Annotated in this window: 54 protein-coding genes (1 of these 54 running past the window's edge); 41 read left to right on the forward strand and 13 right to left on the reverse strand. The window is 74.1% G+C overall.

What is annotated here, in order from left to right:
- Positions 1-284: 284 nt before the first annotated feature.
- A complete protein-coding gene (locus A0J59_RS06765; RefSeq protein WP_064315650.1) occupies positions 285-2,102 on the reverse strand; it encodes a long-chain fatty acid--CoA ligase in 1,818 nt (605 codons plus the stop codon).
- A gap of 107 nt (positions 2,103-2,209) precedes the next feature.
- Between A0J59_RS06765 and A0J59_RS06770 the strand changes: the two genes are divergently transcribed.
- Both A0J59_RS06770 and A0J59_RS06775 read left to right on the forward strand, forming a co-directional pair.
- Entirely contained in the window at positions 2,210-2,560 is a 351-nt protein-coding gene (locus A0J59_RS06770; RefSeq protein WP_047232683.1) for a chorismate mutase, read from the forward strand.
- A 154-nt stretch (positions 2,561-2,714) separates the two neighbouring features.
- Positions 2,715-3,914 (forward strand): Vms1/Ankzf1 family peptidyl-tRNA hydrolase, encoded by a 1,200-nt coding sequence (locus A0J59_RS06775; protein ID WP_047232618.1) that lies wholly within the window; start codon positions 2,715-2,717, stop codon positions 3,912-3,914.
- An 83-nt stretch (positions 3,915-3,997) separates the two neighbouring features.
- On the opposite strand, the gene valS is transcribed toward A0J59_RS06775, so the two are convergent.
- Both valS and A0J59_RS06785 read right to left on the reverse strand, forming a co-directional pair.
- Positions 3,998-6,805 carry a valine--tRNA ligase gene (gene valS / locus A0J59_RS06780; protein WP_064315651.1) on the reverse strand — a complete coding sequence of 936 codons (2,808 nt, stop codon included), beginning with the start codon at positions 6,803-6,805 and terminating at the stop codon, positions 3,998-4,000.
- Between the two features lie 65 nt (positions 6,806-6,870).
- Positions 6,871-7,851, reverse strand: a complete 981-nt coding sequence (locus A0J59_RS06785) for a hypothetical protein (protein ID WP_156532860.1) — start codon at positions 7,849-7,851, stop codon at positions 6,871-6,873.
- A gap of 181 nt (positions 7,852-8,032) precedes the next feature.
- Between A0J59_RS06785 and A0J59_RS06790 the strand changes: the two genes are divergently transcribed.
- From A0J59_RS06790 to A0J59_RS06805, 4 genes are all read left to right on the forward strand, one after another.
- Complete coding sequence (locus tag A0J59_RS06790; protein WP_047232621.1) at positions 8,033-9,961, forward strand: DUF4914 family protein; 1,929 nt, start codon at positions 8,033-8,035, stop codon at positions 9,959-9,961.
- Positions 9,962-10,045: 84 nt separating this feature from the next.
- Positions 10,046-11,044 (forward strand): TIGR03557 family F420-dependent LLM class oxidoreductase, encoded by a 999-nt coding sequence (locus A0J59_RS06795; RefSeq protein WP_047232622.1) that lies wholly within the window; start codon positions 10,046-10,048, stop codon positions 11,042-11,044.
- Entirely contained in the window at positions 11,041-11,910 is an 870-nt protein-coding gene (gene cofE, locus A0J59_RS06800; protein ID WP_064315653.1) for a coenzyme F420-0:L-glutamate ligase, read from the forward strand. The genes A0J59_RS06795 and cofE overlap by 4 nt, the downstream gene beginning before the upstream one ends.
- 65 nt (positions 11,911-11,975) lie before the next feature.
- Entirely contained in the window at positions 11,976-12,365 is a 390-nt protein-coding gene (locus A0J59_RS06805) for a hypothetical protein (protein WP_047232623.1), read from the forward strand.
- Between the two features lie 28 nt (positions 12,366-12,393).
- Here the strand turns inward: A0J59_RS06805 and A0J59_RS06810 are convergent, their stop codons facing one another.
- The 3 genes from A0J59_RS06810 to A0J59_RS06820 form a co-directional block, all read right to left on the reverse strand.
- The gene (locus A0J59_RS06810; protein ID WP_047232624.1) at positions 12,394-12,759 is read right to left on the reverse strand and encodes a VOC family protein; all 366 of its coding nucleotides are present in this window, start codon (positions 12,757-12,759) and stop codon (positions 12,394-12,396) included.
- An 86-nt stretch (positions 12,760-12,845) separates the two neighbouring features.
- Complete coding sequence (locus A0J59_RS06815; protein ID WP_064315654.1) at positions 12,846-14,066, reverse strand: AI-2E family transporter; 1,221 nt, start codon at positions 14,064-14,066, stop codon at positions 12,846-12,848.
- 88 nt (positions 14,067-14,154) lie between these two features.
- A complete protein-coding gene (locus A0J59_RS06820; RefSeq protein ID WP_053371681.1) occupies positions 14,155-14,748 on the reverse strand; it encodes an HhH-GPD-type base excision DNA repair protein in 594 nt (197 codons plus the stop codon).
- Positions 14,749-14,869: 121 nt separating this feature from the next.
- Between A0J59_RS06820 and A0J59_RS06825 the strand changes: the two genes are divergently transcribed.
- On the forward strand, positions 14,870-15,865 hold the full coding sequence (locus tag A0J59_RS06825; RefSeq protein ID WP_064315675.1) for a hypothetical protein: 996 nt from the start codon (positions 14,870-14,872) through the stop codon (positions 15,863-15,865).
- A 64-nt stretch (positions 15,866-15,929) separates the two neighbouring features.
- Here the strand turns inward: A0J59_RS06825 and A0J59_RS06830 are convergent, their stop codons facing one another.
- Entirely contained in the window at positions 15,930-16,337 is a 408-nt protein-coding gene (locus A0J59_RS06830) for a nitroreductase family deazaflavin-dependent oxidoreductase (protein WP_064315655.1), read from the reverse strand.
- A 50-nt stretch (positions 16,338-16,387) separates the two neighbouring features.
- Between A0J59_RS06830 and A0J59_RS06835 the strand changes: the two genes are divergently transcribed.
- On the forward strand, positions 16,388-16,891 hold the full coding sequence (locus tag A0J59_RS06835; RefSeq protein ID WP_047232627.1) for a metallophosphoesterase: 504 nt from the start codon (positions 16,388-16,390) through the stop codon (positions 16,889-16,891).
- A 6-nt stretch (positions 16,892-16,897) separates the two neighbouring features.
- Here the strand turns inward: A0J59_RS06835 and A0J59_RS06840 are convergent, their stop codons facing one another.
- Entirely contained in the window at positions 16,898-17,848 is a 951-nt protein-coding gene (locus A0J59_RS06840; RefSeq protein WP_064315656.1) for an AraC family transcriptional regulator, read from the reverse strand.
- Positions 17,849-18,012: 164 nt separating this feature from the next.
- On the opposite strand from A0J59_RS06840, the gene A0J59_RS22045 reads away from it, so the two are divergent.
- The 4 genes from A0J59_RS22045 to A0J59_RS06860 all read left to right on the forward strand — a co-directional run bounded on the left by A0J59_RS22045 (position 18,013) and on the right by A0J59_RS06860 (position 20,328).
- Entirely contained in the window at positions 18,013-18,918 is a 906-nt protein-coding gene (locus A0J59_RS22045; protein ID WP_064315657.1) for a hypothetical protein, read from the forward strand.
- Positions 18,915-19,385, forward strand: a complete 471-nt coding sequence (locus A0J59_RS22050) for an anthrone oxygenase family protein (RefSeq protein ID WP_064315658.1) — start codon at positions 18,915-18,917, stop codon at positions 19,383-19,385. Before A0J59_RS22045 ends, A0J59_RS22050 begins: the two co-directional genes overlap by 4 nt.
- A 62-nt stretch (positions 19,386-19,447) precedes the next feature.
- The gene (locus A0J59_RS06855; protein ID WP_082918808.1) at positions 19,448-19,900 is read left to right on the forward strand and encodes a CoA-binding protein; all 453 of its coding nucleotides are present in this window, start codon (positions 19,448-19,450) and stop codon (positions 19,898-19,900) included.
- Positions 19,901-19,902: 2 nt separating this feature from the next.
- A complete protein-coding gene (locus tag A0J59_RS06860) occupies positions 19,903-20,328 on the forward strand; it encodes a TIGR03667 family PPOX class F420-dependent oxidoreductase (protein ID WP_220084451.1) in 426 nt (141 codons plus the stop codon).
- A 64-nt stretch (positions 20,329-20,392) separates the two neighbouring features.
- On the opposite strand, the gene A0J59_RS06865 is transcribed toward A0J59_RS06860, so the two are convergent.
- From A0J59_RS06865 to A0J59_RS06880, 4 genes are read right to left on the reverse strand one after another with little or no spacing between them, the layout of a single operon-like run.
- The gene (locus A0J59_RS06865; RefSeq protein WP_064315660.1) at positions 20,393-20,926 is read right to left on the reverse strand and encodes a hypothetical protein; all 534 of its coding nucleotides are present in this window, start codon (positions 20,924-20,926) and stop codon (positions 20,393-20,395) included.
- A gap of 17 nt (positions 20,927-20,943) precedes the next feature.
- On the reverse strand, positions 20,944-21,849 hold the full coding sequence (locus A0J59_RS06870) for a putative F420-0 ABC transporter ATP-binding protein (protein ID WP_082918809.1): 906 nt from the start codon (positions 21,847-21,849) through the stop codon (positions 20,944-20,946).
- Complete coding sequence (locus A0J59_RS06875; RefSeq protein WP_172820031.1) at positions 21,846-22,931, reverse strand: putative F420-0 ABC transporter permease subunit; 1,086 nt, start codon at positions 22,929-22,931, stop codon at positions 21,846-21,848. Before A0J59_RS06875 ends, A0J59_RS06870 begins: the two co-directional genes overlap by 4 nt.
- A complete protein-coding gene (locus A0J59_RS06880) occupies positions 22,928-23,983 on the reverse strand; it encodes a putative F420-0 ABC transporter substrate-binding protein (protein ID WP_255365052.1) in 1,056 nt (351 codons plus the stop codon). Before A0J59_RS06880 ends, A0J59_RS06875 begins: the two co-directional genes overlap by 4 nt.
- A 229-nt stretch (positions 23,984-24,212) precedes the next feature.
- On the opposite strand from A0J59_RS06880, the gene A0J59_RS06885 reads away from it, so the two are divergent.
- Positions 24,213-25,049: an SDR family oxidoreductase gene (locus A0J59_RS06885; RefSeq protein WP_047232691.1), complete on the forward strand. Its 837-nt coding sequence runs from the start codon at positions 24,213-24,215 to the stop codon at positions 25,047-25,049.
- Between the two features lie 15 nt (positions 25,050-25,064).
- Here the strand turns inward: A0J59_RS06885 and A0J59_RS06890 are convergent, their stop codons facing one another.
- The gene (locus A0J59_RS06890; protein ID WP_064315661.1) at positions 25,065-25,877 is read right to left on the reverse strand and encodes a class I SAM-dependent methyltransferase; all 813 of its coding nucleotides are present in this window, start codon (positions 25,875-25,877) and stop codon (positions 25,065-25,067) included.
- A gap of 142 nt (positions 25,878-26,019) precedes the next feature.
- On the opposite strand from A0J59_RS06890, the gene A0J59_RS06895 reads away from it, so the two are divergent.
- The 28 genes from A0J59_RS06895 to A0J59_RS07030 form a co-directional block, all read left to right on the forward strand.
- The gene (locus A0J59_RS06895) at positions 26,020-26,724 is read left to right on the forward strand and encodes a helix-turn-helix domain-containing protein (protein ID WP_220084452.1); all 705 of its coding nucleotides are present in this window, start codon (positions 26,020-26,022) and stop codon (positions 26,722-26,724) included.
- A gap of 37 nt (positions 26,725-26,761) precedes the next feature.
- Positions 26,762-28,345 (forward strand): molybdopterin-dependent oxidoreductase, encoded by a 1,584-nt coding sequence (locus tag A0J59_RS06900; protein ID WP_064315663.1) that lies wholly within the window; start codon positions 26,762-26,764, stop codon positions 28,343-28,345.
- 320 nt (positions 28,346-28,665) lie between these two features.
- Positions 28,666-28,932: a hypothetical protein gene (locus A0J59_RS06905; protein ID WP_053371597.1), complete on the forward strand. Its 267-nt coding sequence runs from the start codon at positions 28,666-28,668 to the stop codon at positions 28,930-28,932.
- A 243-nt stretch (positions 28,933-29,175) separates the two neighbouring features.
- Positions 29,176-32,637: an isoleucine--tRNA ligase gene (gene ileS / locus A0J59_RS06910; RefSeq protein WP_064315664.1), complete on the forward strand. Its 3,462-nt coding sequence runs from the start codon at positions 29,176-29,178 to the stop codon at positions 32,635-32,637.
- A complete protein-coding gene (locus A0J59_RS06915) occupies positions 32,634-34,055 on the forward strand; it encodes a folylpolyglutamate synthase/dihydrofolate synthase family protein (RefSeq protein ID WP_064315665.1) in 1,422 nt (473 codons plus the stop codon). The genes ileS and A0J59_RS06915 overlap by 4 nt, the downstream gene beginning before the upstream one ends.
- A 172-nt stretch (positions 34,056-34,227) precedes the next feature.
- Entirely contained in the window at positions 34,228-35,223 is a 996-nt protein-coding gene (gene dhaK / locus A0J59_RS06920; protein ID WP_047232638.1) for a dihydroxyacetone kinase subunit DhaK, read from the forward strand.
- A 69-nt stretch (positions 35,224-35,292) separates the two neighbouring features.
- Positions 35,293-35,937, forward strand: a complete 645-nt coding sequence (gene dhaL, locus A0J59_RS06925; protein WP_047232639.1) for a dihydroxyacetone kinase subunit DhaL — start codon at positions 35,293-35,295, stop codon at positions 35,935-35,937.
- The gene (gene dhaM / locus A0J59_RS06930) at positions 35,934-36,671 is read left to right on the forward strand and encodes a dihydroxyacetone kinase phosphoryl donor subunit DhaM (RefSeq protein ID WP_064315666.1); all 738 of its coding nucleotides are present in this window, start codon (positions 35,934-35,936) and stop codon (positions 36,669-36,671) included. Before dhaL ends, dhaM begins: the two co-directional genes overlap by 4 nt.
- A 74-nt stretch (positions 36,672-36,745) precedes the next feature.
- A complete protein-coding gene (locus tag A0J59_RS06935) occupies positions 36,746-37,435 on the forward strand; it encodes a TetR/AcrR family transcriptional regulator (protein ID WP_231581788.1) in 690 nt (229 codons plus the stop codon).
- Between the two features lie 92 nt (positions 37,436-37,527).
- Positions 37,528-39,258: an MDR family MFS transporter gene (locus tag A0J59_RS06940; RefSeq protein WP_064315667.1), complete on the forward strand. Its 1,731-nt coding sequence runs from the start codon at positions 37,528-37,530 to the stop codon at positions 39,256-39,258.
- A 4-nt stretch (positions 39,259-39,262) separates the two neighbouring features.
- A complete protein-coding gene (locus tag A0J59_RS06945; protein WP_369799755.1) occupies positions 39,263-39,757 on the forward strand; it encodes a DUF4233 domain-containing protein in 495 nt (164 codons plus the stop codon).
- Between the two features lie 76 nt (positions 39,758-39,833).
- A complete protein-coding gene (ndk, locus tag A0J59_RS06950) occupies positions 39,834-40,286 on the forward strand; it encodes a nucleoside-diphosphate kinase (protein WP_047232694.1) in 453 nt (150 codons plus the stop codon).
- Positions 40,287-40,431: 145 nt separating this feature from the next.
- Entirely contained in the window at positions 40,432-43,989 is a 3,558-nt protein-coding gene (smc, locus tag A0J59_RS06955; RefSeq protein ID WP_172820032.1) for a chromosome segregation protein SMC, read from the forward strand.
- A gap of 150 nt (positions 43,990-44,139) precedes the next feature.
- Positions 44,140-44,520 (forward strand): hypothetical protein, encoded by a 381-nt coding sequence (locus A0J59_RS06960; protein WP_053371602.1) that lies wholly within the window; start codon positions 44,140-44,142, stop codon positions 44,518-44,520.
- Between the two features lie 51 nt (positions 44,521-44,571).
- Positions 44,572-45,762 carry a signal recognition particle-docking protein FtsY gene (gene ftsY, locus A0J59_RS06965; protein ID WP_047232643.1) on the forward strand — a complete coding sequence of 397 codons (1,191 nt, stop codon included), beginning with the start codon at positions 44,572-44,574 and terminating at the stop codon, positions 45,760-45,762.
- A gap of 215 nt (positions 45,763-45,977) precedes the next feature.
- Positions 45,978-47,291, forward strand: a complete 1,314-nt coding sequence (locus tag A0J59_RS06970; RefSeq protein ID WP_047232644.1) for an ammonium transporter — start codon at positions 45,978-45,980, stop codon at positions 47,289-47,291.
- On the forward strand, positions 47,288-47,626 hold the full coding sequence (locus A0J59_RS06975; RefSeq protein ID WP_047232645.1) for a P-II family nitrogen regulator: 339 nt from the start codon (positions 47,288-47,290) through the stop codon (positions 47,624-47,626). Before A0J59_RS06970 ends, A0J59_RS06975 begins: the two co-directional genes overlap by 4 nt.
- A gap of 16 nt (positions 47,627-47,642) precedes the next feature.
- A complete protein-coding gene (locus A0J59_RS06980) occupies positions 47,643-49,505 on the forward strand; it encodes a [protein-PII] uridylyltransferase (protein WP_082141164.1) in 1,863 nt (620 codons plus the stop codon).
- Positions 49,506-49,615: 110 nt separating this feature from the next.
- Positions 49,616-51,226: a signal recognition particle protein gene (gene ffh / locus A0J59_RS06985; protein WP_047232646.1), complete on the forward strand. Its 1,611-nt coding sequence runs from the start codon at positions 49,616-49,618 to the stop codon at positions 51,224-51,226.
- Positions 51,227-51,374: 148 nt separating this feature from the next.
- Positions 51,375-52,499: an amidohydrolase family protein gene (locus A0J59_RS06990; RefSeq protein ID WP_053371604.1), complete on the forward strand. Its 1,125-nt coding sequence runs from the start codon at positions 51,375-51,377 to the stop codon at positions 52,497-52,499.
- Positions 52,500-52,670: 171 nt separating this feature from the next.
- Positions 52,671-53,108, forward strand: a complete 438-nt coding sequence (rpsP, locus tag A0J59_RS06995) for a 30S ribosomal protein S16 (RefSeq protein WP_047232648.1) — start codon at positions 52,671-52,673, stop codon at positions 53,106-53,108.
- Positions 53,108-53,347 carry an RNA-binding protein gene (locus A0J59_RS07000; RefSeq protein WP_024840519.1) on the forward strand — a complete coding sequence of 80 codons (240 nt, stop codon included), beginning with the start codon at positions 53,108-53,110 and terminating at the stop codon, positions 53,345-53,347. Before rpsP ends, A0J59_RS07000 begins: the two co-directional genes overlap by 1 nt.
- Positions 53,348-53,487: 140 nt before the next feature.
- The gene (gene rimM, locus A0J59_RS07005; protein WP_047232649.1) at positions 53,488-54,081 is read left to right on the forward strand and encodes a ribosome maturation factor RimM; all 594 of its coding nucleotides are present in this window, start codon (positions 53,488-53,490) and stop codon (positions 54,079-54,081) included.
- A gap of 2 nt (positions 54,082-54,083) precedes the next feature.
- Positions 54,084-54,899 carry a tRNA (guanosine(37)-N1)-methyltransferase TrmD gene (trmD, locus tag A0J59_RS07010; RefSeq protein ID WP_047232650.1) on the forward strand — a complete coding sequence of 272 codons (816 nt, stop codon included), beginning with the start codon at positions 54,084-54,086 and terminating at the stop codon, positions 54,897-54,899.
- A 275-nt stretch (positions 54,900-55,174) separates the two neighbouring features.
- Positions 55,175-55,534, forward strand: coding sequence for a 50S ribosomal protein L19 (gene rplS / locus A0J59_RS07015; RefSeq protein WP_047232651.1), 360 nt, complete (start codon positions 55,175-55,177; stop codon positions 55,532-55,534).
- Positions 55,535-55,677: 143 nt separating this feature from the next.
- Positions 55,678-56,481 carry a signal peptidase I gene (gene lepB / locus A0J59_RS07020; protein WP_255365054.1) on the forward strand — a complete coding sequence of 268 codons (804 nt, stop codon included), beginning with the start codon at positions 55,678-55,680 and terminating at the stop codon, positions 56,479-56,481.
- A complete protein-coding gene (locus tag A0J59_RS07025) occupies positions 56,478-57,335 on the forward strand; it encodes a ribonuclease HII (protein WP_369799756.1) in 858 nt (285 codons plus the stop codon). Before lepB ends, A0J59_RS07025 begins: the two co-directional genes overlap by 4 nt.
- A 37-nt stretch (positions 57,336-57,372) precedes the next feature.
- Positions 57,373-57,434, forward strand: the 5' end (the start) of a protein-coding gene (locus A0J59_RS07030; RefSeq protein ID WP_024840525.1) for a DUF2469 domain-containing protein. 238 nt of this gene lie beyond the right edge of the window; only the first 62 of its 300 coding nucleotides appear in the window; its start codon is at positions 57,373-57,375; the stop codon falls past the right edge of the window.

Here is a 57,434-nt window from a genome sequence, read left to right on the forward strand (position 1 = left end):
GCGGTGCGGCGACCCGGCCGGTCGCGCGGCCTGGCCGGCCGCGCGGCGCGGGCCGAGCCCCACCCCGCGGGCGGTCGCCCAAGGTGAGCAACGACCAGGGTGAGACGGAGCAGGGCGGGGTGGGTGGTGGTGCCGCGTCGTGGCGGGCCTGGCGGGAGCCGCGAGGAACGAGCGGCGGATGGTAGACGCGGCACCACCACCCACCCCGACCACCCAACCCGGCCACACGCCGCCGAGCACAAGAACCACGGCTCTACCTCGGGGGACCGGGGCGGGGGGCTCGGTCAGGCGTCGGCGCCCACCTTGGCGCCGTAGAGGGTGTCGATGGTGTCGGCGAAGTCCTTGATGACGAGCCCGCGCTTCACCTTGAGGGACGGGGTGAGGTAGCCGTTCTGCTCGGTGAAGTCGGTCGTGAGCACGGTGATCTTGCGGATCGACTCGGCGCGGGAGACGGCCTCGTTGGCGTGCGCGACGGCGCGGTCGAGCGCAGCGAGGACGTCGGGGTCCTGCGCGGCGGTGCCGACGTCCATGGCCGGCAGGCCGTGGGTCGAGAGCCAGCCGGGCAGCATCTCGGCGTCGAGCGTGACGAGGGCGCCGATGAAGGGGCGCTGGTCGCCCACGACGACGACCTGGCTCACGAGCGGGTGGGCGCGCAGGCGGTCCTCGAGCACGGCGGGGGCGACGTTCTTGCCGCCGGCGGTGACGATGATCTCCTTCTTGCGGCCGGTGATGCGCAGGTAGCCGTCGTCGTCGAACGCGCCGAGGTCGCCGGTGCGGAACCAGCCGTCCTGGAGCGCCTCGGCCGTGAGCTCGGGCTGGTTGCGGTAGCCGCGGAACACGTGGTCGCCCTTGACGAGGAGCTCACCGTCGTCGTCGATGCGCAGCGAGGTGCCGGGGAACGCGGGCCCGACGGTGCCGATCTTGGTGAGGCCGGGCAGGTTCACGGCGGTGGGGGCGGTCGTCTCGGTGAGGCCGTAGCCCTCGAGGATGCGCAGCCCGACGCCCCGGTAGAAGTGGCCGAGCCGCTCGCCGAGGGGCGCGCCGCCGGAGATGGAGTACGTGAGCTGCCCGCCCATCGCGGCGCGCAGGGTCGAGTAGACGAGCCGATCGGCGACGGCGTGCTGCACGCGCAGCCCGAACGACGGCCCGCCCGCGGTGTCGAGCGCGCGCGACCAGGTGATCGCGACCTTGGCGGCCCAGTGGAAGACCTTGCGCTTGGCACCGGTCCCGGTCTTCTGCTCGGCGGTGTTGTAGACCTTCTCGAAGACGCGCGGCACCGCGAGCAGGAACGTCGGGTGGAACGTCCCGAGGTCGGCGACGAGGTTCTTCGTGTCCCACGAGTGGGCGAGCACGGCGTTCGACGCGACGACGACGACCTGGATGAAGCGCGCGAAGACGTGGGCGAGCGGCAGGAAGAGGAGGGTGCGGGCACCGTCGGAGTCGAGGATCTCGGCGAGGCCCGCGCGGCCGTTGAGGGCGAGGTGGACGAAGTTCCGGTGCGTGAGCTCGACGCCCTTGGGCCGCCCGGTCGAGCCGGAGGTGTAGATGACCGTCGCGAGGTCGTCGACGCGCTGGGCGGCACGACGGCGGTCGATCTCGTCCGCGGGGACGTCGGCGCCCGCGGCGCGCAGGGCGTCGACGGCGCCGTCCTCGACGACGAGCACGTCCTCCAGGTCGGGGAGGCGGTCGCGGACGGACGCCACCTCGGCGGCGTGGGAGGCGGTCTCCACGACGGCGAGGCGGACGGCGGCGTCGGAGCAGATCCAGTGCACCTGCTCGGCCGACGAGGTCTCGTAGACGGGCACGGGGACGGCGCCCACGGCCCACGTGGCGAAGTCGAGCAGCGTCCACTCGTAGCGCGTGCGGGACATGATCGCGACGTGGTCGCCGGGCTCGATGCCGCGGGCCACGAGGCCGCGCGCGACGGCCACGACGTCCGCCTCGAACTCCTGCGCGGTGACGGGCTCCCAGGGGCCGTCCGCGGTGGTCCGGCGCTCGACGAGCGTCGCGTGAGGGCCGCGGGCGACGCGGTCGGTGAGGAGGGTGCTGATGGTCGCCGTGGGGGAGACCTCGACGAGGCTCGGCGACGCGTGTTCCGTCATGGGACTCTCCGCTGAGTGGGACGGCAGGTAGGGACGGCGTGACACTTTACTCCGTACTCCGAGTATCGCGTTCCTCGGCGGTCGCCGGGCGCGCCTAGGATCAGGTGGTGACGAACCAGCCCGGCCCGCCCGCCGTCCCCGCCGAGATCCTCACGCTGCGCGACAGCATCGACAACATCGACGCGGCGCTCATGCACCTGCTCGCCGAGCGGTTCAAGTTCACGCGCCGGGTCGGGGAGCTCAAGGCGCAGGGCGGGCTGCCCCCGGCCGACCCGGACCGGGACCGGCAGCAGATCGCGCGTCTCACGGGGATCGCCGGTGCCGCGGGCCTCGACCCGGAGTTCGCGGAGCAGTTCCGCGAGTTCATCGTCCGCGAGGTCATCCGCCACCACGAGCGGATCGCGGCGGAGCACGCCGCGTCGGGCGAGGGAACGCCCGTCCTCGACACCTACTCCTGACGCTCGGCGCCCGCGGAGGACGCGCCTGACGCGCGGTGGCGACCCCGGTCGATCTGACAGACCCTGGAGGGGTCCCAGGGTGGGCCCCGGCGTCGGTACGACCCGCGCGCCGGGCGGCCCGCCCGCCACGCCGACGGACGCTAGAGGTGTTCGCATGAAGATCGATTGGCTCAAGCCCCTCCTCGGCCACCCGGGCCCCTTCGCGACGGTGTACATCGACGCCACGCGGGCCAACGAGGCCGGGGACCGCGAGGTCGAGAACCGCTGGAAGGGCGTGCGGCGCACGCTGCGCCAGGAGGGCGCGCCCGACGCCGTGCTCGACGACCTCGAGGAGGTGGTGCTGCGGCCGACGCGGGTCGGCGGCACCCACGGGCGCGTGCTGATCGCGGACGACACGGGTGTGCTGGTCGATCGCGTCGTCAAGGACCCGCCGGCGCTCACCAAGGGGTCGTGGGGGCCCGTTCCCGCACTGCTCCAGGCGGCGCGCGCGGCGGACGAGTCCGTCGACTACGTGCGCGTCGTCGTCGACCGCCAGGGCGCGGACCTCACGTGGTCCGTCGCGGGCGGGCACCTGCCGTACGCCGAGCCCGAGTCGGTCGAGGGCGGCCACGACGTCATCAACAAGGTCCGCACCGGCGGGCTGTCGCACAAGCGCATCGAGTCGCGCGCGGAGGACTCGTGGGAGCGCAACGCCGAGGCGGTCGCGGCCGAGCTCGAGCGCCAGGCGGCGGAGTACCGACCCGAGCTCGTGCTCCTCACCGGCGACGTGCGTGCGGTGCCCCTCGTCCGGGGCGCGCTCGGCCACGCCATCGCCGATCGCGTGGTCGAGGTCCCGGGAGGAGGTCGCGGGCCGGGCATCAACGAGGCCGCGTTCGAGTCGAACGTCGCCGACGCGCTCGACAGCTTCCGCGAGCGGCGACGGGAGAAGGTCCTCGCGGAGTTCCGCCAGGAGCAGGGCCGCGAGTCGGGCGCCGTGACGTCCGTCGAGGACGTCGTGGCGGTCCTCGCGCGCGGGCAGGTGAAGGAGCTCGTCCTGGCCGACGAGTACGGTCAGGACGCCGCCCTGGACGGCCGCTCGCTGTGGATCGGGCCGAGCCCGATGCACATCGCCGCGACGAAGGAGGAGATCCAGGACCTGGGGGTCACCGACGGCCTCGAGAAGCTGCCCGCGACGGTCGCGCTCGTCCGCGCCGCGATCGGCCAGGACGCCGGGCTGACGTTCGCGCCCGAGGGCAGCGTCGAGCTCATCGAGGGGGTCGGCGCGACCCTGCGCTGGGCCGACGAGGGCACGCCGCGCGAGGTCGCGGCCACGATGTCCGGCGACGACGCGCGGCTGCGCGGCGAGATCATCTGACCCCTCGGCTGCTGTGGCATGGAACGGGCCCGGTTCTGCGGTCAGAACCGGGCCCGTTCCATGCCCACCACCGGGGTGGGTCGTCAGGCCTTCTTGCGGGCCTCGGGCTCGCCGAGCTCGGAGGAGACGACGACGATCCCGCCCTGGACGGCCGGGTCGCCCTGGCCCTCGGTGGCTGCGACGAGGTCGAGCGTGCCGGTGACGCGACCGCCGTTGCGGACGTCGACGACCGACGCCTCGACGCCGGCAAGGGATGCCGCCGGGACGGCGACCTGCGCCGCGAGGATCGGCGTACGCATCGAGACCTTCGCCTCCGACTTGATCTTGCGCAGCGCGGCCAGCGCGTGTCCCGCGGCCGTGAGCACGGCCGGGTCGGCGTCGCCGGCCGCCGCGCGCGCGACGTCGGACGTCGGCCACGGCGCGCGGTGGATCGAGCCCTCCGACGCGCGCCACCACGACCAGACCTCCTCGGTCGCGAAGGGCACGAACGGCGCGAAGAGGCGCAGGAGCGTGTCGAGCGCGATCGCGAGCGCGACGCGCGCCGACCGGGTCTCGGTCGACACGTCGGACGCCGCGGCCCCGGCGCCGTACGCACGGTCCTTGACGAGCTCGAGGTAGTCGTCGCAGAACGTCCAGAAGAACGTCTCCGTGGTCTCGAGGGCGCGCGTGTGGTCGTACGCCTCGAACGCCTCGGTCGCCTTCTCGACGACCGACGCGAGCCCGGCGAGCATCGCGCGGTCGAGCGTCTCGGTGACGAGCGCCGGGTCGAGGACGATCTCGCCCGTCCCGGTCTCGGCGTCGACCCCGAACGACAGCGCGAACTTCGACGCGTTGAGGATCTTGATCGCGAGGCGACGGCCGATCTTCATCTGCCCGACCTCGAACGCGGCGTCCGTGCCCAGGCGAGCCGATGCCGCCCAGTACCGCACGGCGTCCGACCCGTGCTCCTCCAGCAGGCCCATCGGCGTGACGACGTTGCCCTTGGACTTCGACATCTTCTTGCGGTCGGGGTCGAGGATCCAGCCCGAGATCGCGGCGTTCTTCCACGGCAGCGAGCCGAACTCGAGGTGCGAGCGCACGACGGTCGAGAACAGCCACGTACGGATGATGTCCTGGCCCTGCGGGCGCAGGTCCATGGGGAAGACGCGCTCGAAGAGGTCGGGGTCGACCTCCCAGCCGCCCGCGATCTGCGGCGTGAGCGACGACGTGGCCCAGGTGTCCATGATGTCGTTCTCGCCCACGAACCCGCCCGGCACGCCACGCTGGTCCTCGGTGTACCCGGCCGGCACGTCGGACGACGGGTCGACGGGCAGGACGTCCTCGGACGGCACGATCGGGTGGTCGTGGTCGACCTCGCCCGACTCGAGCACGGGGTACCACAGCGGGATCGCGACGCCGAAGAAGCGCTGGCGCGAGATGAGCCAGTCGCCGTTGAGGCCGCCGACCCAGTTCTCGTAGCGCACGCGCATGAAGTCGGGGTGGAACGCGAGCTCCTTGCCGCGGTTCAGCAGCTCCTGTCGCAGGTCGCGCGTCGTGCCGTCGGCCGTCGTCCAGTCGCGGCCGCCGTTGCGGATGTACCACTGGCGCGACGTGACGATCTCGAGGGGCTTGTCGCCCTTCTCGAAGAAGTTCGCCTTGCGCTGGGTCGGCACCGGCTCGCCGTCGAGGTCGCCCGCGTCCCGCAGGGCGTCGACGACGACCTGACGCGCGGAGAACGTCGTCTTGCCCTCGATCTCGGCGAACACGCCCTGGCCGGCGTGCGACGTGATCCACTCCGGCGTCTCGCGCGTGATGCGACCGTCGCGCGTGATGATCGAGCGCGTCGGGAGCTGGAGCTCGCGCCACCACTGCACGTCGGTGAGGTCGCCGAACGTGCAGCACATCGCGATGCCCGCGCCCTTGTCGCGCTCGGCGGCGGGGTGGGCCAGGACGGGCAGCTCGACGTCGAACAGCGGCGAGCGCACCGAGGTGCCGAACAGGTGCTGGTAGCGCTCGTCGTCCGGGTGCGCGACGAGCGCGACGCACGCGGCGAGCAGCTCGGGGCGCGTGGTCTCGATGTAGACCGGCGCGCCGTCGTCGGGCGTGCCCGGCGCGACGCGGTGGAACGCGACCTTGTGGAAGTGCCCGGGGTAGTCGCGCGCCTCGAGCTCGGCCTGCGCGACCGCCGTCTGGAACGTCACGTCCCACAGCCCCGGCGCCTCGGCCTGGTACGCCTCGCCGCGGCCGAGGTTGCGCAGGAACGCGCGCTGCGCGGCCGTGCGCGACCGCGCGTCGATGGTCTGGTAGTGCTGCGCCCAGTCGACCGAGAGCCCGAGCCGGCGCCACAGCGCCTCGAACTGCTTCTCGTCCTCGGCGGTCAGACGCTCGCACAGCTCGATGAAGTTGCGGCGGCTCACCGGCACCTGGTCCGCGGCCTTGACCGACTTGCCCTCGCCGCCCTCGTGCGGGGGCTCGAAGCCCTCGACGTAGGGGAGCGTGGGGTCGCAGCGCACGCCGTAGTAGTTCTGCACGCGACGCTCGGTGGGCAGGCCGTTGTCGTCCCAGCCCATCGGGTAGAACACCTCGAGGCCGCGCATGCGCTGGAACCGCGCGACGACGTCGGTGTGCGTGTAGGAGAACACGTGGCCCACGTGGAGGGACCCGGAGACCGTCGGCGGCGGGGTGTCGATGGAGAAGACCTGCTCGCGGGCCTTCGAGCGGTCGAACGCGTACGTCCCCTGCTCGGCCCAGCGCGCGTCGTACGTCTCCTCGAGCCCGTCGAGGCTCACCCGGTCGGGTACTCCCGCGACCACCGCGCGGACGACGTCGCCGGCTACGCGGCCGGCGGAGGAGGTCGTTGCAGCAGTGGCATCGGCCGCGCCCGTCGGCGCGTTCGTCGGGAAGTCGCTCATGGTCGCCCATTCTCCCAGATCTCAGGGCCGCTCCCGACGGCGTCTCGCGGTCCCGGCCGCCGTCGTCACCGGGTGCCGGGCGCACCGCCCGGACCGCCGGGCCCGTCCGCGCGGGACAGGCGTGCGGCCAGGTCGGTCGCCGTGCCCAGGAGGCGTTCCCAGACCGCGGGGTCGAGCAGGTCGAGCGCGCGCTCGCTGAACAGGAAGAGCCGGTCACCGGACACCTCGGCCGCGAGCGGGAGGGGACCGCGGACGAGCATCTCGACGATCTCCGGGGTGAAGACGGCGCGCGCGGTGCCGGTCGCGGACCGCACGGGCCCGTAGGCCTGGTGCCGGTCGCCGAACGGGCCCTCGACCGGCAGCTCCCACACGCGCTCGACCCCCCGCGGCGCCCGGGCGCCCCGCACGCCCCGGGCGGGCATCGTCTCCACGACGACGCGGGGCAGGGTGCGGTCGAGGGCGACCATGGCGTAGGTGAACGCGAAGGGCTCGCCGTCGCGGTAGCCGGCGCTGTAGGTGTAGGTCGCGACCTCCACGGTGCGCGGGCCCCGCGTGCGGACGACGTTCCGGGCGATGCGGAGGATGCCGACGTCGAACGCCCCGCTGGGCCGTGCGGGCTCGTCGACCCGCGGCTCGACCTCGAACCCGTTCGCCGCGGCGAACCTGCTCAGCCGGTAGGCGAGCTCGTGCTCCCGGGTGGACGACCCCCGCACGCCCCGGGCGACGAGGAGACCGACCGCGAGGACGCCGGCCGCCACGAGCCCGACGGCGACCGGGACGGCGACTCCGGCGGCGACGAGGCCGACCACGACGAGGGCGAGGACGGCGCCGACGACGAACACCGCGAGGGCGAGCAGGAGGGCGAGGAGGGTGGTTCCGAGCACCCGGGCGAGCACCCGGGACGCCACCGAGGATCTCGTGCGCGCTCGTCCCGCGCGCGCCCGGCGACGGAGCTCCCGGTGGTGCGCGCGCACCGCCGCGCGGTCCACGGGCTCCACGAGGGCTCGCGTGTCCAGGGTCACGTCGGTCGGGGGAGGGGCGCTCACCGGCGAGAGGCTATCGGGGTCCGCGTGGCGCGGGCACGCGCGCCCGACCTCTGGGGCACCTCATGACGGGTCCAAGGTCCCTGGGGGTGATTGGTCATCGGCTCGTAACCTGCACGCAAAGACCCGGGTGCTCGTGGGCGCACCTCGATCTCGTCCCTCGCGCCGACCACCGGGAGCAACCATGACCCTCACGACCACCGACAGCGCGTCCACGACCGCGGCGCTGCCACCCGGCGTCGTCCTCCCGCCGGCGCTCGAGGCGGCGCTCGCAGGGTGCCCGGACCTCGTCGTCCCGTCCTCGCGCGACGAGCTGTACCGTCTCGCGCTCGGTCCAGCAGGGGGACCGCGGTTCGTCGTGGAGTACGACGCCGACGGCACGCTCGTGCCCGAGGCGGAGGTCGTGCGGTGCCGGAACGGGATCGCCGTGAACTACCCCGAGGACTACATGCGCCGGCGCGACCCGGACTGCATGCGCATCGCCGACGACCTGCCGACCGACAAGCCGCGCTACCGCGACGTCTTCGGGACGGGGTTCGGCCCGGTCAAGGACGAGACGCTCGCGTGGCTCGGGACCCAGGAGCTCGTCGTCGTGCCGTTCCGCGCCGGCGGGCGGACCCACGGCTACCCGTCCCTCGCCGTCTGCCCCGTCAACGCCGCGTTCTTCGCGCTCGCGCTCGTCGACCTCCAGGGGTGGGTCACGTTCGACGAGCTCGGCCCGTTCGAGCCGCGCTCGATCCTCTACGTCGCCCCGCCGTTCCGCCACACCCGTTTCGACGGGCGCCAGGTCGTCGTGCACGACCGCTCCGAGACGCTGCACGAGGTGTTCGCCTACAACCTCTACCCCGGACCGAGCGCGAAGAAGGGCGTGTTCTCGGTCCTGCTCGACGTGGGCGAGCGCGAGGGCTGGGTCACGGCCCACGCGTCGTCGGTCCGCGTCACCACGCCGTACGAGAACGAGACCGTCGTCATGCACGAGGGCGCGTCGGGCGGCGGCAAGTCCGAGATGTGCCAGGAGATCCGGCGGCAGGAGGACGGCCGGATCCTGCTCGGCACGAACGTCGTGACCGACGAGCCGTACGTCATCACGCTCGGGGAGACGAGCGCGCTCGCCCCCGTCACCGACGACATGACGCTGTGCCACGCCGGGCTCCAGACCGGCGACGGCCGTCTGGTCGTCACGGACGCGGAGGAAGGCTGGTTCGTGCGGGTGGACAACCTCACCGGCTACGGCCAGGACGCGCACCTGGAGCGCGCGTGCATCCACCCCGACGTCCCGCTCGTCTTCTTCAACATCGACGGCGTCCCCGACGCCACCGTGCTGCCCTGGGAGCACTCGCTCGACTCGGACGGCCGGCGGTGCCCCAACCCGCGGGTCGTCGTGCCCCGCCACCTGCTCACCGACGTCGCGGGGCCGGCGGAGGTCGACGTCCGGACCTTCGGCGCCCGCATGCCGGCCTGCACCCGGGACCACCCGACCTACGGGATCATGGGCATGACTCACGTCGTCCCCGCCTCGCTCGCGTGGATCTGGCGGCTCGTCGCGCCGCGCGGCGACAAGAACCCCTCGATCGGCGAGTCGCGGTCGGCGACGGAGGCCCTGGCGCACGGCGGCATGGTCGCGGAGGGCGTCGGGTCGTACTGGCCCTTCGCGACCGGGACCAAGGTCGCGGCCGCGAACCTCCTGCTGCGTCAGCTCGTGGAGATGGACCGGACCCGGTACGTCCTGACGCCCAACCAGCACATCGGCGCGTACCAGGTCGACTTCGCCGCCGAGTGGCTGACCCGCGAGTACCTCGCGCGGCGCGGGGGTGGGCGCCTGCGCCCCGAGGAGCTCACCCCGGCCCGCTGCCCGCTCTTCGGGTACACGCTCACCGAGATGAAGATCGACGGCCAGCTCGTGCGGCCCACGTTCCTGCGCCCGGAGCTCCAGTCCCAGGTCGGCCTCGAGGCCTACGACGCCGGAGCGCGGATCATCACCGACTTCTTCGCGAGCGAGCTCCGGCAGTTTCTCACCGACGACCTCGACCCGCTGGGGCGGCAGATCATCGAGGTCTGCCTGCGCAACGGCTCCGTCGAGGAGTACGCGGCGCTGACACCGGTCTACTTCTAGCGCGGCGCCTGGCCGGGACCGTCGCAGCAGACGGCCCCGGCCCGCTCGGGCGAGTCGTCGCCCGGCGCGTACTAGGGTCGGAGCATGGGTCTGACGATCGGCTACGCCGCCATGCTGGAGCAGTTCCACCCGACCGAGGCCGTCGCGCTCTCGGCCTACGCGGAGGAGCACGGCTTCTCCGGCACCATGGCGGCCGACCACTTCCAGCCGTGGGTCCCGGCGCAGGGCGAGTCGTCCTTCGTGTGGAACGTGCTCACGGCGCTCGGCGAGCGCACGACGGGCGACCTCGGGCCGGGCGTCACCGCGCCGACGTTCCGCTGGCACCCCGCGATGGTCGCCCAGGCGTCCGCGACGCTCGCCGCGATGTACCCCGGTCGGCACTGGCTCGGGCTCGGCTCGGGCGAGGCGCTCAACGAGCACGTCGTCGCGGGCTACTGGCCGGAGGCGCCCGAGCGCATCAACCGCATGTTCGAGGCGATCGACGTCATCAAGAAGCTGTTCCAGTCGGGGCTGGACAACAAGGACGTCAAGCACTCCGGGCAGTTCTACAAGATGGAGTCCACGCGCCTGTGGACCATGCCCGAGGTCGCGCCCGAGATCCTCGTCGCGACGGCCGGCCCGGTGACGGCCAAGCGCGCCGGCCGGCACGCGGACGGCCTCATCACGGTCGGCGCGCCGCTGGAGAAGATCTCCATGCTGTTCGGCAAGTTCGACGACGGCGTGCGCGAGTCCGGCCGCGACCCGCAGGCGATGCCCAAGGTGCTCCAGCTCCACCTCTCCTGGGCCGCGACCGACGAGGAGGCGCTCGCGAACGCGATGACCGAGTGGCCCAACGGCGGCATGAAGTTCCCCAAGGCCGACATCCGCTCGCCGCACGACTTCGAGCAGATGGCCAAGCTCGTGCGCCCCGAGGACTTCGAGGGCCGCATGGTGATCTCGGCCGACCCCGACGAGCACCGCGCGTACATCCAGAAGTTCGTCGACCTCGGCTTCGACCGGATCTACCTCCACAACGTGGGCCGCAACCAGCGGGAGTGGATCGAGGTCTTCGGTCGCGAGGTCCTGCCGAAGCTGGCGCGATGACCTCCGGCGGCGCAGGCGCAGGCGTGCCCGCCGGCGGCGGGGGTGACGACGCGCGCCTGTCCGTGTGGGCGCCGTCGGGCCTGGGCGAGGTGCGCCCGGGCGACGACCTCGCCGCGCTCGTCGGCGACCTGCTCGCCGCGGCCGCGCCGGGCGACGCGCTCGCGGAGGGCGACGTCGTCGTGGTGACGAGCAAGGTCGTGTCCAAGGCGGAGGGCCGCGTCGTCGCCGCCGCGGACCGCGAGCAGGCGATCACGGACGAGACGGTGCGCGTCGTCGCGACGCGCGAGCGCCCGGGCCAGCCGCCGCTGCGCATCGTCGAGAACCACCTGGGCCTGGTCATGGCCGCGGCCGGGGTCGACGCGTCCAACACGCCCGAGGGGACGGTGCTGCTGCTCCCGCTCGACCCGGACGCCTCGGCCCGGGCGCTGCGGGCCGCGCTGCGCGAGCGGTTCGGTCTCGCCCGCCTCGGCGTCGTGGTCACGGACACCGCGGGGCGCGCGTGGCGCGACGGGCTGGTCGACGTCGCGATCGGCGCGGCGGGGATCGTCGTGGCCGAGGACCTGCGCGGCGGCGTGGACGCCCACGGCCGGCCCCTCTCCGTGACCGTCACCGCCGTCGCCGACGAGGTGGCCTCCGCGAGCGAGCTCGTGCGCGGCAAGACGGCGGGGAGGCCCGTCGCCGTCGTGCGGGGGCTCGGCCGGTACGTGGGCGACGACGACGGCCCCGGGGCGCGCTCGCTCGTGCGGCCCTCGGTCGACGACCTGTTCCGGGAGGGGAGCGCCGAGGCCTACGACCGCGGCTACCGCGACGGCTTCGGCGAGGGCTTCCGCGAGGGGTCGGGCGACGAGCAGGTCCCCGTCGACTGAGCGGACGAGCGCGACCGGGCCGCAATCCCGTGGCTCGCGGGACGGTGGGCGGCTAGCCTGCCGGGATGCTGCCCGCCGAGTGGATCCCGCACCGCCGCCCCGACGACCGCGAGCACGTGGGCTGGATCCGTCCCGACGGTGACGCCTGGGTCGCCGTCTCGCTCCTCGGGCGCGAGCTGACCGGACCGGTGGACTGGCTGGAGGCCGAGGAGGCGCTCGACGAGGTCAGCCTCGCGTGGCTGGCCGACGTCTGGATGCTCGAGCAGGAGGACGCGCCGCCGCTGCGCGTCCGGCTCGTGGAGGTCACGCCGGACGGCGTGGTCGTGCAGACCGACGACTTCGGCGCGATCGACGTCCCCGTGGAGCGCTACGACCTCCCGTGGCCGCCTCCGCCCACGCTACGGCCGCGCCGACCGGACGACCCGGACGGTCGCGTGCTGTCGCTCGGACCGTGACGACCGCCCGGGGTGCGCGCCCGGTGCGTCAGCCGGCGTCCGTCGTGCCCTCGTAGAGGCCGATCTGGTTCCCGTCGGCGTCCTCGAACGCCGCCCACCAGGACGTCGGGCTGATCTCGGACTTCTCCAGGACCACGCGCCCGCCGAGCTCGCGCACCTTCGCGAGCGTGTCCTCGATCGAGTCGACCTCGACGTAGCTGCGCGGGGTCGTGAACCCCTCGGACCGCGGCGCGAGGCCGCCGCCGCTGATCTTGTTCGGTGCCTGCCACATCGGGTAGCCCTCGAAGCCGGGGACCTCGGCGATCTGCCAGCCGAACAGCTCGCCGTAGAACTGCGTGGCCCTGCCGCTGTCGCTCACCGGGATGTCGATGTGCGTGATGTCTCCGTGCGCCATGGTTCCTCCCCCGTACCGGTGACGGGCGGACACCCGCCGTCTGCCAGCCTAAGGACCGCCGGCACCGGCGCAACAGGGTGTGCGCGCTAGGACTTCTCCGGGGCGGCACGGTCGCCGACCACAAAACCCTCAGGCTGCACCTGAGGCTCTGGCTCTGGCTCGGGCACCGGCTCGTCGGCCGTCTTGCCGTCCGGCACGGCCGGGTCCGTCGTCCCCACCGGTGCGGCGTCCGGGGTGGGGCCCGGCGTCGGGTCGTGCCGCGGGACGTCGTCGCCGGAGAGCCAGCGCAGCCAGCCCGAGCCCGGGTCGGGCTCGAGGACGAGCGCGCGCACGAGCAGCGTGAGCGGGATGGCGAGGATCGCTCCGAGCGGCCCGATGACGAAGGTCCAGAACACGACCGAGACGAAGCTGAGGGTCAGGCTGAGGTTCACCGCGTCCGCCACGAACTTGGGCTGGACGAGCACCTGGAGCACGACGTTCACGACGCAGTAGACCGCGACGACGGCGAGCGCGAGCTCCCACCCCCCGACGACGAACGCCATGATCGCGGGCGGGACGAGGCCGAGCACGAAGCCGATGTTCGGGACGAAGTTCGTGACGAACGCGAGGATCGCCCACACCGTCGGCGCGGGGACCGAGAGCAGCCACAGCGCGACGCCGTCGACGATCGCCACGACCGCGCCGAACGACGCGTTGACCACGAAGTAGCGCCGCACCCCGCCGCTGAACCGGGTCGCGCGGTCGATCGTCGAGGCGCGCTCGGTGCCGAAGACGGTCGTCGCGGTCGAGTACCGCGCGGCGTCCGCCGCCATGAAGATCGCGTAGGCGAGCACGAAGAAGAAGGCCGTCGCGATGCCGAGCGCCATGCCCGACACGTTCCCGGCGAGGCTGAGGACCCGGGCGGGCTCCAGCCAGGACGTCGCCGCCTCCGCGACGTCCGCGTCGATCCCCACGGCCGAGAGCTGGTCGACGACGTCCTCGACGGAGCGGACCAGAGCGGGCAGGTACTCGCGCACCAGGTCGGCGAACCGGAAGCCCGCGAACACGAGCATCGCGACGAGCACGGCGAAGATGAGGTAGGCGACCACCACGACCGCCGTCGTCGCGGCCCACCGCGGCCAGCCCCGGCGCTCGAGCGGGAACCGGACGGGGTGGCAGATGATGACGATCACCGCTGCGAGGAGGATCGGCGCGAGCACCTCCCGGGCCGTGTGCACGCCCGCGAGCACGACCACGCCCGCGGCGAGTGCCAGGAGCGTGCGGGTGGAGGGAGGCAGCGCCGGGGCGCGCGGCGTCGTCGTGGTCACGCGCCGACGATAGCGGCCGGGCGTCGTCGCGCACGCGGGCGTCCGTCGCGGTGCGCCCGGCGGCGCGGCCAGCGACGTGCCCGCGGAGTCAGGCCTTCGCGGCCTTCGCGGCGGCCTTCTGCGCCTTCTTGAACGTGCGGACCTCCGCGAGCGACTCCGGGCTCGTGACGTCGGCGATGGACCGGCGCGACCCCTCGTCGCCGTAGTGGCCCGCCGCCTCGCGCCACCCCGCGGGCTGCACGCCGCGCTGCTTGCCGAGGAGCGCGAGGAAGATCCGGGCCTTCTGGTCGCCGTACCCGGGCAGCGCGCGCAGCCGGGCGAGGACCTCTGCGCCGGTCGGGGCACCGTCGGCGCCGGGCGCGGTCCAGATCCGGGTCGCGTCGCCGTCGTACTCGTCGACGACGACGCGCGCCAGGTCCTGGACGCGCGCGGCCATCGAGCGCCCGTACCGGTGGATGGCGGGCGGCGTCGTGGCGAGCGTGACGAACGCGTCGGGGTCCGCCTCCGCCACGGCGCGCGGGTCGATGGAGCCCAGGCGGTCGCGGATCTTGCGCGGCCCCGCGAACGCGTGCTCCATCGGGTACTGCTGATCGAGGAGCATGCCGACGAGGAGGGCGAACGCGTCGTCGCTGAGGAGCGCGTCCGCGTCGGGGTCGCCGGTGATCCAGAGCTGGTCGGTCATGACTCCATCATGGCAGTGTGCGGACCGAGATGGACGTGGCTCGTGCCCAGACGCGTGGCCGCCCGGCGCGTGTGCGAAGCGGGGTGTGACGTGGGTCACCTGGTCGGGTACCCTGCGCATCGTGGAGATCCGAGAGGAACATCAACTTAACCCAGTCGCCGATGAGGTTTCGGCTATCACGGCTGTAGTTGGCCCAATCTTGCATGGAGTCCTGTACTCCTTGAAGGGTGAGGTCGCGGGGCAGCTCGGTGGCTACAACACGATCCCGCTGTTCATGCTCGCGAGGAACCACCGCCCTGGCGACGGAGATGCTGGGATTTGCTTTGAGTATGCGGTCCACGATGCCGTTCGGAGGGGCGAAGCCTCAGTGCAGGAGCGCGTGGAGGACGCTCTGAAGTTGTGCAAGATTCCAGGCTCGTCCCAGGCGTCGATCCTCTTTGGTGCGGAGAAGTCGGGAAAGCAGACGCTTATCGACACCGCCCAAGAGTTGCTTACATCGGATTCGCGGCTCATGACCGGACGGGTCGGCCATCCTCCGCTTCTTAAGCGGCACATCGCGGCCGCCACGACCGCGTTCCGAACGCGCGGCGCAAAGTCCAGGCTTCCACAGAGTATCGGTGGGCTTTGGAAAGCGGACCTTTTCCTTGGGAACTCTGACTCCGACAAGTGGGTCGGGACGACTGTAAAGATCAATCAGAGCGCGCTCGTTGGGGCCCGAGGCCTTCGCGTTGGGTTGGTCCCCACGTCTCAGGGCTCGTCGGATGCCGTCCGCAAGGACGATCGCCGGGACCTGGTGATCTGCCCCGTGCCTTACGACGGCGCCTTCGTTGAGACGTTCTACATGGCTTGGGAAGTTGTTACCGCGTTCATTTATGCCGATGCACAACTCCCGAAAGAAGTTGATCTGCCTCGGCCTGCTGCACGACAGGTCGCTCGCTACCTTGCAGATCGTCGGCAGTTCCCCGTAGTCGAGGTGATCGAGGCGTTGAAGAAACTTGCGCAGCCCGAGCTCCTGAAGACGGAGACGTCCTCGGCGGGACTCGTGCGCGCGGGTGGAACTGATGCCGAGCAGCTCGTCGCGTCCGTGCTGGCCCCCACACCGATCGGTCTTTCGTAGACACGTCCGAACCGTTCCACCGGGGCTGGTTCACCGACACGCGCGCGGTACCTTTGCGGACCGATCAAGGCATTGGGCGCAGGCGTCCGGTCCGGAACTCGTCCACACCGGTGCGGCGCAGGACGGCCCTCGTCCAGCCGGGCAGGAGCTGCAGCCCCTCCTCGCCCGTGACGCGTCGCAGGTCCTCGACGCGGAACTCCTCGCCCCGGCGCTCCAGCACGAACTCGCCCGCGGCGTCGACGTTGCGCACCCAGTCGACGTCGGGCCCGTACGTGAGCGCGAGGACCACGCGGACCGGGTCGGTCGGCGAGGCGCGGTACGCGAACGCGAAGACGGGCGTGCGGTAGACGCGGCCGCTGCGCCGGCCGACGTGCCGGACCACCGCCATCGGCCCGACCCCCGTCGCGACGCGGAGCATCACGGGGTTGAGGAAGCGCCTGTTGCTGCGGGTCACCCAGCGAGGGATCGGCATGCCCCATCGTGGCCCGGCGCGGCCCGCCCGCGCGACCTATCGTGAGACCCGTGCCGACGCGCCTGCTCCTGCTGAGCGACACCCACGTCCCCGTGCGGGCGCGGGTGCTCCCGGACCAGGTGTGGCGTGCCGTCGACGACGCCGACGTCGTCGTGCACGCGGGCGACTGGGTGAGCGTCGACCTGCTGGACGCCCTCGAGGCGCGGGCGTCCCGCCTGGTCGGGGTCGCGGGCAACAACGACGGCCCCGCGCTGCACGCGCGCCTGCCCGAGGTCGCGCGTACGACGGTCGACGGGCTGCGGCTCGCCGTCGTGCACGAGACGGGGGCGAAGCAGGGGCGTGAGCGTCGGGCCGACGCGGCCTTCCCCGACGCGGACGTCCTCGTGTTCGGGCACAGCCACATCCCGTGGGACACGACCTCGCCGGGCGGGCTGCGCCTGCTCAACCCCGGGTCGCCGACGGACCGCCGCCGTCAGCCGGTCGGCACGGTCCTCACGGCCGTCGTCGACGACGGCGCGCTCCGGGACGTCGCGCTCGTGCCGGTGCCGCGCTGAGCCGTCTCAGGCGGCGCCCGCGCGTGCCCGGTGCACGGCCGGGCTCACGCCGCGCACGCGCTTGAAGGCGGCGCTCAGCGCGAACGGCGACGCGTACCCGACGGTGCGCGCGACGGACGTGAGCGTGGCGTCGGGCTCCAGCAGGAGGTCCGCGGCGAGGTCGAGGCGCCAGCCCGTGAGGTAGCTCATCGGCGGCTCGCCGACGAGCGCGGTGAAGCGGCGCGAGAACGCGGCGCGCGAGAGCCCGACCTCCCGCGCGAGGGAGTCGACGGTCCAGGCGCGGGACGGGTCGTGGTGGATGAGACGCAGCGCCGCGCCGACCACCGGGTCCGCGTCGGCGCGGTACCAACCGGGCGCGTCGTCGCGCGAGAGCCACGTGCGCAGGCAGGAGATGAGGAGCAGGTCGAGCAGCCGGTCGAGCACGGCCTCCTGCCCGGGGAGGTCCTGGACGACCTCGCGCGCGAGCATCTCGACGAGCGTCCCGTCCACGTCGCCGCTGCGCAGCACCACGCGTTGCGGGAGCACGCGCAGGACCCTGCGGCCCACCTCGCCGTCGAGCGGGTAGGTGCCCGTGATGATGACGGTCTCGCCGCCGGGGTCGTTGCCCCACGAGCGGACGCCGAGCACCGTCATGGGAGAGGGCCCGCCGTCGACCGCGCGGCACATGTCGGACTCGGGCCCGATGACCACCTGCGGCGCGGTCGTCGGCGCGTCCGCCACGACGTAGTGGTCGGGGCCGCGCAGCAGGACGACGTCCCCCGCCCCGACGTGCTCGCCCTGGTCCGCCCCGGTGTCGCCCACGACCGGCCCGACCCAGCCCGACCCGCGCAGCACGGGCACGATCGTCAGCGGCGCCTCGTCCTCGATGCGCATGCCCCAGGGTGCGCGGAGGTGGCTGCGCAGGAGGAAGGCCCCGCGGGCGCGCGGCCCGTCGAGGAGCCCGGCGACGACGTCCATCCGGTCAGGGTACGCACGCACCGCGTCCCCGACCAGAGACAGAGGGAGCGCAGGGAGCCCGAGACGATCGCGTATGGAGTTGAGCGTCAGAGCCATGTCGCGTCTCGCCGGTGCCCGGTTGACTGGCATTCGTCCCCGCACGAATCCTCGACAGGAGAGACGCCATGAGCGCCACGACACCGCGACCGACGGCCGCCCCGACGGCCGCCCCGACCGACGCCCCCGCACCCGGCCCGGTCCTCGTCCTCGGCGCGACGGGCAAGACCGGCCGCCGGGTCGCCGACCGCCTCGACGCGCTCGGGATCCCCGTGCGCCGCGCGTCCCGCTCCGGCGACGTCCGCTTCGACTGGGAGGACGAGACCACGTGGGGCCCCGCCGTCGACGGGGCGGAGGCGGTGTACGTCGTGTACGTGCCCGACCTCGCCGTCCCGGGCTCCCCGGAGACCGTCGCCCGGTTCGCGGCCCTCGCCCGGGAAGCGGGCGTGCGCCGGCTCGTCCTGCTCTCGGGGCGCGGCGAGGTGGAGGCGCAGCGCGCGGAGGTGCTCGTCGCCGGCGCGTTCCCTGGCCGCACGGTGGTCCGGTGCGCGTTCTTCGACCAGAACTTCAGCGAGAGCTTCCTGCTCGAGCCCGTGCTCGACGGCGTCCTCGCCCTGCCGGTGGACCGGGTCGCCGAGCCGTTCGTCGACCTCGAGGACGTCGCCGAGGTGGCGGTCGCGGCCCTCGTCGACGACGCGCACGCCGGCCGCGTCTACGAGCTCACCGGGCCGCGCGCGATCACGTTCGCCGAGGCGGTCGCGGAGATCGCGGCCGCGAGCGGGCACGACGTGCGGTTCGCGCCGATCACCATGGACGAGTTCGTCGCGGAGCTGCGGGCGATCGGGCTGCCCGAGGACGTCGTGGGACTCATGCGCTACCTCTTCACCGAGGTGCTCGACGGGCGCGGGACCCCGGTCGCCGACGGCGTCCGGCAGGCGCTGGGCCGCGAACCGCGGGACTTCCGCGAGTTCGCCGCGCGCGAGGCCGCGACCTGGTCGGCGACGGTCACGTCGACGTCCGGGCAGCCCTCGTGAGCGCCTTCACGGCGCTCGTCGTCGCAGGTGCGGTCGCGACGGGGCTCGCCGGCGGGGTGCTCTTCGCGTTCTCCACGTTCGTGATGGGCGGCCTGCGCCGCCTCCCGGCCGCCGACGGGGCCGCAGCCATGGTCGCGATCAACCGGGACGCGCTGCGACCCCCGCTCATGCTCCTGCTCGCGGCGAGCGTGCTCGTGCCCGCCGCGGCGGCCGTCGTCGGCCTGGTCGGCGGGACGACCGGAGCGGGGTGGGCGCTCGCGGGCGCGGTGGTCGCCGCGGTCGGGATGCTCGGCGTGACGGCCGTGGGCAACGTCCCGCTCAACGAGCGCCTCGACGCCGCGGCGGAGCGGCCCGGGGACCTGGCCGCCGCGTGGGCGACGTTCCTCCCGCGCTGGCTCGCCTGGAACCACGTGCGGACCGTCGCCGGCGCGGCGGCCACCGCGCTGCTCGCGGTCGCGCTGGTCTGACCTGCCGGGGCGCCGGGCCCCCGTCGCGGAATAGCCACGGCGGGGGCCCGGTTGCGCACGACATGAGCGACGTCGCAGCGGCCGTGCCGGCCGACGAGCAGGAGACCATCCGTCGGGTGCTCGAGGGCACCGAGACCTGGGCCGTCGTCGGCCTGTCGAACAACACGTCGCGCGCCGCGTACGGCGTGGCGCGCGTGCTCCAGCAGCACGGCAAGCGCATCGTCCCCGTCCACCCGTCGGCGGAGACCGTGCACGGCGAGCAGGGCTACGCGACGCTCGCGGACGTCCCGTTCCCCGTCGACGTCGTCGACGTGTTCGTGCGTTCCGAGCTCGCGGGCTCCGTCGCGGACCAGGCCGTCGCGGTCGGCGCGAAAGCCGTCTGGTTCCAGCTCGACGTGATCGACGAGGACGCCGCGCGCCGCGTCCGTGAGGCCGGGCTCGACATGGTCATGGACCGCTGCCCCGCCATCGAGCTGCCGCGCCTCGGCGCGACCACCACCACGAAGGAGGCGTGACCGTGACCGCGGTCGACACCACGTCCGACCTGGGCTCGCGCGCCGCGACCCGTCTCACCGACGAGCTGGTCCTGTGGTTCGTGAGCGTCGACCCGCACGACGCTCCCCAGCCGACCCCCGTGTGGTTCCTGTGGGACGGCGCGGACGAGGTCGTGGTCAAGTCCCAGCCGCGCACCGCGAAGCTGCGCAACGTCCGCGGCAACGCTCGGGTCGCGGTGCACCTCAACAGCACCCGGTCGGGGGACGACGTCGTCGTCCTCACCGGCACCGCCGCGATCGACGACGTCGGCCTCTCGCCCGACGAGCGCACCGCGTACGACGCGAAGTACGCCGAGGGGATCCGCGGCCTCGGCATGACTGCCGACGGCTTCCACGAGGACTACTCCGTGACCGTGCGCGTCCGCCTGGAGCGCCTCCGCGGCTACTGAGCGAGCACCGAGCCTCCGGCCCGGCCGGTCCGGTTCGGTGAACGCACGACCTGGCGGGCCGCGCTCAGCGATCGAGGCGGGCCACGGCCAGCTCGAGCGCCGTGTCGAGCTCGTCCTTCGGGATGCGCACCTCGCCGAGCGACACGGAGAAGGGCGACTCGTCGAGCCCGAGGGCCCGAGCCGCGGGATCGAGGTCGAGGCCATCTCCGTCCTCGGAGACACCGGTCCTGACGTAGACCGGCATGCCCGACACCTCGGGCAGCACGACCACCAGCACCGCGGCCAGCGCGTCCGGGTGCAGGTCGGGGCGTCGCGCGTCCTCGGGCGGGAGCAGGCTCACCCCGACGCCCAGGTCGCACGCGCCCTCGCAGTTGCTCGAACCGGTGTAGAGGCTCGCCTCGACGGGGAGGTCCGCCTCGTCCAGCGCGTCCTGGACCGCGGGCAGGGCCTTCTCGACGTCGGCGTACGAGACGTTCGAGGTGTCGAACGGGGAGCGCCCGTCGAGCACCGCGCAGCCGGAGACGGACACGACGCACGTCGCGACGAGCGCGGCCGTGACGAGCGTCCGCGGGGCGCAGCGGACCGGGGAGAGGCGCACCCGCAGAGAGTACGCGCTCAGTCCTGGGGCGCGAACGTCAGCACCGGCCGACCCGTGCGCGGGTGCGTGAGCACCTCGCACCGCACGCCGTAGACCGGGTCGAGCACGTCGGGGACCAGGACCTCGCGCACGTCGCCCGCGGCGACGACCCGCCCGTCCGCCAGGACGACGACGTGGTCGCACGTCTGGGCCGCGAGGTTGAGGTCGTGGAGCGCGGCGAGGACGGTCACGCCGTCGTCGGCGAGGTCGCGCAGGACGCGCATCGTGTCGAGCTGCGCGGCGATGTCGAGGTGGTTGGTCGGTTCGTCGAGCAGGAGCAGCGCGGGCTCCTGGGCGAGCGCGCGCGCCAGGTGGACGCGCTGGCGCTCGCCGCCGGAGAGCGTCGCGACCTCCCGCTCGGCGAACGCGGCCATGCCCGCGCGGGCGAGCGCCGCGGTCGCCACCTCCCGGTCGTGCGCGGAGTCGCCCGCGAGGAGCGAGCGGTGGGGGATGCGGCCCAGCAGGACGGCGTCGAGCACGGAGAGCGGGAGGTCGGTCGTCGCGTCCTGCTCGACGAGCGCGAGGACGCGCGCGCGCTGCCGCCGCGGCATCGTCAGCAGGTCCGCGCCGTCGAAGCGTGCGTGCGCGGCGTCGTCGGACCCCGTGGACGGGGCGCGCACCCCCGAGAGCACACGCAGGAGCGTCGACTTGCCGGAGCCGTTGGGACCGAGCAGCCCGCTCACCGCGCCGGCCGGGGCGGTGCAGTCGACGCCGTCGAGGATCAGGCGACCGTCGACGGACCACGACACGCGCGCGGCGTCGAGCCCCGCCGCGCCCTGTTCTAAAGACGGGTTCCGCACCGCCGCGTCACCGGGGTGCTCCCGCACGGTGTCGGGGCCGGCCGTGGGTCCCTCCTGCGTCGTCGTGCGCGTCGCCTCGCTCATGCGGCCTTCCTCCCGCGCCACAGGAGCAGCGCGAACACCGGCGCGCCGATCGCGGCGGTGACGATCCCGACGGGCAGCTCGCGCGGCGCGAACACGGTGCGCGCGAGCGTGTCCGCCCAGACGAGGAAGGTCGCGCCGAACAGCGCGGACAACGGCAGCAGGAGGCGGTGCCGCGCGCCCGTGAGGAGCCGCACCGCGTGCGGCAGGATCAGCCCGACGAACCCGATCGACCCCGACTGGGAGACGAGCGCCCCGGTGAGCAGCGCGACGCCCACGAGCAGCGTCCAGCGCACGCGCGCGACGTCGACGCCGAGCGTGGACGCCGCCGTGTCGCCGAACGTGAAGGCGTCCAGCACGGAGCCGGTCGAGGCGAGTAGCGTCCCGAGCACGAGGGTCGCGCCGCCCGCGACCGCGACGGACGTCCACGTCGCTCCCGCGACGGACCCCATCAGCCACGAGAGGATCTCGCGGTAGGAGTCGCCGGTCGCGGACCAGAAGATGACGAAGCTCGTCGCGGCCGCGGCGAGCTGGCTCACCGCGAGGCCCGCGAGCACGGTCCGCGTCGGCGTGAGCGCCCCGAGCGCGCCCGCGAGGCCGAGCGCCGCGACGAGCGCGAGGACGGCGCCCCCGAACGCCGCGACCGGCAGGAGCACGGTCCACCCGGCGACGAGCACGAGCACCGCGCCGAGCGACGCGCCCGACGACAGGCCGAGGAGGTACGGGTCCGCGAGGGGGTTGCGCGTGAGGGACTGCATGACGACGCCGCACACGGCCAGGCCGGCGCCGACCGCCGCGGCGGTGAGCACGCGGGGGAGGCGGAGCTGCCAGACCATGCCGTCCTGGAGCGCCCCGAGCGGCTCGAGGCCGAGCAGCCCGCCGAGCCCGAGGTGCGTCGCGACCGAGCGCCACACGTCCCCGACCGCGAGGTCCGCCGGGCCGATCGTCACCGTGACCAGCACCGTCACGACGAGGACGCCGACGCCGACCGGCACCCACCAGGCCGCGCCACGGCGCGCGCCGGTCCCCGCTCCGTCCCGTCGGGAGGGCGGCGCGGGCGCGGGCCGGGTGCGCAGCGTGGTCACAGGCCGAGCGCCTCCAGCTGTGCCGCGAGGTCCACGACGGCATCGACGTTGCGCACGCCGGCCTCGGTCGCCGGGAACGGGATCGTCAGGTAGCGGCCCTCGCGCACCGCGGTCATCTCGGCCGTCGCCGGGTTGGACTCGAGCCGCTCGATCTTGGCCTCGGCCGTGTTCCACGCGGCGTCGACGAGGACGAGGACGTCGGGGTCGGCGGCGATCGCCTCCTCCCACGCGAACGCGGTCCAGGTGTCGTGCACGTCGCCCGCGACGTTCTCCAGCCCGACGGCGTCCATGATCATCTGCGGCGCGCCGATGCCCGCGCCGACGTACGGGATGTCGTCGCCGGACGAGTACCACAGGGCCGTGAGCCCGCGCTCGTCCCGGGCGACGCCGTCGAGCGTCGCGCGCTGCTCCGCGACGAGGTCGGCGGCCGCGTCCTGCGCGTCGAAGATCGTGCCGACCTCGGTGATCTCGGCGAACACGTCGTCGAACGTCAGCGGGTCGGGCATGTACTCCGGTGCCTTGCACGCGGCGGGGGAGACGTACGTCGCGACGCCGAGCTGCGCGAGCGTCTCGCGGTCGCCCGCGCCCTCGGCCGTGAGGTTGGACTCCCAGCCCGCGTAGACGAGGTCGGGCTCGGTCTCCAGGACCGCCTCGGCGCCGGGGACCTGGTCCGAGAGCGGCTCTGCCACCGCCGGGACGTCCGCCGCGGCGTCGGCCAAGGACTCGGGGACCGGGCCGTCCGCGAACGCGCTCGCGACGATCCGGTCGCCGAGCCCGAGCGCGAGCAGCATCTCCGTGGTGCTCGACTTGATCGTCACGACGCGTTCCGGCGCCGCGTCGAAGGTCACCTCGAACCCGCAGTCGTCGAGCGTGAGCGGGTAGGTCGTCGCTGCCGCACCGCCCGTCGGCGCGGCGTCGCCGTCCGCGGTCGGGTCGTCACCCGGCGTGGTGCCCGACGAGCAGGCGGCGAGCAGCAGGGCGAGCGTGGCGGTCGGGAGCGCGAGGACGGCGCGGCGGACGGGCTGGCGGTGCACGGTGCGGGAAGAGGGCACGGGCGAGGTCTCCGGGGGTCGGGCGCGGTGCGGCGTGCGCTCGGCGGGCACGCCGCTGCGGCGGTGCGTTCTCGATGCCGACCGGCGAGCGCCGGCCGGGACCGACGCGTCATCTCGCGTCGCGCGGACCCGCGGCACAGATCCGTGCCGCCCGGACGGGCCAGTGCGGGGCCCGTGGTCCTCCGCCAGCCTAGTCCTTCCCGCGGTCCGCCGTGGCAGAGTGTCCGTCGTGACGGAGCCATCGAACCTGCCTGCCCAGAGCCCCTCGACCGCACCGCTGCGCGCGGTGGTGACCGGCGCGTCGTCGGGCATCGGCGAGGCGTGCGTGCGGTTCCTGCGCGCCCGCGGCTGGGACGTCGTCGCGTTCGCGCGACGCGCGGACCGGCTCGCCGAGGTCGCGGAGCGCACGGGCGCCCACCCGGTCGTCGGCGACGTCACGTCGGACGACGACGTCGCGCGCCTCGTCGCGGAGGCCGGTGCGCGCGGGCCGGTGCACGCGCTGCTCAACATCGCCGGGTTCGGGCTCGGCGTCGACCCCGTCGACGAGGCGAAGATCGACGAGTGGCGCGCGATGTACGAGACGAACGTGCTGGGCACCGTGCGCGTGACGAAGGCGTTCCTGCCGCTCCTGCGCGCGTCGCGCCGCGGCGACATCGTGCTCATGACGTCGACCGCCGGCCACGACACCTACGTCGGCGGGTCCGGCTACGTCGCGTCCAAGCACGCGCTGCTCGGGGTCGCCAAGACGCTCCGGCTGGAGCTGGTGGGCGAGCCGATCCGCGTCATCGAGATCGCGCCCGGCCTCGTGCACACGCCGGAGTTCTCGCTCAACCGCTACCACGGGGACCAGGCCGGGGCCGACGCGGTGTACGCCGGCGTCGTGGACCCGCTCACCGCGGACGACGTCGCGGACGTCGTGACCTTCGCCGTGACGCGCCCGCACCACGTCAACATCGACTCGCTGGTCCTGCGTCCCGTCGCCCAGGCGTCCACGTACTCCCTGTGGCGCGCCCCGCTCGTCCCGAAGGGCGTCCCGGCGGCCGCCGACGAGCACCGGGACGCCTGACGCCGGGACGACGCCTCAGGAGCGCGTCGCCGTGAGGAGCAGGTAGTCCCAGCCCATCGCGCCCTCCTCGAGCCGGTGGTCGGCGAGGTCGCGCAGCGCCTGGTCGAGCTGCTCCAGCCGCTCGGGGTCGTCGGCGAGGCTCCGGCGCACCGCGATCGTCGGGCCGTACCGCTCGGCGAAGAAGGAACGGAAGGCCTCGCCGTCGGGGAAGAGCGTCACCGGCAGCGACCGCGTCTCCGCGTGCACCTCGTGGACGCGGTTCCCGAGCAGGGCCCGCACGTGCTCCTCGTCGCCCCACAGGGGCGGGGGCTGCGCGCCGGGCGGCGGCGCGGGCGCGAACGGCTTCATCGTCGCGAAGAGCTGCCCGATGAACCCACCGGGCGTCCAGCTCGCGAGGGCGAGCGTCCCGCCGGGGCGGAGCACGCGCACCAGCTCGTCCGCGGCGGCCTGGTGCTGCGGCGCGAACATCGCGCCGATGCACGACAGCACGACGTCGAACGACGCGTCCGCGTACGGCAGCGCCTCCGCGTCGGCCTGCTCCCACACGAGCCGCGCCCCGCGCTCCTCGGCGGCGCGCCGGCCGACGTCGAGCAGCTCCGGCGTGAGGTCCGACGCGACGACGTCGGCGCCCGCCAGCGCGGCCGCGATCGCCGCGTTCCCGGTGCCCGCGGCGACGTCGAGCACGCGCTGCCCGGCGCGGACGCCGGCCGCGTCGACGAGGGTCTCGCCGAGCTCGTGCACCAGCTCGGCGACGGCGGGGTAGTCCCCGGACGCCCACACCGCGCGGTGCTTGGCCTTGAGGTCCGACAGGACCACGGTGTCCGTCATGTGCTTCTCCTGCTGTCCAGCCCGCGGTCGCGGGCGTGCGGTGGGTCACGTCCCCTCAGGATCGCGCTCCCTCCTGGAGGCATCCAGTTCCGGATCTGTAGTGCTCGGGAGGAGCGACACCTGGCGGCGGACGGTCCCGCGGGTGTCTCCTGGAGGAACGATCGAGGAGGCGGCGATGGCGGGCTACGGCCAGTTCTGCCCGGTGGCGAAGGCCATGGACGTGCTCGACGAGCGCTGGACCCTGCTCGTCGTCCGCGAGCTGCTCGCGGGCAGCACGCACTTCAACGAGCTGCGGCGGGGGAACCCTCGGATGTCGCCCGCGCTGCTCGCGAAGCGGCTGCGCTGGCTCGAGCGCGCCGGCGTCGTGCGGCGCGACGAGGCCGGCGGACGGCCGACCTACCGGCTGACGGCGGCGGGCGAGGAGCTCCGTCCCGTGGTGGAGTCGCTCGGCGCGTGGGGAGCCCGCTGGATCGCCGACCTGGGCGACGAGGACCTGGACCCGCACCTGCTCTTCTGGGACGTCCGTCGCACCGTGCCGACGGACGTCTGGCCGCGCGAGACCACGGCGGTCGAGTTCCGGCTGCACGACGTCGATCGCCGGGTGTCGCGGTGGTGGCTCGTCGTGCGGGCGGGCGACGTCGACCTGTGCGACGTCGACCCCGGTCTCGAGCCGGCGGTCGTGGTCCGGTCCGGGCTGCGCGCCCTGACCCGCGTGTGGCGGGGCGACACGTCGTGGGCGGGAGCGCTGCGCACCGGCGACGTCGTGCTCGTCGGGCCCGCCGAGGCTCGGCGCGAGCTGCCCGCGTGGATCGGTCAGTCGGACCTCGCGCGCGTGCCGCGGCCGTAGGGCGCCGCCGCGCGGCAGCACGTGCCAGGCTGGGGGCATGAGCGCCTCCTCCCGTCGTGCCCCCGCGCTCTCGGCGTTCGCGGGCGTGGTCTGCGCGGGCGTCGGGTTCGCGGTCGCCGAGCTCGTCGCGGCGCTCGTGGGGCCGGGGTCGAGCCCGCTGTTCGCCGCGGGGGCCGGGGTGGTCGACGCCGTGCCCGGGCCGGTCAAGGAGTGGGCGGTCGCGACGTTCGGGACCGCCGACAAGGCGGTGCTGCTCGGCGGCATGGCGGTCGTCCTCGCCGCGGGCGCGGCGCTCGCGGGCTGGCTCGAGCTGCGCCGTCCGCCGTGGGGGTCCGTGCTGCTGGGCGTCGTGGGGGCCGTCGGAGCCGTCGTGGCCGCGGGCCGGCCGGGTGCGAGCGTCGCGTGGGCGCTGCCCTCGCTCGTCGGGGTCGGGGTCGCGATCCTGCTGCTGCGCGCCTCTCTCGCCCCGCTGCGCGGGCCCGCGGAGGCCACGGTCGTCGGTGCGGGCCTCGACGGCGGCGCGGCGGGCGCCGGCTCCGCAGATGCGTCGATGGACCGGCGGCGCTTCCTCCTCGTCACCGGCCTCGCCGCCGCGGCGGGCGTCGTCGCGCTCGCGACGTCCCGCGCGGTGTCGGCCGGGTCGCGCGCCGTCACGGCCGCGCGCGAGGCGCTGCGGCTGCCCTCCCCGGCGACGCCCGCGCCGGCCGTCCCGGCGGGGGCGGACCTGCGCGTCCCGGGCCTCGCGCCGTACGTGACCCCGAACGGCGACTTCTACCGGATCGACACCGCGCTGCGCGTGCCGCAGGTCGACCCCGCCTCGTGGACGCTGCGCGTGACAGGGCTCGTCGACGAGCCGTTCGAGCTCACGCTCGACGAGCTGCTCGCGCTCCCGCTCACCGAGCACCACGTGACGCTCACGTGCGTGTCGAACGAGGTCGGCGGCGACCTCGTGGGCAACGCGCGGTGGCTCGGGTACCCCGTGCGCGAGCTGCTCGCGCGCGCCGGGGTCCGCGACGGCGCCGACATGGTCCTGTCCACGAGCGCCGACGGCTGGACGGCGAGCACGCCGCTCGACGTGCTCACCGACCCCGACCGGGCGTGCCTGCTCGCGGTCGGGATGAACGGCGAGCCGCTGCCCGCGGAGCACGGGTTCCCCGCGCGGCTCGTCGTCCCGGGGCTCTACGGCTACGTGTCCGCGACCAAGTGGGTCACCGAGCTCAAGGTCACGACCTTCGCCGACGACGTCGCGTACTGGTCCACGCGCGGCTGGTCGGAGCGCGGCCCGATCAAGCTCGCGTCGCGCGTCGACACGCCGCGCGCGGGGGCGTCGGTCCCGGCGGGCGTCGTGACGGTCGCGGGCGTCGCGTGGGCGCAGCACACGGGGATCTCCGGCGTGGAGGTCCGGGTCGACGACGGCACCTGGCGCCCCGCGACCCTCGCCGGCACCGTGGGTCCCGACACGTGGCGGCAGTGGTCGTACGCGTGGGACGCGACACCCGGAGAGCACCGCCTGACGGTCCGCGCGACCGACGCCGACGGGCGCACGCAGACCGCAGACGTCGCCCCGCCCGCGCCCGACGGCGCGTCGGGGTGGCACGAGGTCACCGTCCGCGTGGGCTGACGTGACCCGTGTCCGGCCCGTGGACCCCGGGTTGTCCGCCCCGGGCCCGCCCTGGCACCATGTCCGCGTGACCTCCCCGCGCCCCACGAGCAGCTCGCTCGTCCTCGCGCGCCCGCGGGTCGCCTCCGCCACCTGTTGTTGAGGGCTCGCGGCGCCCTGCGCAGCCTCGACCTGGTGTCCGCGAGCAGCCTCCCGCCCCTCCCTCCTGACGAAGGGGCGTGACGGTCGCCGGTCTCGTGCCACGGGCTCATCGATGAGTCCCGCGCGACGCCCGGGTCTGCACCTCCGGACGCCCGCCGATCACAGGACGCGAGACCACCATGTACGTTCCCCCGAGCTTTCCCCGCTACCGCCCGACGACGCCGCTCGCCGCGCCGTCGCCCGAGGCCGCCCGCCCGTCCGCGGCGCCGCTCGCCGTCGGGCACGACGCCCGCCCGCCGCTCACGCTCGAGTGGCTCGTCGCGCGGGACATCGACGCCTACACCGCGCGCCGCCGGTCGGCGGCTACCATGGACGCACAGGCGTCGACCCGGCCATCACCGGCGAGCCTCCGGAAGAACGGGACCCGCACCGCCGGGCAGGCCTGACGGCCCGCGGCCAGGTCCTCACTAGAACCGGACGGGTGGGCCCGTCACAGCCTGCGACGAGCGGTCGGTGACCGCCCGCCGGGCCCGACGGCGTCGGGCACCGGGGGACGACGCCGGCAAGCGAGGTGGTACCGCGGCGAGCCCGCCCCTGGGTGGGGGAGTCGTCCTCGCAGGAGAGCACGACCGACCCGTACCACCACGGCGGACCTCCGCCGGCCGCTACCCACCGGAGTCCTCGAGACCATGGCCTACCCGCTGCACCGCGCACCCTCGTCCGCCGCCGACTCGCACCCCGGAGCCGCGTTCGGCGTCCCCGCCTCCCCGGACCTGCCCGCCATCGAGCGCGACGTGCTCGCCTACTGGGACGCCGACGACACGTTCCGCGCCTCGGTCGAGCGCAACCCCGCCGGCGAGAACGGCAGCAACGAGTTCGTCTTCTACGACGGCCCGCCCTTCGCGAACGGCCTGCCCCACTACGGGCACCTGCTCACGGGCTATGCGAAGGACGTCGTGCCGCGCTACCAGACCATGCGGGGCAAGCACGTCGAGCGGCGCTTCGGCTGGGACACGCACGGCCTGCCCGCCGAGCTCGAGGCGATGGACCAGCTCGGGATCAAGACCAAGGAGGAGATCCTCGAGCTGGGGATCGAGCGGTTCAACGACGCGTGCCGCGCGTCGGTGCTCAAGTACACGAGCGAGTGGCAGGACTACGTGACCCGCCAGGCGCGCTGGGTCGACTTCGAGCACGACTACAAGACGCTCGACCCCACGTTCATGGAGTCGGTCCTGTGGGCGTTCAAGCAGCTCTACGACAAGGGTCTCGTCTACGAGGGCTTCCGCGTGCTGCCCTACTGCTGGAACGACCAGACGCCGCTGTCCAACCACGAGCTGCGCATGGACGAGGACGTGTACCAGGTCCGCCAGGACCCGGCGGTGACCGTCGGCTTCCGGCTCGAGACGGGCGAGCTCGCGCTCATCTGGACGACGACGCCCTGGACCCTGCCGTCGAACCTGTTCGTCATGGTCGGCCCGGACGTCGAGTACGTCGTCGTCGAGTCGTCGTTCACGGGCGTCACGGAGCGCTACGTGATCGCGGCCGAGCGCCTCGGGGCATACGCGCGCGAGCTCGCCGACGAGGGCGTCGAGGACGTGACGACGCAGGTCGTCGACCGGCTCACGGGTGCCGACCTCGTCGGTCGCTCCTACACGCCGCCGTTCTCCTACTTCGCCGGGCACGCCGGCGCGCACCGCGTCGTCGAGGCCGACTTCGTCACGACCACGGACGGCACCGGCCTCGTGCACAACGCCGGCGCGTTCGGCGAGGAGGACAAGGTCGTCTCCGATCGCGAAGGGGTCGAGCCGGTGCTCCCGGTCGCGTCCGACGGCAAGTTCGTGTTCCCCGTCGTCGACTACGAGAGCCTCCAGGTCTTCGACGCGAACGCGCTCATCATCGACCACCTCAAGGGCCGGACGCGGCACGACGCCGCCGTCGCCGCGGGCGAGCAGACCCCGGACCTCGCGCTCGGCGCGACGAGCCCCGGGACGGTGCTGCTGCGCCGCGAGTCGTACGCGCACTCCTACCCGCACTGCTGGCGCTGCCGGCAGCCGCTCATCTACATGGGCGTGTCGTCGTGGTTCGTCGCGGTGTCGACGTTCAAGGACCGGATGGTCGAGCTCAACGAGCAGATCTCCTGGACGCCCGAGCACATCCAGCACGGCCAGTTCGGCAAGTGGCTCGAGAACGCGCGCGACTGGTCGATCACGCGCAACCGGTTCTGGGGGAGCCCCGTCCCGGTGTGGCGCTCCGACGACCCGCAGCACCCGCGCGTCGACGTGTACGGGTCGTTCGCGGAGCTCGAGCGCGACTTCGGCACGCTCCCGCGCAACGAGAAGGGCGAGCCCGACCTGCACCGCCCGTTCGTCGACCGCCTCACCCGGCCGAACCCCGACGACCCGACGGGCCGGTCGACCATGCGCCGCGTCGAGGACGTCATGGACGTCTGGTTCGACTCGGGCTCCATGCCCTACGCGCAGGTGCACTACCCGTTCGAGAACACCGACTGGTTCGAGCACCACAACCCCGGCGACTTCATCGTCGAGTACATCGGCCAGACGCGCGGCTGGTTCTACACGCTGCACGTGCTCGCGACCGCGCTGTTCGACCGCCCCGCGTTCCGCTCGGCCGTCTCGCACGGCATCGTGCTGGGCTCTGACGGCCGCAAGATGAGCAAGTCGCTGCGCAACTACCCGGACGTCAACGAGGTCTTCGACCGCGACGGCTCCGACGCGATGCGCTGGTTCCTCATGAGCTCGCCCATCCTGCGCGGCGGCAACCTCGTCGTCACCGAGGACGGGATCCGCGACGCGGTCCGTCAGGTGCTGCTGCCGCTGTGGAGCACGTACTACTTCTTCACCCTGTACGCGAACACCTCGAAGGCGCAGGCCCGGGCGGGCGAGCCCGGCGAACCCGCGGGGTACGTCGCACAGAAGGTCGCGCCCGAGCGCGTGGCCGGGCTCCCGGCGCTCGACCGCTACCTGCTCGCGCGCACGCACGACCTCGTCGTGCGCGTGACCGGGCAGCTGGACGCGTACGACATCGCCGGCGCGTGCGAGACCGTGCGCGAGCACCTCGACGTCCTGACCAACTGGTACGTGCGCACCCAGCGCGACCGGTTCTGGGCGGAGGACGCCGACGCGTTCGACACGCTGTACACGGCGCTCGAGACGCTCACGCGCGTCATGGCCCCGCTCGCCCCGCTGCTCGCGGAGGAGGTCTGGCGCGGCCTGACCGGCGGGCGCTCGGTCCACCTCACCGACTGGCCGGCGTCCACCGAGGAGGCCGGCGAGCGGTTCGTCGGCGAGGACGGCTCGTACGCCGTGGCGGTGCGCCAGGTCCCGGACGCGTCCCTCGTCGCCGACCCGGCGCTCGTCGCCGCGATGGACGAGGTCCGCGCCGTCGCGTCGGCCGCGCTCGGCCTGCGCAAGGCGCACCAGCTCCGCGTGCGGCAGCCGCTCGCGAGGCTCACGGTCGTCGTGGACGACCCGGGGGCGCTCGCGCCGTACACGGACCTGCTGGCGCGCGAGCTCAACGTCAAGGCCGTCGAGCTCGAGTCGACCGACTCCGACGCCGCGGAGCGCTTCGGCATCACGCAGCGCCTCGCCGTGAACGCGCGCGCCGCCGGCCCGCGCCTGGGCCGGGGGGTCCAGGCCGTCATCAAGGCCGCGAAGGCCGGGGCGTGGCGCGTGGACGACGCCGGGGACGTCGTCGTGACGACGGACGACGGCGACGTGGCGCTCCTGCCCGCGGAGTACGAGCTGACGACGGTGGTCGCCGACCGCGGCGTCGCCGAGGGTGAGGCGCCGAGCGTCGCCGCCGCGGTGCTCGCGGGCGGCGGGTTCGCCGTCCTCGACCTCGTGCTCGACGACGCGCTGCTCGCCGAGGGCTACGCGCGCGACGTGATCCGCGACGTGCAGGACGCGCGCAAGGCCGCCGGCCTCGACGTCGCCGACCGCATCCGGCTGTCGCTCGACGTGCCCGGCGAGTGGCTCGTCGCCGTCGAGGAGCACCGCGAGCTCGTCGCGCGCGAGACCCTCGCGGTCGAGGTCGTCGTCGAGACGTCGCCGACCGACGTGCGCTCCGTGCGCGTCGAGAAGGCCGACGGCACCGTTCCGGACGCTGGCCCCGTCGAGGAGGCGAACCTGTGAGCGCCGCACGCAAGGACCCCGGCGCCGCACGACGGCAGAGCGCGAAGGACGCCCGCGCAGCGGCGGAGGACGCCGCCGCGCAGGCGGACCTCGAGCGCGTCTACCAGCACATCGTCTCGCGTGCCCCCGAGCACGACTTCGACCCGACGATCGACCGGGTGCGGCGCCTGTTCGAGCTGCTGGGCGACCCGCAGCACGCGTTCCGGACCATCCACCTCACCGGGACCAACGGCAAGACGAGCACCGCGCGCGTCGCCGAGCGCCTCGTGCGCGAGCACGGCCTGCGCACCGGCCTGTTCACGAGCCCGCACCTGACGAGCGTCACCGAGCGGATCGTCGTCGACGGCGAGCCCCTCTCGGCACGCCGGTTCGTCGAGGTCTGGGAGGACGTCTACCCGTACGTGCAGGTCGTCGACGCGGAGCTCGCGGCGACCGGGCAGTCGCAGCTGAGCTTCTTCGAGGTCCTCACGGGCGTGGCGTTCGCCGCGTTCGCGGACACGCCCGTCGACGTTGCGATCGTCGAAGTCGGCATGGGCGGCGAGTGGGACTCGACCAACGTGGTCGACGCGGAGGTCGCGGTCGTGACGCCCGTCGCGCTCGACCACGAGCGGTGGCTCGGCAGCACGCTCGAGGAGATCGCGACGGTCAAGTCGGGCATCGTCAAGGACGGCGCGACCGTCGTCTCCGCCGCGCAGCGTCCGGAGGTGGAGGAGGTGCTGCGCGCCCGCGCCGAGCGCGTCGGCGCACGCCTGCTGCGCGAGGGCGTCGACCTCGACGTGGCGGCACGGCAGGTCGCGGTCGGGGGGCAGCTCCTCGACCTGCGCACGCCCGCGGCGCTCTACACCGAGGTGTTCCTCCCGCTGCACGGCGAGCACCAGGCGCACAACGCGCTCCTCGCGCTCGCCGCGGTGGAGGCGTTCCTCGGCGGCCGCGCGCTCGACGGGCAGCTGGTGGAGACCGCGTTCGCGGACGTCACGTCTCCCGGTCGGCTCGAGGTCGTGCGGTCCAGCCCGACCGTCCTCGTCGACGCGGCGCACAACGCCGCGGGCGCGGAGGCGCTCGCGGTCGCGCTCGGCGAGGCGTTCGACCTGCGCCACCTCGTCGGGGTGGTCGCGATCATGGCGGACAAGGACGCCGAGCCGCTCCTCGCGGCGCTCGAGCCGGTGCTGTCCGAGGTGGTCGTGACGCGCAACAGCTCGGAGCGCTCGGCCGACCCGACCGACCTCGCCGAGCTCGCCGCGGACGTGTTCGGCGAGGACCGCGTGCACAGCACCGAGCGGCTCGACGAGGCGCTCCAGGTCGCGGTCGACCTCGTGGAGCGGGACGACGCGGTGGGCGTCGGGACGGGCTCGGGCGTGCTCGTCACGGGTTCCGTGGTCACGGTCGCCGACGCGCGGATCCTCCTCGGCCGCGGCTGACGTCCCGGGCGGGCACGCGGCGCCCCGCTCCGGCGGGGCGCCGCGTGCCCGGGGATCTCGCGCGGCCCCGTGCGCCCGGGTGTTTGATGGAGGCGACGACGGCGGCGGGCACGCCGGGCGGGGGCGTCGGCGTCCGGGTCCCCGGGCGCACGGACCGATGGAGGGATGACCGGTGAAGAAGCTGCTCAACGATCCCCAGGACGCCGTGACGGAGTCCCTCGAGGGCTTCGGCCAGGCGCACGCGGACCTCGTCGAGGTGCACGTCGCGCCGCCCTACGTGTCGCGTGCCGGGGGCCCTGTCCCCGGGAAGGTCGGACTGGTGTCGGGCGGCGGCTCGGGGCACGAGCCGCTGCACGCGGGCTTCGTCGGCCTCGGCATGCTCGACGCCGCGGTCCCCGGCGCGGTCTTCACCTCGCCGACGCCGGACCAGATCGTCCCGGCGATCCTCGGCGCCGACTCGGGCGCGGGCGTCCTCGCGATCGTCAAGAACTACACGGGCGACGTCCTGAACTTCGAGACGGCGGTCGAGCTCGTCGAGGCGGAGGGCACGCAGGTCACGAGCATCCTCGTCAACGACGACGTCGCGGTCGAGGACTCGCTCTACACCGCCGGCCGCCGCGGCGTCGCGGGCACGGTCGCGGTCGAGAAGATCGCGGGCGCCGCGGCCGAGCGCGGCGACGACCTCGGTGCGGTGACGGAGATCGCGGGTCGCGTCGTCGCGAACGTGCGCTCGATGGGCGTCGCGCTCACCGCCTGCACGGTCCCGCACGTCGGCAAGCCGAGCTTCGACCTGGGCGACGACGAGGTCGAGATCGGGATCGGCATCCACGGCGAGCCCGGACGCCACCGCATCCCGCTCGCGTCGGCCGACGAGATCACGCAGCGGCTCGTCGACCCGGTGGCGGACGACCTGGGCCTCGCCGACGGCGAGGACGTGTTGCTGTTCGTTAACGGAATGGGCGGTACGCCGCTGTCCGAGCTGTACGTCGTCTATCGTCAGGCGAGGAGGCTGCTCGAGGGGCGCGGCGTACGGGTGACGCGCTCGCTCGTCGGCAACTACGTCACGTCGCTGGAGATGCAGGGTGCGTCGGTCACCGTGCTGCGCCTGGACGACGAGCTCACCGCCCTGTGGGACGCTCCCGTCCACACGGCTGCGCTGCGCTGGTGAGGCGGTGCCCTTTCGTGCAGTCTCCGAGAGCCGGCGGACCGCCGGCTCGACGGCGAGGAGAGGTGGGGCATGACGCTGGACGTGGCCTGGGCGGACCGGTGGACGCGGCTGAGCGCGGAGCGCATCGCGGCGGCACGGGACGAGCTGACCGAGCTGGACCGCCAGATCGGTGACGGCGACCACGGCGAGAACCTCGACAGAGGGTTCCGTGCGGTGGCGGTCAAGCTCGACGGGGCGGCCGCGGGGGAGCAGCCGCCGGGCCAGATCGGCGACGTGCTCAAGCTCGTGGCCACGACGCTCATGTCGTCCGTCGGCGGGGCCTCGGGGCCGCTCTACGGCACCGCCTACCTGCGTGCCGCGAAGGTGACGGGCCTCGCCGAGCTCGACGCGCACGGCGTCGTCGCGCTCCTGGAGGGCGCGCTGGAGGGCATCACCGCACGCGGGAAGGCCCAGGTCGGCGAGAAGACGATGGTGGACGCGTGGCAGCCCGCGGTCGACGCCGCCGAGGCGGCCGCCGACGCCGGGGCGTCGACCGCCGACGTGCTCGCCGCGGCGGCGCAGGCTGCGCGCGCGGGCGCCGAGGCGACGATCCCGCTCGTCGCGACCAAGGGCCGCGCGAGCTATCTCGGGGAGCGCAGCGCCGGGCACCAGGACCCGGGGGCGACCTCGACCGCGATCCTCCTCGAGGCCGCGCGCGACGCGGCGACCGCGTGAGCGGCGCTGCCGCGCCGGTCGGGGCGCGGGCGCGCGTGGCGCTGGTCCTCGTCTCGCACTCGCAGCGGCTCGCGCAGGGTGCGGTCGAGCTCTCCGCGCAGATGGCGCCCGGCGTGCTCCTGCTCGCCGCGGGCGGGACCGACGACGGCGGGCTCGGCACGAGCTACGACCGGGTGTCGACCGCGGTCGAGGAGGCGCTCGGCGTCGCGGACGGCGTGGTCGTGCTCGCCGACCTCGGCTCGGCCGTCATGACGGTCGAGTCCGTCCTCGACATGGAGGACGGGTACGACGGCAAGGTCCGGCTCGCCGACGCCCCGTTCGTCGAGGGCGCCGTCGCGGCGGCGGTGACCGCCCACGGCGGCGGCGACGTCTCCGAGGTGCTCGCGTCCGCGGAGCACGCGGGCGGGACGTTCGCGGTCACGGCCGGAGGGCCCGAGGACGACGAGCCCGCCGCCGAGGCCGCAGCCTCCACGGACGGGGGCGCGCGCGCCGTCGTCACGCTGCGCAACCCGCTCGGGCTCCACGCGCGTCCCGCGGCGGTGCTGGCCCGCCTCGTCGCGGGCTTCGACGCGAGCGTCGCGATCGACGGCGTCAACGGGGCGAGCGTGCTCGAGCTGATGAAGCTCGGCGCGACCGGCGGCCAGGAGCTCACCGTGACGGGGGAGGGGACCCAGGCCGCCGACGCGGTCGCCGCGGTCGTGGCGGCCGTGGAGGGCGGGTTCGGCGAGGTCTGACCGACGCCCGTGTGACGGCGATCACGCGCAATTGCAGTTGATGCAAAATTGCACAGGATGCAAGAATGGTCCTCGTGCCCACCACTCTCCCCGACGTGCCCGCTCGCCCCTCGTTGGCCGAGCGGGCCGCGGCATGTCTGGCGCCGTCTCCCGGCGGCCTGCGCGAGCGCAAGAAGCGCGCCCGGCGCGAGGCGCTCGTCGAGGCGGCGCAGACGCTCGTGCTGGAGCGCGGCTTCGACGCGGTGACCGTCGAGGACATCTGCGCCGAGGTCGGGGTCTCGCCGCGCACGTTCTTCAACTACTTCCCGTCGAAGGACGACGCCGTGCTCGGCCTCGAGGACCTCGCCGTGCGACCCGAGATCGTCGCAGTCTTCGTCGGGGGCGGTCCCACGGGAGCGCTGCTCGACGACCTCGAGGTCGTCGTGGCCGACGTGCTCGCGCAGCAGGTCGTCACGCCCGAGCGCATGGCGCGCACGCTCGAGCTCGTCCAGCGCGAGCCGCACCTCGTCACCCGGCACGTCGCCTGGGTCGAGGGACACCGCGCCGAGCTCGTCGACATGTTCCTCGCACGCCGCGCCGTGCGGCCCTTCGTCCCCGACCCCGAGCTCCTGGCCCTCGTGGTCATGAGCCTGCTGCGCGCCAGCACGCTCGAGTGGCAGCAGCACGACCGCGAGGGCGAGCCGGTCGACCACCTGCCGACCGTCGTCGGGCAGCTCCGGGCGCTGCTCCAGGACTCGCGCGCCCCCGATCCCGCGGCCCGCTAGCCGCCGGTCGCCCCGCTCCACCCTCCCCACCACCCGACGACGGGCCGCGCCCGTCGGCGCGCCCCCGCCCGTCCTGACCGAACCGGATCCTCATGGCCTCCTCCACCGCTGCACCGCCCGTCGACGGCGGCAAGCCTCTCGTCGTGCTCACCCCGCGCACCGTGTGGGTGATCTTCGGCGCGCTCATGGCGTCGATGTTCCTGTCCTCCCTCGACCAGTCGATCGTCGGTACCGCGATGCCGACGATCGTCGGCGAGCTCCACGGCGTCGAGCACCAGGGCTGGGTCATCACGGCCTACATCCTGGCGATCGCGATCGTCATGCCTCTCTACGGCAAGTTCGGCGACCTCTGGGGTCGTCGGTGGCCGTTCCTCGTCGCGATCGGGCTCTTCACGATCGCGTCGGCGGGCGCGGGCTTCGCGCAGTCGTTCCCCGAGCTCGTCGCCTGGCGCGGCGTGCAGGGCCTCGGCGGCGGCGGCCTGATGATCCTGTCGCAGGCGATCATCGCCGACATCGTGCCCGCCAAGGACCGCGGCAAGTACATGGGCCCGATGGGCGCACTGTTCGGCATCGCGGCCGTGATCGGCCCGCTCCTCGGCGGCTGGTTCACCGAGGGCCCGGGCTGGCGCTGGGCGTTCTGGATCAACGTCCCGATCGGCGTCGCGGCGTTCGTCGTCGCGTGGGTCGCGCTCAAGCTCCCGTCGCACCGCTCCGGCCGCAAGATCGACGTCGCCGGCATCTTCTTCCTCGTCGTGGCCACGTCCGGCATCGTGCTCGTCACGAGCTGGGAGTCGCTGACCAGCTCGCGCGGCTACGACTGGTCCGACCCGTGGCTCCTCGGCCTCGTGGCCGCCGTGGTCGTCTCGGTCGCCGCGTTCGTCGTGGTGGAGAACCGCGCCGAGGAGCCGCTGCTCCCGCTGCACCTGTTCAAGAACCGGACGTTCACGATCGCGACCCTCATCGGCCTCGTGCTCGGCATGGGCATGTTCTCGGCGCTCGCCTTCCTGCCGACGTTCCTCCAGATGTCCACCGGCGCGGGGGTCACCGAGTCCGGGTTCCTCATGCTCCCGATGATGGTCGGCGTCATGCTCACGGCGATCGGGTCGGGTATCGCGATCACGAAGACCGGCCGCTACAAGATCTACCCGGTGCTGGGCCTCGCGATCACCGCTGCCGGCATGGTGTGGCTCACGCGCATCACGGGCGACATGTCGATGTGGCTCTTCGGCGCGATGATCTTGGTCATGGGCGCCGGCATGGGCCTCGTCATGCAGACGATCGTCCTCGCGGTGCAGAACTCGGTCGACCCGCACGAGATCGGGACGGCGACGAGCGCGAACAACTTCTTCCGCGAGATCGGCGCGGCCGTCGGCACGGCGCTGTTCAGCACCATCTTCACGTCGCGCCTCGCCGACAACCTCGAGGGCGTCTTCGCGGGGCTGCCCGCCGGCTCCGCGCCCGCCGGGGCCGAGGGGTCGTCGCTCACGCCCGAGATGGTGCAGCAGCTCCCCGAGCCGATCCACACCGGCGTCGTCGACGCGTTCACCGACGCGCTCGCCCCCGCCTTCTGGTACCTCGTCCCGCTCGTGCTCGTCGGGTTCGTCCTCGCGCTCTTCCTGCGCGAGGTCAAGCTCTCCGACGTCGCCGGGATGGTCGCGCGCGGCGAGGCCGTCGCGGACCACGGCGACCTCGTCGAGGACGCCCCGGCGCAGGGCGCGGACGGCACGGAGGACGACGTGGTCGTCGTGACCGCGGGCGGCGGTCCCGGCACCGGCGACGACCGGCCGGAGGGCCGGGAGCGCGACGGCGCGCCGGTATCCTGACCGGGTGAGCACCTCGCCGTCGCAGCCCGCCGCGCAGCCGTCCCGCCACGGCCGCGCGGCGGGCCCGGTGCGCCCGTCCCCGGGCGACTGCATCAAGCCGAAGAAGCCCGCGAAGGTCCAGTTCGCGTCGACCACGCTGCTGCTCGAGGCCTTCCTCGTGGTGTTCGCCACGCTCGTCGCCTACGGGCTGCGCGACGTGCCCTACTCGCGGGGGCCGCTCGAGCTGCCGAGCGCGACGTCGATCTGGCTCGTGGGCGGCGTCCTCGCCGTCGTGCTCGTGGTCCTCTCCCGCATGGTCGGCACGCCGGGCGGCTACGTCGCCGGGTCGGTCGTCCAGGTGCCGGTCCTGGCCTTCGGGCTCGTGGTGCCCATGATGTTCGTCGTCGGCGGCCTCTTCGTCGTGCTGTGGGTCGTCTCGATCCGGCTCGGCGGGCGCATCGACCGCGAGCGCGCGGCGTACGACGCCGAGCACCCCGAGACCGCTCCCAACGCCGACTGAGGCGAGGCGCGCCCGCGCCCTCGCGCGGGTGGTCACGGCGTCCCGCACGCCGGTGCGGCCGGTAGGCTCGGCGACCATGACCGACGTCGCACCTGCACTGACCGAGACCATCGAGCGCACCCTCATCCTCGTCAAGCCCGACGGCGTCCGCCGCGGCCTGTCCGGCGAGGTCCTGCGCCGGGTCGAGGCCAAGGGCTACACGCTCGCCGCCGTGCGTCTGCTCGACGCGACGCCCGAGCTGCTCGCGGCGCACTACGCCGAGCACGAGGGCAAGCCGTTCTACCAGCCGCTCGTCGACTTCATGCTGTCGGGCAAGGTGCTCGCGGTCGTCGCCGAGGGTCAGGGCGTCATCCCCGGCTTCCGCTCCCTCGCGGGCGCGACGAACCCGACCGAGGCGCTCCCCGGCACCATCCGCGGCGACCTCGGCCGCGACTGGGGCCTCAAGGTCCAGCAGAACCTCGTCCACGGTTCCGACTCGCCCGAGTCCGCCGCGCGCGAGATCGCGCTCTGGTTCCCCGAGCTCGGCTGACGCACCGGCACGCAGCACCGCGCCCCGTCTCGGCCGCACCGGCCGGGGCGGGGCGTCTCGCGTCCGGGCACCCCCGGCGACGGCGCCCGGCCGCGCGGGGCGCAGATCCGCGGGTTCGTCGGGGGCCGCCACTAGGCTCGGGTCCGTGCACCTCAAGACCCTGACGCTGCGCGGCTTCAAGTCGTTCGCGTCCGCGACGACGCTGAGCTTCGAGCCCGGGGTCACGTGCGTCGTCGGGCCGAACGGCTCGGGCAAGTCCAACGTCGTGGACGCGCTCGCGTGGGTCATGGGGGAGCAGGGCGCCAAGACCCTGCGCGGCGGCAAGATGGAGGACGTCATCTTCGCCGGCACGGCGGGGCGCCCGCCGCTCGGCCGTGCCGAGGTCTCCCTGACGATCGACAACACCGACGGCGCGCTGCCGATCGACTACACCGAGGTGACGATCTCCCGCACGCTGTTCCGCAGCGGCGGCTCCGAGTACGCGATCAACGGCTCCGCGTGCCGCCTGCTCGACATCCAGGACCTCCTCTCGGACTCCGGCCTCGGCCGGGAGATGCACGTGATCGTCGGGCAGGGACAGCTCGACGCCGTCCTGCGCGCGACGCCCGAGGACCGGCGCGGCTTCGTCGAGGAGGCCGCCGGCGTCCTCAAGCACCGCAAGCGCAAGGAGAAGGCGCTCCGCAAGCTCGACGCGATGCAGGCCAACCTCACCCGGCTCGCCGACCTCACGACCGAGATCCGTCGCCAGCTCGGCCCGCTGGGCCGCCAGGCCGAGATCGCCCGCAAGGCCGCGACGATCCAGGCCGACCTGCGCGACGCGAAGGCTCGCCTGCTCGCGGACGACCTCGCCCAGCTCACCGCCACCCTGGAGCAGGAGATCGCCGACGAGGCGGCGCTGCGCGCCCAGCAGGCGGACGTCGAGCGCGCGCTCGCCACGGCGCGCGACGGGCTCGGCCGGCTCGAGCGCGAGGCGGCCGAGGCTGCGCCCGCGCTCGGTGCCGCGACCGACGTGTGGTTCCGGCTCTCGTCCCTGCGCGAGCGCCTGCGCGGCACGCAGACGCTCGCGGAGGAGCGGGTCCGTCTGCTCGGTCGCCCGGAGCCTGCCCAGCGCGGCCAGGACCCCGACGAGCTCGAGGCCCAGGCGGAGCGGGTGCGCGCGACCGAGGCCGAGCTCGAGGCCGAGGTCGCGCGCGCACGGGACGCGCTCGCGGCGGCCGTCGCGGACCGTGAGGACGTCGAGCGGTCGGCGGGCGAGGCCGAGCGCGCGGTCGCGACCCTGCTCCGCGGTGCCGCCGACCGCCGGGAGGGCCTCGCGCGTCTCGCGGGCCAGGTCGCCGCGCAACGCACCCGGGTCGAGGCCGCGGAGGCGGAGATCGGGCGGCTCCGCGAGTCGCTGGCGGAGGCCGAGCTCCGGGGCACCCAGGCGCGCACCGACTTCGCGGTGCTGGAGACCCAGGTGGTCGGGGCCGAGGAGGGCGAGGAAGGTCTCGACGCCGAGCACGAGGCCGCGGCCGACGAGGTCGAGCGGACGACGACCGTCGTGCGGGAGCTGGAGGACGAGGCCTCTGCCGCAGATCAGGAGCGCGCCACGTGGAGCGCGCGGATCGAGGCGCTCGAGCTGAGCCTCGACCGCAAGGACGGCGCCGGTGCCCTGCTCGCCGCCGACGGCGTCGGCGTGGTGGGGTCGCTCGCGGCGCTGCTGGGCGTCGAGGCCGGGTACGAGGACGCGGTCGCCGCGGCGCTGGGGCCGGCCGCGGACGCCGTCGCCGTCGAGTCGGTCGACGCCGCCGTCGACGCGCTGCGCTACCTGCGCACCGAGGACGCCGGCCGGGCCGGGCTCGTCGTCGCGGTCGACGCGGCGCAGGGGAGCGGGCGCGACGCGGCCGCCCTGCCGGACGGCGCGCGCTGGGCCGTCGACGTCGTGACGGCGGGCGGGGGCGTGGGTCACGCCGTGCGCGCCCTGCTCACGGGCGTCGCCGTCGTCGACGACCTCGCGCAGGCACGCGCCCTGGTGGCCCGGCACCCCGGCGTCGCGGTCGTGACGCGCGGGGGCGACCTCCTGGCGACGACGCGCGCGTGGGGCGGGTCGGCGTCGGCGCCGAGCGTGCTGCACCTGCAGTCGGCGCTCGACGAGGCTCGCACCGCGCACGCCGACGCGACCGGCCGCGCCGAGCGCGCCCGGTTCGCCCTCGCGGGCGCGCGCGAGGCCGCGCAGGAGGCGCGGGCGCGCTACGAGGACACGCTCGACCGGCTCAACGAGTCGGACGCGCAGCTCGCCGCGGTCGCGGAGCAGCTCGGGCACCTGGGGGCGACGGCACGCTCGGCGGCCGCGGAGGCCGAGCGGGTCCGCGCCTCGCTCGCGCGCGCGTCGCAGGGCGTCGACGACGCGCGCGAGGCGCTCGCGGGTCTCGTGGATCGGCTCGACGCGGCGGAGGCGGCGCCGGAGCAGTCGGAGGAGGCCGTCGCCGAGGCGTCGGCGGAGCGCGACCGCCTCCTGGCCCTCGCCTCGGCGGCGCGCACCACGGAGACCGAGGCGCGCCTCGCGCTGCGGACGAGCGAGGAGCGCGCGCGGGCCGTGGCCGGCCGCGCGCAGTCGCTGGCCCGGGCCGCCGCGACGGAGCGCGAGGCGCGCGACCGGGCGGCGCGGCGGGAGGCCGCGCGGGTGCGGCAGGCCGAGCGCGCCTCGGCGGTGCGCGACGGCGCCGTGCGTGCCCTGGGCGCGGTCGACCGCTCGCTCGCGCGTGCAGGGGCCGAGCGCGAGGCCGCCGAGGCCGCGCGCGCCGAGCGTGACGCCGCGGTGACGGCGGCCCGGCGCGAGGTCGACGACCTCGCCTCCCGGCTCCGGGAGCTGACCGACGTCGCGCACCGCGACGAGGTCGCGCGGGCGCAGCAGCAGCTGCGGATCGAGCAGCTCCAGGCGCGCAGCGTCGACGAGCTCGGCCTCGACCCCGCCGTCCTCGTCGAGGAGCTCGGGCCGCACCGTGAGGTCCCGGTCGCGTCCGACGACGACGCGCCGCGCACGGTGCCCTACGACCGCGCGACCCAGGAGAAGCGGCTGCGCGCCGCCGAGCGCGACCTGGGCCGCCTCGGCAAGGTGAACCCGCTCGCGCTCGAGGAGTTCGCGGCGCTCGAGGAGCGGCACAAGTTCCTCGCGGACCAGCTCGCCGACCTCAAGAAGTCGCGCGCCGACCTCCTGGAGATCGTCAAGGAGATCGACGAGCGGGTCGAGCGGGTGTTCGCGGACGCGTACCGCGACACCGCCGAGCAGTTCGAGCGGGTGTTCGCGCGCATGTTCCCCGGCGGCGAGGGGCGGCTCGTGCTCACGGACCCGGACGACATGCTCACGACCGGGATCGAGGTCGAGGCGCGACCGGCGGGGAAGAAGGTCAAGCGGCTCTCGCTGCTGTCCGGCGGCGAGCGCTCGCTCACGGCGGTCGCGCTGCTCGTGGCGATCTTCAAGGCACGCCCCTCGCCGTTCTACGTCATGGACGAGGTAGAGGCAGCGCTGGACGACGTCAACCTGGGCCGTCTCCTGGAGATCTTCCGGGAGCTCCAGGAGGACTCGCAGCTCATCGTCATCACCCACCAGAAGCGCACGATGGAGATCGCCGACGCGCTCTACGGGGTGACGATGCGCGGCGACGGTGTGACGACCGTCATCAGCCAGCGGATGAACGAGGCACGCGAGGACGTCCCGGTGTGAGGGGACTCACCCGGTGCGCGAGCACCCTGCCGACCTGCGTCGATGCCTCGAAATCGTTGGAATTCCGCGCCTTGTGAAGATGTGGTGCTGATCGGACGGCACGGCGTGGCACCGCTCGCGGCACGTGCCTCGACCCGGATACTGGACCTCATGGTCTGGATGTTCGTGTGGCTGGGGCTCACGCTCGGCGTCGCCGCCGTCGTGTTCCTGTTCGCGAGCGTCGTCGCGCGCTCCGAGGCCCAGTCGTCGGGCGCGCAGGGGGACCGGTCCGGAGACGAGGGGATGCGCGCGTTCTGGCGCGACTTCCGGTCGGGGCTGCGTCGGCGGCGTCGGCGCGGGAGCCTCGACGCGCACCACGTCGGGACCGTGCGCATGCCCCGGCCGGTCGACACGAGCATCGACGACTTCTTCACCGCGACCGAGGTGACGTCCAACGCGTACGTCGACGCGGAGGAGCTGACCGACGTCCTGCACCGCGCCCGCGAGCGCGTGCGGCCGCTGCACACGGGGGAGCGTCCTCCGCAGGCGTAGCCGCCGCGTCACCACCGCGTGACCTCGGCCCTCGTCTGAGAGACTTCCGGGGTGAACGACCTCCTCCCGCTCTGGATCGTCCTCGGCGTCGTCCTCCTCGTCGCCCTCGCCACCGTCGGGACCGTGACGGTCCGCCGGCGCGCTCGCCGCGACGTCGTCGAGCCGCCGCCCGCTGCGCCCGCCGCGCCTCCGACGACACCCGACACCGGCACGGCTCCGCCCGGGACCGTGTCGGTCGAGGCCCCGCCCGAGGTCGAGGAGCCGGCGGCAGCCGCGACCGCTCCCGCGATCGAGCGACCGGAGCCCGTCGGCGGCCGGCTCGTCCGGCTGCGCGAGCGGCTCGCCCGCTCCGGCTCCCCCCTGGGCGCCCGCCTGCTCTCGGTGCTGTCGCGCGACCACCTCTCGGAGGACGACTGGGACGAGCTCGAGGAGACCCTCCTGCTCGCGGACGTCGGCGCCGGGCCGGCGGGGGAGCTCATCGACGCGCTGCGCACCAAGGTCCGCGTGCTCGGCGTCCGCGACGCCGCGAGCGTGCGGGACCTGCTGCGCACCGAGCTCGTCGCCCTCGTCGACCCGTCGCTCGACCGCTCGCTCGCGACGTCGCCCACGACGGGGGAGGACGGCTCCGCGGTCCCGGCGGTCGTGCTCGTCGTCGGCGTCAACGGCACCGGCAAGACGACCACCGTGGGCAAGCTGGCGCGCGTGCTCGTCGCGGAGGACCGCAGCGTCGTGCTCGGCGCGGCGGACACGTTCCGCGCCGCGGCGGCGGACCAGCTCGAGACGTGGGGCTCGCGCGTGGGCGTGCCGACCGTGCGGTCGGACCGCGACGGCGCCGACCCCGCCGCGGTGGCGTTCGACGCCGTGCGCCGCGGCCGCACCGAGGGCGTGGACGTCGTGCTCGTCGACACCGCCGGGCGGCTCCAGAACAAGCAGGGCCTGATGGACGAGCTGGGCAAGATCCGGCGCGTCATCACCAAGGAGGCGCCGCTCTCCGAGGTCCTCCTCGTCCTCGACGCGACGACGGGGCAGAACGGCCTCAACCAGGCGCGCGTGTTCGGCGAGGTCGCCGGCGTGACGGGCATCGTCCTGACGAAGCTCGACGGGACGGCACGAGGGGGCATCGTCGTCGCGGTGCAGCGCGAGCTGGGCGTTCCCGTGAAGCTCGTCGGGCTGGGGGAGGGTCCCGACGACCTCGCCCCGTTCGACCCGGAGCAGTTCGTCGACGGCCTCCTCGGCGACTGACGGGCCGCTCGCCGCGGGTCACGATCGTGTCACGCCGTGATCACGAGCGTGTCGCGATCCGGACGCCGCGCCCCACCCGCACGGGGGTGAAACGGAACGTTTACGTCCGAGCGAGGCTTGTCACACCCGCGTAACACGGTGACACCGCGGGGGAAACCCGCCCGCACCACCGTAGTCCCCGACCGGCCGCCCGGCTGGCGAGGGGAGATGATCCGATGGAGTGGGACACCGGGGCAACCGCGTGGATGCTGACCTCAGCATCCCTCGTGCTCCTGATGACGCCCGGACTGGCGTTCTTCTACGGCGGCATGGTCCGCGCCAAGTCCGTGCTGAACATGATGATGATGTCGTTCGGCGCGATGGCCGTCGTGGGCGTCGTCTACGTGCTGTGGGGCTGGTCGATGTCCTACGGCGAGGCCGGGACGGGTGGCCTCGTCGCCAGCCCGTTCGCGCAGTTCGGCCTCTCGGGCGCGATCACGGACGCCGACGGCAGCGCCGTGGCGAGCACGCTCGGCAACTACCCGAACGTGGTGGACATCGCGTTCCAGGTGACGTTCGCGATCATCACGGTCGCGCTCATCTCGGGTGCGCTGGCCGACCGCGTGAAGTTCGGCACCTGGCTCACCTTCACGGCGATCTGGGTCACCGTGACGTACTTCCCGCTCGCCCACATGGTCTGGGGCGGTGGCTTCCTCTCGGGCAACGAGAACGGCCTCGCGGCGAGGATCTTCGGGGTGACCGACGGCGCCGCCACGGTCGCGCCGATCGACTTCGCGGGCGGCACCGTCGTCCACATCAACGCCGGTGTCGCGGCCCTCGTGCTCGCGATCCTCATCGGCAAGCGCAAGGGCTTCGGCAAGGAGCCGATGCGCCCGCACAACCTGCCGTTCGTCATGCTCGGCGCGGCCCTCCTGTGGTTCGGCTGGTTCGGGTTCAACGCGGGCTCGGCCTTCGGGGCGAACGAGACCGCGGGCCTCGCCTGGGTCAACACGACGAGCGCCACCGCGGCGGGCATCATCGGGTGGCTCCTCACGGAGAAGATCCGCGACGGCCACGCGACGTCGCTCGGTGCGGCCTCCGGCGTCGTGGCGGGCCTCGTCGCGATCACCCCGGCCGCCGGGGCCCTCAACCCCGTCACGTCGATCGTCCTGGGCCTCGTCGCCGGCGCGCTCTCCGCCCTCGCGGTGGGCCTCAAGTACCGGTTCGGCTACGACGACTCCCTCGACGTCGTCGGCGTCCACCTGGTCTCCGGCCTCTGGGGTACCGTCGCGATCGGCTTCCTCGCCACCGACACGGGCCTGTTCTTCGGCGGCGGCGCGCAGCAGCTCGTCGTCCAGGTCCTCATCGCCCTCGTCGCCATCGTGTTCTCGGCGGCCACCACGCTCGTCATCGGTCTGATCCTCAAGGTCACGATGGGCTGGCGGGTCAGCGAGGACGCCGAGGTCGGCGGCATCGACCTCGCGGTCCACGGCGAGACGGCGTACGAGTCCATCCAGCAGGGCAGCGTCATCAAGGAGGTGCGGGCATGAAGCTCGTCACGGGAATCATCCAGCCGCACCGGCTCGACGACGTGAAGTCGGCGCTCGAGGCCGCGGGCGTGCGGGGCATGACGGTCAGCGAGGCCAGCGGCTACGGGCGCCAGAAGGGCCACACCGAGGTCTACCGCGGCGCGGAGTACACGGTCGACCTGGTGCCCAAGGTCCGCATCGAGGTCCTCGTCGACGACGCCGACGCGACCGTGGTCACCGAGGTGATCGTCAAGGCCGCGCAGACCGGCAAGATCGGCGACGGCAAGGTCTGGACGGTCCCGGTGGACGACGTCGCCCGCGTGCGCACGGGCGAGCACGGCCCCGGCGCCCTGTGAGGCGACGGACCATCGGATGACCGACCACGCCGACACCCCGACCACGGGCGGGGTCGCAGGGGGATCGGCGGGGCGCCTCGGGCAGCAGCCGGGCGAGCAGAGCGCGGAGGTCCCGCACCCCGAGGGGGTGCGGGACCTCCGCGCGCGGATGCTCGACGTCGCGCGGTCCATGAGCGGACCAGGCCGCAGCGGGGTCGCGCGCCGGGCCGCCGTCGTCGACCTCGTGACGTCGTCCCTCCAGGACCTGTGGCGCGACGCGACCGACGGCGTCGCGGCCGACGGGATCGCGCTCGCCGCGGTGGGCAGCCTCGGCCGGGGCGACATGGGACCCGCGAGCGACCTCGACCTCGTCCTCGTCCACGACGGCCGCAGCCACACGGCCGACGACGTCGCACGGGTCGCCGAGCGCCTGTGGTACCCGCTCTGGGACGCCGGGGTCGACCTCGACCACTCGGTGCGCTCGCTCTCGCAGTGCCGCCAGGTGGCGTCCAAGGACGTCCCCGCCGCCGTGGGCTGGCTCGACGTGCGCGCGGTGGCAGGCGACGCGCTCGTCGTGCACCGGGCGTCGTCCGCGGTCCTCACCGACTGGCGCTCCGCGTCGCGGCGCCGCCTGCCCGACCTGCTCTCCTCGACGCGCGAGCGTGCCGAGCGGTCCGGCGAGCTCGCCTACCTCATCGAGCCCGACCTCAAGGAGTCGCGCGGCGGGATCCGGGACGCGGTCGTGCTCTCCGCCCTGGCCGCGACGTGGCTCACGGACCGTCCGCACGGGTCGGTCGACCGCGCGCACGCGCACCTGCTGGACGTGCGCGACACCCTGCAGGTCGTCACGGGCCGGCACACGAGCCGGCTCCTGCTGGCCGACCTGGACGAGGTCGCCGCGCTGTCCGGGTTCGACGACCCCGACGAGCTGCTCGCGAGCCTCGCCGCGGCCGGCCGCGAGGTCTCCTACGCGCTCGACACGACGGTCCGCCGCGCCCGCCAAGCCCTTCAGCGCCCCTCGATCGCCCGCCGTCCCGTCCTCGTCCGCGGCCGCCGGGCGGCACCGCGGCTGCGGTCCGTCGGCGACGGGCTCGTGGAGCACGACGGCGAGCTCGTCCTCGCGGTGGACGCCCACCCCGCGTCCGACCCGCTGCTGTCGCTGCGCGCCGCCGCCACGGCCGCCCGGACAGGTCTCACGCTCTCGCCGGTCTCGGTCGCGAGCCTCGCCCAGTGCCCGCCGCTGCCCGAGCCGTGGCCGCGGGCCGCGCGGGCGGCGTTCCTCTCGCTGCTGGGCTCGGGCCAGGCCCAGGTCGCCGTGTGGGAGGCGCTCGACCTCGCCGGCGTGGTGACCACGTGGATCCCCGAGTGGGCGGGCGTGCGGAACCGTCCGCAGCGCGCCGCCGTGCACCGGCACACCGTCGACCGGCACCTCGTGGAGGTGGTGGCGCGCGCGGCCCGGGACCGCAAGGACGTCGAGCGACCGGAGCTGCTCCTGCTGTCCGCGGTGCTGCACGACATCGGCAAGCGCGCGGGCGCCGTCGACCACTCGGTCGAGGGCGCGCGGCTGGTCCCCGCGATCCTCGGCCGCATGGGGTTCGAGCCCGACGTCGTGGTCGACGTGGAGCGCCTCGTGCGGCACCACCTGACGCTGTCGCGGCTCGCGGTGAGCGAGGACCCGGACGACCCGGCGACGGTCGCCGAGCTCGCCGACGCCGTCGACCACCGGCCGGACCTCCTCCGGGTGCTGCGCGCGCTGACCGAGGCGGACGCGTCGTCCCTCGGGCCGAGCGCGTGGACCGCGTGGCGGGCGCGGCTCGTCGACGACCTGGTGGGCGAGACCCTGCGCGCGCTGGGCGCTGCGCGGAACGACGTGCCGAGAGACCCGGACGCCGCCGGGTAGGCTGGTCCCTCGCGGACGGCCCGTCCTCTGCCAGCCCGCGCCCGGCCTCGGGCGACGGCAGCGGGAGGCCGCCGCGGACGAGACTTCCGACGACTGGTGAGGATGACGCGGTGTTCAACACGCTGTCGGACCGACTGACATCGACCTTCAAGAACCTGCGTTCCAAGGGCCGGCTGTCCGAGGCGGACATCGACGCGACGATCCGGGAGATCCGGCGCGCGCTGCTCGACGCCGACGTGGCGGTCCCCGTCGTGCGCGAGTTCAGCGCGACCGTGCGCGAGCGGGCGCTCTCGTCCGAGGTCTCGGGCGCGCTCAACCCGGCGCAGCAGGTCGTGAAGATCGTCAACGAGGAGCTCGTCGGCATCCTCGGCGGCGAGAGCCGCGGGCTGCGGTTCTCCAAGACGCCGCCGACGGTCATCATGCTCGCGGGCCTCCAGGGCGCGGGCAAGACGACGCTGGCCGGGAAGCTCGCGCTGCACCTGCGCGAGCAGGGGCACACGCCGCTCCTCGTCGCCGCGGACCTCCAGCGGCCGAACGCGGTCACCCAGCTCAGCGTCGTCGCCGAGCGCGCCGGGGTCCCGGTGTTCGCCCCGCACCCGGGCAACCAGAGCGGGGTCGAGGTCGACGACGTCATCGGCGACCCCGTCGCCGTCGCGCGCGAGGGCGTCGAGACGGCGCGGCAGCGCCAGCACGACGTCGTCATCGTCGACACCGCGGGCCGCCTCGGCCTCGACGCCGTCCTCATGCAGCAGGCCTCGGACATCCGTGACGCCGTGCAGCCCGACGAGGTCCTGTTCGTCATCGACGCGATGATCGGCCAGGACGCCGTCGCCACCGCGAAGGCCTTCGAGGAGGGCGTCGACTTCACGGGCGTCGTGCTCACCAAGCTCGACGGCGACGCGCGCGGCGGCGCCGCGCTCTCCGTCCGCGGGGTCACCGGCCGCCCGATCCTCTTCGCCTCCACGGGCGAGAAGCTCACCGACTTCGAGGCGTTCCACCCGGACCGCATGGCGTCGCGCATCCTCGACATGGGTGACGTCCTCACGCTCATCGAGCAGGCCGAGAAGGCGTTCGACGCCGAGCAGGCCGCGAAGATGGCGGAGAAGGTCGCCACGGGGCAGGACTTCACGCTCGCGGACTTCCTGGTGCAGATGCAGCAGATGAAGAACATGGGCTCGATGAAGAAGATGCTCGGGATGCTCCCGGGCATGGGCCAGATGCGCGAGGCGCTCGACAACTTCGACGAGCGCGAGGTCGACCGGATCGAGGCGATCATCCGCTCGATGACCCCCGCGGAGCGCGACAACCCGAAGATCATCAACGGGTCGCGCCGCGCACGCATCGCGCGTGGCTCCGGCGTGACGACGAGCGACGTCAACCAGCTCCTGGAGCGGTTCGCGGGCGCGCAGAAGATGATGCGGCAGATGAGCCGGGGCGGCGGGATGCCGGGGATGCCGGGCATGGGCAACCTCCCGGGCATGGGCGGCAAGAAGGCTCGCGGACGCCAGGCGCCGCAGCGCAAGGTCAAGGGCAAGTCGGGCAACCCGGCGAAGCGCGCCGCGCAGGAGCGCGCGGCCGCGGCGCGGGCGGCAGGAGAGGCCACGGGTCCGGCGGCACCGGCCGGCTCGGCGTTCGGCGTGGGCCGGACCGCCGAGCCTGCACAGCCGTCGTCGGACGACCTGCAGCTCCCGCCCGGGTTCGAGAAGCTGCTCGGCCGCTGACCGGGCCGACGTACCCGCGGCACGCCCCGTGCCCCGGGTGCGTCCCCGGGGCGCCCGGGCGCTAGGTTATGTCCGTGGCACCTGCCCGGTGCCGCCCCGCGCCCGCGAACCGGGCCGACCGTCCTGACCGTCCTCACCCAGGAGCCGCATGTCCGCGCTGGAAGGCCCCACGCTGCACGTCCGCGGCCACGTCATCGTCGGCGACGACCGCGAGGTGGGCGACCTGTGGGTCAAGGACGGGCGGATCAGCCTCACGCGGCCGTCGGCGCAGGGCACCAACATGGTCGAGCTCGAGGGCTGGGTGCTCCCCGGCCTCGTCGACGTGCACTGCCACGTCGGGCTGGGTGCCCAGGGCGCGGTCGACGCGGCGACGGCGCAGGACCAGGCCGTCACGGACCGCGACAGCGGCGTCCTCCTCGTGCGCGACGCGGGCTCGCCGCTCGACACGCGGTGGGTCCACGGGCGGCGCGACCTGCCGCGGCTCGTGCGGGCCGGCCGGCACCTCGCCCGCCCCAAGCGCTACCTGCGCGGCTACGGACTCGAGCTCGACGACGTCGCGCAGCTCCCCGAGGCCGTGCGGCGCGAGGCGCGCCAGGGCGACGGCTGGGTGAAGATCGTGGGCGACTGGATCGACCGCGACCTCGGGGCCGAGGGCGACCTGCGGCCGTTGTGGCCCGACGACGTCCTCGCCGAGGCCGTCGCCGCCGCGCACGCCGAGGCCGCGCGCGTCACCGTGCACGCCTTCTCCGAGGAGGTGATCCCGTCCCTGCTCGCCGCGGGCGTCGACGGGATCGAGCACGGTACGGGGATCGACCCCGACCTGATGTACGAGATCTCCGAGCGTGGGGTCGCGGTCACGCCCACCCTGCTGCAGATCGGCCAGTTCGAGGCGATCGCCCGGCAGGCCGACGAGAAGTACCCGGTGTTCGCCGCGCGCATGCGACGGCTCCACGAGCGACGGCACGAGCAGGCCCGGGCGCTGTACGAGGCGGGCATCCAGATCCTCGTGGGGACGGACGCGGGCGGGACGATCGGGCACGGCCGCCTCGCGGACGAGTGCGCCGAGCTCGTCGCCGCCGGTATCCCCGACGCGGCGGTCGTCGCGGCGGCGAGCTGGCAGGGCCGGGAGTACCTCGGCTACACGTCGCTCGTCGAGGGCGCCTCCGCGGACTTCGTCGTGTACCCGCAGGACCCGCGCCAGGACGTCGGCGTCCTGCGCGCGCCGACGGCGATCGTGCTCCGCGGCGAGATCGTCGCCCCGCACGCAGGCTGAGGGGCCGCGCGCAGGTTGGTCCCGGCCGGTCCGGTCTGGCACAATGTCCCGGTACTCGGCGTGCCCCGGCCCCTCTCTCCGGCGCGTGCCGTGTCCTGAACCCCTTCCTCGTCCTGTCCCCACGGGACGGGTCCGGGTTCGCCCGAACCAGAACCAGGAGAGACCACCACTGTGGCCGTCAAGATTCGTCTGAAGCGTCTCGGCAAGATCCGTGCGCCGTACTACCGTGTCGTCGTCGCGGACTCGCGCACCAAGCGTGACGGTCGCGTGATCGAGGAGATCGGCAAGTACCACCCGACCGAGGAGCCCTCGTTCATCGAGATCACCTCGGACCGCGCCCAGTACTGGCTCGGCGTCGGCGCGCAGCCGACCGAGCAGGTGCTCGCGCTCCTCAAGATCACGGGCGACTGGCAGAAGTTCAAGGGCCTGCCCGGGGCCGAGGGCACGCTCAAGGTCAAGGGCGAGAAGGTCGACCCGGCCGCCGCGATCGAGGCCGCCGCCGCGGACGCGGAGAAGGTCAAGGCCAAGGCTGCCGAGAAGAAGACCGAGGCTCCGGCCGAGGAGCCCGCCGACACGGCCGACGAGGCCGCTGCCGACGAGCAGGCCTGATGATCGCCGAGGCGCTCGAGCACCTCGTGCGCGGCATCGTGGACAACCCGGACGACGTCCGGGTGAACGCGAAGACGCTGCGTCGCGGTGACCTGCTCGAGGTCCGGGTGCACCCGGACGACCTCGGCCGCGTGATCGGTCGTGGCGGACGCACCGCCCGTGCCCTGCGCACGGTGATCGGCGCGCTCGCGACCGACGGGCCGGTCCGCGTCGACGTCGTGGACGTCGACCGCCGCTGAGGCCCGCACATCGTGCCCCGCGAGGGGCCACGGGCAAGGCCCGGCTCGCCGACCGGCGGGCCGGGCCTTCCTGTTCCCGCCGCCCGACCAGGTGCCGGACCGGCACCACCCCGACCAGGACCACCGGAGGAGTGACGACCATGGAGCTGACCGTCGCGCGCGTCGGCAAGGCGCACGGACTGCGTGGCGAGGTCGCGCTCGACCTGCGCACCGACGACCCCGAGGAGCGCCTCGCCGTGGGCGAGCGCCTGGAGACGCGCCCCGCGACGGCGGGGCCGCTCACGGTCGGGACCGTGCGGGTGCACCAGGGGCGGTGGCTCGTCGGCTTCGAGGGCGTCCGCGACCGCACCGCCGCGGAGGCCCTGCGCGGCGTCGAGCTCGTGGTCGAGGTCGACGCGTCCGACGAGGAGGACGCGTGGTACCCGCACGAGCTCGTCGGGCTCCGCGCGGAGGACCCGGACGGCCGGACGCTCGGGCGCATCGACGGACTCGAGCACCTGCCCGCGCACGACGTCCTCGTGCTGCGCGAGACCGGGGGCGCGCGCACGCTCGTCCCGTTCGTCCGGCAGATCGTCCCGCTCGTCGACGTGGCCGGAGGCCGGGTCGTGCTCGACCCGCCGGGCGGGCTGCTCGCGTCGGACGCGGACCGGCTCGAGGTAGCGAGCCCGGACGGCGGCGAGACGTCGCGCTCCGCCGCGAGCGAGCCGGGCGACCCGCGCGACGGCGAGGGCTGACCGTGCGCATCGACGTCGTTACGATCTTCCCCGACTACCTCGCCGCGCTGGACCTGTCGCTCGTGGGCAAGGCGCGTACGGCGGGGATCCTCGACCTGCGCGTCCACGACCTGCGGGACTGGACGACGGACCGGCACCGCACCGTCGACGACACGCCGTTCGGCGGCGGGGCGGGCATGGTCATGCGCCCCGACGTATGGGGCCGCGCGATCGACGACGTGGCGGGCCTCTCGGCCGGCACGCCGGACGCGGCGGGCGCCGTGCACCTGGTCGTGCCGACGCCGTCGGGCGAGACCTTCACGCAGCGCACGGCGGAGGCGCTCGCGACCGAGGAGCACCTCGTCGTCGCCTGCGGGCGCTACGAGGGGATCGACGCGCGCGTCGCCGAGCACTACCGGTCGGCCGGGATGCGGGTCAGCGAGCTGTCGATCGGGGACTACGTCCTCAACGGGGGAGAGGTCGCCGCGCTCGTCATGGTCGAGGCGGTCGGGAGGCTGCTGCCGGGCGTCGTCGGCAATCCCGAGTCGCTCGTCGAGGAGTCGCACGGCGCCGCAGGCCTGCTCGAGTACCCCGTGTACACGAAGCCGCCGGCCTGGGACGACCTCGAGGTGCCCGACGTGCTGCTCTCGGGCCACCACGCGCGCATCCACCGCTGGCGCCGCGACCAGGCCCTGCGCCGGACCGCCGTGCGGCGGCCGGACATGGTCCGCGCGCTGGACGTCGACACGCTCGACCGGCACGACCTGGAGGTCCTCGCCGAGGCCGGGTGGTCCGTCGTCGACGGCCGCCTCGACCGCGCCGGTCACGACGCCTCCTGACCCTCCGCGGTGCGCGCTGGGGTCGGGCGCCGGGCCCGGCTGCCGCCGGTCACCGGCATGTGGCAGAATAGTCGACCGGTGTGTGCCGCCCCGGAACCTCTGCCACAGGGGAGCCCGCGCCCGGATCCTCGGGCGGACTGGCACGACGGGTCGACGACCGCGAGGTGGTCGACCGTCCGCGCGCAGCACGGCACACCCCACCGACAGACGACGACGGCCCGGCGCGCCCGGGCCACGAGCACGCGTCCGACCTGTGGCGGACGAGGAGAAGCACCATGCACACGCTGGACAGCGTCGACGCAGCATCGCTGCGCAGCGACGTCCCGGAGTTCCGCCCCGGCGACACGCTCAAGGTCAACGTCAAGGTCGTCGAGGGCAACCGCTCCCGCGTCCAGGCGTTCCAGGGCGTCGTCATCGCCCGTCAGGGCAGCGGGGTCCGCGAGACGTTCACGGTCCGCAAGATCAGCTTCGGCGTGGGTGTCGAGCGCACGTTCCCCGTGCACTCGCCGTCCATCGACTCGGTCGAGGTCGTGACGCGCGGTGACGTGCGTCGTGCCAAGCTGTACTACCTCCGCGCGCTGCGCGGCAAGAAGGCGAAGATCAAGGAGAAGCGCGACACCGCGCCCGCTCGCTGATCGGCTGTCGGCAGGTACTGCCGCTCCGCTCGCACGACGGCGGCCGTCCCCTCGGGGCGGCCGCCGTCGTCGTTCCCCGCGACACGCGGTCCGCGGGCCGGTCCCGTTTCCCGGATCACGGTCCGAGGTGGCATGGTGAACGCGTGACCGACAGCGCCCCGCCCCGCGGCCCGCATCCCGACGCCGGCACCGAGCGTGAGGCGCTCGGCCCTCGGGACGACGAGGAGTCCCCGCACGGGCAGCACCTCGCCACGTCCCGCACGGAGCGTCCGGCGCGGAAGTCGTCGCTGCTGCGCGAGACGGCGATCATCGTGGTCAGCGCGCTGGTGCTGTCGCTGCTGATCAAGACGTTCCTGGTGCAGGCGTTCTTCATCCCGAGCGCGTCGATGGAGGACACGCTGGTCGAGGGCGACCGGGTGATGGTGTCCCGGCTCGTGCCGGGCGCGTTCGACGTGCACCGGGGTGACGTCGTGGTGTTCAAGGACCCGGGCGGGTGGTTGCCGCCGCCGGTGCCGCAGGCCGAGAGCCCGGTGTCGGAGGCGGTGCGCGCGGCGCTGACCTTCGTCGGTCTGCTGCCGCAGGACACCGGCGAGCACCTGATCAAGCGGGTGATCGGCACGCCGGGCGACCACGTGGTGTGCTGCGACGCGGAGGGGCGCGTGAGCGTCAACGGGGTGTCGATCGACGAGACGTACATCAAGCCGGGCTCGATCCCCAGCCAGGACCCGTTCGACCGGACGGTGCCGGAGGACATGCTGTTCGTCATGGGTGACAACCGGCAGAACTCGGCGGACTCCCGGTACAACACGGGCAAGCCCGGGGGCGGGTTCGTGCCGATGGGCAACGTCGTGGGGACGGCGTTCGTCAAGGTCTGGCCCCTGTCCCACCTGGGCCTGCTGCGCAACCCCGGCGACGTGTTCGCCGACGTGCCCGAGGTGGAGCCGTGACGCTGGACGCGGTCGCTCCTCCCGCCGGTCCGGTGCCGGGCTCGGCGCCCGCCGCCGCCCCGGCGCGCGTGCGTCGTGCCCCTGCGCGGCGCCGCCCGGACCTCCGGCAGGAGCGCGCGATGCTGCGCGACGGTGCCCGGCTCGTCGCCGGCATGGACGAGGTCGGGCGCGGAGCGCTCGCCGGACCGGTCTCGGTGGGCGTCGTGGTCGTCGACCTCGAGACGAAGCCCTGCCCTCCTGGTCTCACCGACTCCAAGCTCCTCACCGCGGCCGCGCGGGAGGCCCTCGTGCCGCTCGCCCGCGCATGGTCCGTCGCCTGGGCCGTGGGCCACGCCGGGCCCGCCGAGATCGACGCGCACGGCATCGTCGGTGCGCTGCGCCTCGCGGGCCGCCGGGCGCTCGCCCAGGTGCGGCGCACGGTCGGCGACGTCGACGCCGTCCTCCTGGACGGCAAGCACGACTGGCTCAGCCGTCCCTCGGCGGTGGACCTCTTCGAGGCGTTCGACCTCGACCCGCACGACGACGAGCGGCTCGTCGACCCGCGGGTGCGCACGCTGGTCAAGGCGGACCTCCAGTGCGCCTCGGTCGCCGCGGCGAGCGTCCTCGCGAAGACGGAGCGCGACGGTCTCATGACCAGCCTCGCGCGGCAGTACCCCGCCTTCGGGTGGGACCAGAACAAGGGGTACGGCGCGGCGGCGCACGTCGAGGCCCTGCGCGAGCACGGCCCGACGCCGCAGCACCGCCGGTCCTGGCGGCTGCCCGAGCGGGGGGACGAGGGTCTCGACACCCCCGCGTACGGCGAGCCCGTGGACGTCCTCGAGCTCGACCCGGACGCCGCGCTGCCCACGAGCTGAGGCGGGCGCCGAGCGCTCGATGGTCCATGATGGAGGCGTGAGCGCCGAAGACCTCGAGAACTACGAGACCGAGATGGAGCTCGCGCTGTACCGCGAGTA

Source organism: Cellulosimicrobium sp. I38E (assembly GCF_001647255.1).
Lineage (GTDB): Bacteria > Actinomycetota > Actinomycetes > Actinomycetales > Cellulomonadaceae > Cellulosimicrobium > Cellulosimicrobium cellulans_E.

Coding starts and splice junctions, on each gene's coding strand:
- A0J59_RS06765 (WP_064315650.1), bottom strand. CDS start 2,102: ATGACGGAACACGCGTCGCCGAGCCTCGTCGAGGTCTCCCCCACGGCG.
- A0J59_RS06775 (WP_047232618.1), top strand. CDS start 2,715: ATGAAGATCGATTGGCTCAAGCCCCTCCTCGGCCACCCGGGCCCCTTC.
- valS (WP_064315651.1), bottom strand. CDS start 6,805: ATGAGCGACTTCCCGACGAACGCGCCGACGGGCGCGGCCGATGCCACT.
- A0J59_RS06790 (WP_047232621.1), top strand. CDS start 8,033: ATGACCCTCACGACCACCGACAGCGCGTCCACGACCGCGGCGCTGCCA.
- A0J59_RS06795 (WP_047232622.1), top strand. CDS start 10,046: ATGGGTCTGACGATCGGCTACGCCGCCATGCTGGAGCAGTTCCACCCG.
- cofE (WP_064315653.1), top strand. CDS start 11,041: ATGACCTCCGGCGGCGCAGGCGCAGGCGTGCCCGCCGGCGGCGGGGGT.
- A0J59_RS06805 (WP_047232623.1), top strand. CDS start 11,976: ATGCTGCCCGCCGAGTGGATCCCGCACCGCCGCCCCGACGACCGCGAG.
- A0J59_RS06810 (WP_047232624.1), bottom strand. CDS start 12,759: ATGGCGCACGGAGACATCACGCACATCGACATCCCGGTGAGCGACAGC.
- A0J59_RS06820 (WP_053371681.1), bottom strand. CDS start 14,748: ATGACCGACCAGCTCTGGATCACCGGCGACCCCGACGCGGACGCGCTC.
- A0J59_RS06830 (WP_064315655.1), bottom strand. CDS start 16,337: ATGCCGATCCCTCGCTGGGTGACCCGCAGCAACAGGCGCTTCCTCAAC.
- A0J59_RS06840 (WP_064315656.1), bottom strand. CDS start 17,848: ATGGACGTCGTCGCCGGGCTCCTCGACGGGCCGCGCGCCCGCGGGGCC.
- A0J59_RS22045 (WP_064315657.1), top strand. CDS start 18,013: ATGAGCGCCACGACACCGCGACCGACGGCCGCCCCGACGGCCGCCCCG.
- A0J59_RS06855 (WP_082918808.1), top strand. CDS start 19,448: ATGAGCGACGTCGCAGCGGCCGTGCCGGCCGACGAGCAGGAGACCATC.
- A0J59_RS06870 (WP_082918809.1), bottom strand. CDS start 21,849: ATGAGCGAGGCGACGCGCACGACGACGCAGGAGGGACCCACGGCCGGC.
- A0J59_RS06890 (WP_064315661.1), bottom strand. CDS start 25,877: ATGACGGACACCGTGGTCCTGTCGGACCTCAAGGCCAAGCACCGCGCG.
- A0J59_RS06900 (WP_064315663.1), top strand. CDS start 26,762: ATGAGCGCCTCCTCCCGTCGTGCCCCCGCGCTCTCGGCGTTCGCGGGC.
- A0J59_RS06905 (WP_053371597.1), top strand. CDS start 28,666: ATGTACGTTCCCCCGAGCTTTCCCCGCTACCGCCCGACGACGCCGCTC.
- ileS (WP_064315664.1), top strand. CDS start 29,176: ATGGCCTACCCGCTGCACCGCGCACCCTCGTCCGCCGCCGACTCGCAC.
- dhaL (WP_047232639.1), top strand. CDS start 35,293: ATGACGCTGGACGTGGCCTGGGCGGACCGGTGGACGCGGCTGAGCGCG.
- A0J59_RS06940 (WP_064315667.1), top strand. CDS start 37,528: ATGGCCTCCTCCACCGCTGCACCGCCCGTCGACGGCGGCAAGCCTCTC.
- ndk (WP_047232694.1), top strand. CDS start 39,834: ATGACCGACGTCGCACCTGCACTGACCGAGACCATCGAGCGCACCCTC.
- A0J59_RS06960 (WP_053371602.1), top strand. CDS start 44,140: ATGGTCTGGATGTTCGTGTGGCTGGGGCTCACGCTCGGCGTCGCCGCC.
- A0J59_RS06970 (WP_047232644.1), top strand. CDS start 45,978: ATGGAGTGGGACACCGGGGCAACCGCGTGGATGCTGACCTCAGCATCC.
- A0J59_RS06975 (WP_047232645.1), top strand. CDS start 47,288: ATGAAGCTCGTCACGGGAATCATCCAGCCGCACCGGCTCGACGACGTG.
- A0J59_RS06980 (WP_082141164.1), top strand. CDS start 47,643: ATGACCGACCACGCCGACACCCCGACCACGGGCGGGGTCGCAGGGGGA.
- A0J59_RS06990 (WP_053371604.1), top strand. CDS start 51,375: ATGTCCGCGCTGGAAGGCCCCACGCTGCACGTCCGCGGCCACGTCATC.
- A0J59_RS07000 (WP_024840519.1), top strand. CDS start 53,108: ATGATCGCCGAGGCGCTCGAGCACCTCGTGCGCGGCATCGTGGACAAC.
- rimM (WP_047232649.1), top strand. CDS start 53,488: ATGGAGCTGACCGTCGCGCGCGTCGGCAAGGCGCACGGACTGCGTGGC.
- rplS (WP_047232651.1), top strand. CDS start 55,175: ATGCACACGCTGGACAGCGTCGACGCAGCATCGCTGCGCAGCGACGTC.